Genomic DNA, 54,157 nt, shown 5'->3' on the forward strand with positions numbered 1-54,157 from the left:
AATGGTAATTTGTGATGTAAGATTACTTTGAACCAAATTCGGATCGCAGAGATTAGAACAATAATGACTACCGCCATGAATATCCCAGTAAGGGTGGCATCCACATAATCATTAATTAAGACTTGTTTCATTTGCGCAGCAGTCGTTGCTGGAGCAAGTACCTTGCCGCCATCATATGCCTCTTTAAAAATTTTCGCGTGCGCTAGGAAGCCGATTTTTGGATTGTCATGGAATAATTTTTGCCAGCCTGCTGTCAAAGTAACGATAAGCAGCCAGGTTGTTGGCAAAAGAGTGACCCAAACATACGCTTTTTTGCCCATTTTATAAAGAATCGTAGTACCTAAGAGCAAGGCAATGGCAGCAAGCATTTGGTTGGCAATACCGAATAGCGGCCATAAGGTATTAATACCTCCAAGCGGGTCAATGACACCTTGATATAAGAAATAACCCCAGAAGAGCACGCACAATGCAGTTGCCATAATATTTGGAATAAGTGAATCCGTTTTAGCAAATGGCTTATAAGCCGTTCCAATAAGATCTTGAATCATAAAGCGTCCTACACGAGTTCCGGCGTCAATTGTTGTTAAAATAAAAAGTGCTTCAAATAAGATGGCAAAATGATACCAAAACGCCATTAACGCCTTACCGCCAATCACTTTTGAAAAAATAACAGCCATCCCAATCGCAAGTGTTGGTGCCCCCCCAGTTCTTGAGAGAATGGTTTGTTCCCCTACGTTACTGGCAATTGTTTTTAAATCATCCGGAGTGACCGTAAAACCCCAGCTTGAAACCGTTGTAGCCGCTTGTACAACATCTGTGCCTATTAAAGCTGCAGGACTGTTAATGGCAAAATACACGCCAGGGTGCAGTACACATGCCGCAATCATCGCCATGACGGCTACAAATGATTCTGTCAGCATAGCTCCATAGCCAATCGGACGGGCGTGAGATTCCGTTTCAATCATTTTTGGCGTAGTACCTGACGATACTAATGCATGGAATCCAGAAACAGATCCACATGCAATGGTGATAAATAAGAATGGGAAAAGGTTTCCGGCAAACACAGGACCTGTTCCATCAATAAACTTTGTAACACCAGCCATTTCAAGGTTAGGTGCAACAATGATAATGCCTAATGCTAGTGCTAGGATGGTCCCAACCTTTAAGAATGTGCTTAGATAGTCACGTGGTGCAAGAAGTAACCAAACAGGTAAAACGGATGCTACAAAACCATATATGATCATCATGATGGCAATTGTTTCACCTTTAAAGGTAAACATCGCTGCCAGAGTCGGATTTTCCGCTACTGTTTGTCCAAAGAATAAGGAAAGGAGCAATAACACAATACCAATCACTGAAGCCTCGCCAACTCGGCCAGGGCGGATAAAGCGCATATAAATTCCCATAAAGATTGCAATCGGAATCGTTGCAGCAATCGTGAACATTCCCCAAGGACTTCCTACAAGCGCTTTCACAACTACTAATGCTAAAACGGCTAATAAAATAATCATAATGCCTAAAATACCAATCATGGAAACGATACCTGTGAATTTACCCATTTCATCCTTGATCATTTCACCTAGAGATTTACCGTTACGGCGCATGGAACCAAACAGAATAATAAAGTCTTGAACAGCACCAGCTAACACAACTCCTACTACAATCCAAAGAGTTCCTGGTAAATATCCCATTTGTGCTGCTAAGATTGGGCCTACTAATGGGCCGGCACCGGCAATCGCCGCAAAGTGGTGACCAAACAGCACCCATTTGTTTGTTGGAACATAGTCTTTTCCATCGTTATGTATTTCTGCGGGTGTTTTACGAGAATCGTCAAGCTGGAATACTTTTTGTGCAATAAACTTGCTGTAAAAACGATAGGCAATTGCATAGACACAAACAGCAGCCGTTAACAGCCAAATGGCATTAATACTTTCGCCATTGTTTAAAGCCATTACCGCAAATCCAGCTGCTCCGAGGGCTGCAATTACACCCCAGATTAGAATTGATTTTAAAGCTTTCACCTAAACCGCCTCCTTTTGCTAAAATATGACAATATTATTATAATTTATTATTCCGAAAATTTAAATAATTATTTATCCCTAAATTCTAACAATTTAATGAACACAATTAATCAATTGCTGATTGCTTCTGCCGTTGGTTATGCTTTAAACTAGGAAACAAATGTAGGAATTTGTGGTGAGACAATCGAATGGGAAAACAAGTAGAAGAAACATATGACATCATGGAGGTCTGTCTGCTTGCAGGGAAAATCATGCTGCAAAGCGGTGGCGAAACCTACCGAGTTGAGGATACAATGATGCGGATGGCCGCTTCATTTGGTATTGAAAAAACACATAGTTATGTAACTCCGACCGGAATCATTTTTTCCGCAGAAGGAACGGAGCCTACAAAGACCAAGCTTATTAGAATATCGGAGAGATCCACAGATTTAAAAAAAGTCGCTATGGTTAATAGCGTTTCGAGAAAGATTAGCAGCGGGGAAGTGAACCTGAGGGAAGCACTAGAGCATTTACAGGAAATCGATTCTTTAAATCTTACCTTTCCTTTTATGATACAAGTGGCTGCGGCAACGCTCGCCAGCGGATGTTTCATGATCATGTTTGAAGGTAGCTGGAATGATTTTATTCCTTCGATGATTTCAGGTGGAATTGGCTATTTAAGCTTTGTTTATTTTCATCGTTTCGTCCCAATTAAGTTTTTCTCTGAATTTTTAGCATCGTTTGTCATCGGATTGATGTCTTTTATTTTTGTGAAATTAGGTGTGGGACATCAGTTAGATAAAATTATTATTGGGTCGGTAATGACCTTAGTGCCGGGGCTTTTAGTGACGAATGCTATAAGAGATTTAATGGCAGGCCATTTAGTTTCGGGGCTTTCCAAGGGAGCAGAGGCCTTTCTGACGGCCTTTGCCATCGGGGCAGGTATTGCGGTTGTCTTATCATTTTTGTAAAGGTGGATGAGAGTGGCTATTCTAGCACAGTTAATCACGAGTTTTATTGCGACAGGCGCATTCGGAATTCTTTTTAATGCTCCGAAAGAATCTTTAATAAAATGCGGACTGATCGGAACGGGCGGATGGTTGATCTACTACCTTCTTGAGGATTATTCAGGAGATGCCGTTTTTGCTACATTGGCTTCCACTGTATTTGTGGCCGTTATCAGTCAGGAGTTGGCGAAATTTTATAAAACACCAGTAATCATCTTTAGTGTTGCCGGTATTATACCACTAGTACCTGGTGGACTAGCGTATGATGCGATGCGTAATTTCGTTGAGAACGACTATAATGCTGCATTAGGATCAGCAGCAAAAGTACTTATGCTTGCCGGATCAATAGCCTTCGGTTTAGTTTTTTCTGAAGTGATTAACCAAGTAATAAAAAAGCTTAATCTAAATAGAACATGAACAAGGTAAAAATACTCGTTTGCACATTCAGCAAACGAGTATTTTTTATTAGGCTCTGTTAAACGATATTGTTGTTTTTTATACTCTGTTGATTGGAGCGGAAGGCACTCGACTCCTGCGGGAGTACGGGGCAGGGGAGACCCCACAGGCGATAAAAGCGCCGAGGAGGCTCCCCGGCACGCCCGCGGAAAGCGAGCGCCTGGAGCGGAAATCAACAGCCAAATTTAACAGAGCCTTTTATTAAGGAAAACTTAAGGTAGTCCAATTATGATGCAATTGGAAATGATTTTCCTTTAACGTTCGCTGATTTTTTGGTATGGTAATAAAGTAGTATATTACTAGAGTGAATTTTCAGCCAAGTCTATTACAAGGATGGAATTAATCGTTTATGAAAAAAATGTTAATTATTGTAATTATTTTATTAATATCCTTTATAAGTGCGAAAAGTATTTTGGCAGTAAAATCGGGCAATGCATTACCTAAGGTTAAGGCAGTCGATACTCCGCTGGCTACAAAAGAAGTAGCGTTACAGAAAGAAACACCCATTTTACCTGAAAGTAAATTATTAGATGTCCCTTTATTAAATCAGATGGATAAACCACTGCTTTATAATGGGTGCGAGGTTACCAGCCTCGCAATGGTTCTAAATTACAATGGGATTAAGGTAACGAAGAATGAGTTAGCAAAGAATATTAAAACCGTCCCGCTAAATTATAGCAATGGCAAAAAGGGTAATCCTAATGCCGGCTTTGTCGGTGATATGGCGCACGGCCCCGGGTTAGGTGTATATAATGGTCCCGTTTTTGAACTGGCCCAGAAATATGCAGGCGATAAAGTAGCCAATCTAACAGGGAGTCCGTTTACGGATTTATTGAAAAAAATAAGCCAGGGACATCCAGTCTGGATTATTACAACGACTAGCTTTGCTCCAGTTTCTGTTTTTCAAACCTGGGATACCCCGCAAGGCAAAATTGACATTACCTTTAGTGAACACAGTGTTGTCATTACTGGATATGATGAAAACTACATCTACATTAACGATCCATATGGAACGAAAAATAAGAAATTGGATCGCGAAAATTTTATTAAAGCTTGGGAGCAAATGGGCAAACAAGCAATTGTTGTTGAAAGTTAATAGAAATAGAAATGGTCTGATTAAAAAATCAGGCCATTTTTTTCTGTTAAAATGGGCGAAGGCAGAGGAATGAAAATCCCTCTGCCTTCTTAGCTTTTGATTCAATTAGTGAATCCGTATCGTAACTTGTGTATGGTTGTGCTTTTCTAGTCAGCCATCGCAAGGTAAAAATTTATATATAATCGTTGTTTTTTAAAAAACAAGCTTGCCGCGGTTATTCTTCCACCTGATGGTTTTATACCTAAACGACGTAAGCCCTACCTCTCTTACATCCTAACGGCTCCGAAGCCGATCCAGTGTGAATAAGTTTTTTATTTTAAAACATAAGCAGAATGCCAGAAAAAATTCTTACATTGCGTTATTTTCTTGATTACAAGTTACTAAATAAAACGAACGAAATTTAATATTATAATACTTATCTTATTTTGTCAACAATTTATTGGGCGTTTTTTCTTATTGATGAAAACTTATTTTTACCAATGCTTAATAAAAAAATAATAAGTATTAAGCCGAGGCTAATTAAAACACCCATTCTTTGTGTTCCGTCACGCATTCCCCCTGAAACAGTCAAAAGAATGATCGCAATTCCTAAATAAGAAGTAGTAGGATACCCGGGCATTTTAAAGGTATTAGTCTGTTTACGACTTTTTCGTAATTTTATTTGGGTAGATAGAATAATGATCCAATTTAAAATAAGCAGAACCCCCGCTGCAGTCGTCACATATTCGTATAATTTCCCTGGTAGAATAAACGAAAGGAGTAATGATATGCTCAACGCTAATCCAGTTACAAATAAGGATTTAATGGGAACGCCTCGCCGATTTTTACTAGCGAGCAATTTTGGCGCATCCCTGTCTTCTGCTAAGGAAATCAAGATATTAGTGACAGAAAAAAGCGCCCCTACCATGGTTGAAAAGGCAGCACTAATTATTATCACATTAAATAATGAATCAATATAGGGAATATGAAAAACGGTTAGCGCCGTAACAAATGGGCTTTGTGATTCGTTGATTTTTGTCCAAGAAACAAAATATAAAATAAAGAAAATCGATAGGATATAAACAGCAACAAGGGCCATAAGCATTATCGATCCTGCTTTTTGAATCTCGCTTTTATTTTTTAATTCGGACGAGGCAACGCCCATAACTTCAATACCCCCAAAAGAGAAAAAGGTAAAGATAAGGGCAGCCCACATACCTGCAATCCCATTTGGAATTAACGGAGTCCATACATTTCTTACATCTAAAGGATGTGGCTGTGGGGCAATCATGTGAAACAAAATTAATAATCCAAAAAAGATAAAGATAATTAGGGTGGACAATTTTAGGATTCCGAATAAGGATTCAATTTTTCCGAAGTTTTTAACTCCTAATAAATTAATTCCAAATGCGATGACAGCATAACTAACTGTAAATATCCATAATGGAACATGGGGAAACCAGAACTGGGTGAAAGTGCCCAACGCTACTGCCTCACTCGACATAATAAAGATGCCTGCCAACCAATAAACCCAACCGGATACAAATCCCATTGAATGGCCGAAGGCTTTTTTGGCGTAGGTTCGAAAGGAACCTGGCTGGGGATCGGCTATGGTCATTTCGGCGATTGCACTAAATACAAAATAAGCAGTTAATCCAGCTATTGCATAATTAATTAAAATTGCTGGACCAGCTGTCTTTATTGATAATCCTGTCCCAAGGAAGAAGCCAGCACCGATAACAGAGCCAATCCCAATCAGTGAAAGCTGCCACCAAGCAAGACCAGAATGCACTCCATTGTCAACATTTTCTGCTTTTTTATGATTTACTACTTGTTTAAAGGTAAGGTCATTTTCCATTGGTTACTCTCCTTATAATGCCCGAATAACTTTACTATTCCCTTTTAAAGTTAGAACAATGAGAGATTGCTTCTTTTTATTTTTTTAGGAAAAAGTTGGTAGATATATAGTAAAATAAGGATATAAGGAGAGGAAGAAGGGAGTGGCAACTATGATATTTTTTCGAAAGCTGTTTCTTACAGCATCCAGGTATCGCTATCGAACGGTATTGTTATTTACAACCTTTTATATTTTTATAAACGCAGTGGTTATGAGAATGCTCGAACCGAAAACCTTTGAAAATACCTTCCATGCTGTTTGGTGGATTCTAACTACGATGACAACCGTGGGCTATGGGGATGTTTATCCGACTACACAGTTTGGAAGAGCTTGGGCGATGGTCATTGTTTACACGCTTGGAATCGGGTTGTTTGGTACGGTGATTGGCATGATTGTGGATGGTGTTTCTCAATATAAACGGATGAAGGAGGAAGGAAGAATGACCTTTAGAGGAGAAAATCATTTTGTCATTATCGGTTGGACGGCCAAAAGCAAGAATACCATCAAAGAGCTGTTTTTGGCTGAACCGAAAACAGAAATCGTCTTGATTGATGAATTAGAGAGGACACCCTACGAACACGAACGGTTTCTATATATACAAGGGAGTCCGACTGATGAAGAAGTATTAAGAAAAGCAAGAATAGAAAAAGCAAAAGCGGTTTTATTATTTGCTCCAGACGGCATTGAGAATCCGGATTTAGCCGATGGAAAGACCCTTTTGGTTGCCTCCTCCATTGAGCGTTACGATGATGGGACAGATAAAGAAATATACACGATAGCTGAGATATTAAATGAAAAGCATGTCGGTAATTTCAAGCATGTTAAAATAGACGAATTTATTCTTTCTCATGAATCTGTTTCCAATTTAATGGCGAAATCTGCTCAAACAAAGGGATCCAGCCACCTCTTCACACAATTATTAAGCCGGAAGGATGGTGAAGATGGAAGCGACTTATGGGAGGTAAATGTTCGGTCCGAATGGAAAACGTATGGGGATGCACATGAACACCTTAGGCAAAAAGGGGCCCAGCTTATCGCAGACCGAAGCGATTTGAATATTTTGAAAAAATGGAATGAATCCATTCCCAAGGATGCTAGATTATTTGTTATTTGCGATAAGAAGACCTATCAAGCAATATAAAAATACCTCTTTTTAGATGAATGTGTCATGTGTGCTCATGAGGAAAGAAAACCTGTCAGAAAAGCAAAAATTGTCTTCATGGAGGGTTCATGAGGACAAAAACCCTGTCAGAAAAACAAAAATTGTCCTCATAGAGGGTTCATGAGGACAGAAACCGTATCAGAAAAACAAAAATTGTCCTCATAGAGGGTTCATGAGGACAAAAGCCATAACAGAAAAGCAAAAATTGTCTTCATGAAGCTTTCATCGGACAAAAATATTTTCAATAAGTTAAACAGCCAGCTATCACTACGCCAATAGAAACCGATAAGAACATTAGAAAAAGCCCGACAGCTTGGTTGTCGTTTTCAATGCTTTGATTGACATCAAAACGTGGAGTCAGCCATTCTGCTAAGTAAAAAACAATAATCTGTGCAAGGATGCCAATCGCTCCCCAAATAACCATGTCAATTAAAGAAATGGAATTCGCTGCGGTAGAATACAGAACAATTGCCAGACCAAGGAGCCTGCCGCCAAGCACATAGCTTGCTGCTTTATTCCCTTTCGCCATTAATGAAAATTCCTTGACCTTTGTTGTAACTTCCATCACGAAAAGTCCCACTATTAAAAGCACTAGTGAAACCGCTAAGTATAATAAGAAATTCGTCATTTACATTCCCCCTTGTTATTGAGTCCGACAGGTAAAAAGTAAGATTCATTCCCCGTGATTTTCCCGCCTGCCCGAATGCCAATACTACTTGGCTTGCCGGCAATAAGAAAAGACCCGAACACGTAAGATAACTTTTCGATCCCTTTTTCTGTTTCTAATGAAACGGTAGGTAGAGGTAGATAGGCTTGAAATACAGGTAATTCTTCTTTATAAGTCTGAAACGGATTTTGCACAGTGACCTCTGCAGACTCATTCCAAATTTTTACTGTATCTCCTTCTCTTCCAAATGATGGCTTCTGGACGAAGGCATTATTGCCGAAAAATGAATCGGGTTCTAGATAGGTAGGAAGCATATATTCTTTAATCCATTTTTGTTCCTCTGTCGAATAGAAAGCCCCCTGCTCGGCTAATCCCCATATTAAACATTGGATGGATTTAGACTGAAGCAGAAACGCGGAGACAGGATTTAATAACGCTATTTTTCCTTCCTTTGAAAGCTGAAGCAATTTAATGCCAACAAGGTCACCGGATTCAGAATCCCTATCTTCGATTAAGTGCTCAAGTGGATAGGTTTGCCGGTACAAAACATCAATGGGCTCGCCGGCAGGGTCAATCAAGGCACCATCTGTGATTCGGAGGTCACTTATCGGAACAAGTTTATTTTTTATCTGACAAAGCTTGCTTAAATAAAGAGTCGTGTTCCAATCCTCTATATGATCCTCGTGGGCAGTGAAGACCACGTTTGGAGATTTTTGTCCGGCTGAGGCTTCCAATACCGCCTTCGTAATGCCAGAGGAAAGAAGACGCTCACCGTCTTCGTTGGGATTATTAAAACCTAATTCTTTACAAATTAGTCCATTTATTTGAAAGCATTCAACAATAAAGGTAGGCGTGTCGCTGTTAAATTCAAGCAGTTTGATTCCTTCCTCTGTCAGCGCAAAATCGAACCGGGCAATAACAGATTCAGGAAAAAGGTCTTTCGTCCGTAGAAAAGGAAGACTTTTCTTTGGGTAACCTAGTTCAAGTAATTGTTCGTCAGAAAGGTTTCGTAATAAAGAAGCTGTCTTAAAAAAAATTCTACCCATCCGCTCAGTTGCGTCCCTAATTCTTATATGGATGTCCTCTGATATAGAAAGTACTTGGTAAAGACTATATTCACTCCCATATAAATCCGACCAAAATAATGGATATCTTTCATAAAAGTTTTTACGTTTTGCACCATAATCAGACATTCCTAACCTCCAAAACCGCCTTTTGACCCACTCCCAAATCCGCCCTTAAAGCTTGAAGAGGATTTATAAGATTTATAGGAAGAAGATTTCAAGAGGGCTGACTTATTTCGATAATAGCTCCCCCCATAAAAATAATGCCCATAATGATGTGAATGAGTATCATCACATTGCCACACACCTTCATCGTCGTCCCATTCCCAATCTGAGCATGTTTTATCTTTAGGCTTGGGAGGAAGATCATCCGAACATCCTGAAAGCGTTCCGGCCATAAGAGAAGTGAGAACACCAGTTATTAACCATTGGGTTTTCTTCACCGTACCACTCTCCTTCATTAATCAATATATAATAATTATAAAATTAATTTTAAGGAAAACAATGGTAAAATCATAGAAAAAGGAGTGAAATCGTGTGAGACTAGAATACAGACTTGATGATGGTAACCAGTATCCTGCTTTATGGAGTTACGTAGACATTTCAAGAATGGAAGCTGTAGCAAGAATGACTTGTGAATTTTTTGTAAAAGAAGGAGAGACATATGCGGTCACAGCTACAGCAATGGACCCAGATGGCAGCGCAGTGTTATATGTCAAAAAAGAAAGGTTTGCAAGTGATTACACGGAAACTCACTATTCCCATATAGGCTTTGAAGTAAGAGAACTTACCAGAAATGGTTCATCCTTAATTGAGACTAAAGAAATATGGGACCATGAAGAAGTACTACAGGCTCTTCATTCCGATTTTATTTTCATCCATCAGAACGGGAAATTTTTAGAGTTTACCATGGATTCAAGAGAAATAGACGAAGACCGAAAATGCTACGTATACTACGGAAATTTCACCGGAAATAGCAAATAATTTTTTTCTACAATAATTTTTTTGAAAATTGAAGGAAAGTGCCGATTTTTGTCGTATTTTACTTTATATATGGTTAACTGTGGGGGAAGCACAATGCTGGCAGAAAAACTTCTATTGAATTTATTAATCACCATCGCACCAGTCCTATTTTGCAGCGCTCTAATGGATAACAAGCCGAAGTTAAATACTCCATTCCTATGTGGATTACTGCAAAGTGCAGCGGCACTTTGCTGTATGATTTTCTCCTATTCGAATTATGGCTTCTCTTGGGATCTTCGTTATGTACCTCTTATTATGGCATTTCTCTATGCAGGACCGGTTGCCGGAGGAATGGTTCTAATATCTATTATAAGTGCTCGTATTTTAATGGGGGGAGATACGGTCTTATTTGGTCTTGTAAATTGCATTTTAACCGCTCTTGTACCCCTTCTTTTGATGAAAAAATTTTGGAACAATCCCCCAAATAAAAGAGTAATGCTCACCACGTTAATTGGAGGATGGTCCTTAATCCTATGTTATTTCTCGTTACATGTATTTCGATATTTTGAGGGGAATATTTTTAAATTAGATTTTAATATTCCAGACCTTCTTATGATTGGCTTAATTGCCACGATTGCTATCGCCCTAGCAGCAAAACTTAATGAAGGGATGATTGAGAGAAATAAAATGAAGGATGAAATACAGCGTGCTGAAAAGCTAAATACGCTCGGAGAACTCGCCGCCTCCATTGCCCATGAGGTCCGAAATCCCTTAACGGTAGTAAAGGGTTTTCTTCAGTTAATGCAACAGCAAGAAGCGGGGAAAAATTACGAATATCTATCTCTTGTATTAAGCGAATTAGGGCGTGCGGAATCGATCATTAATGACTATTTAAATTTTGCCAAGCCAAAATTCGAAAAAATAGAAGAGTTTCAATTAAATAGTATTTTAACTGAAGTAGTTATGCTTCTTGATCCGCTGGCAGTTAAACAGGGGGTTCAGTTGGAAAGTCAACTTGATTCGAATGATTTTTCGCTTAATACAGATCGTAACCAGTTAAAACAAGCACTTGTTAACATTGTGAAAAATGCGATTGAAGCAACTCCTGAAGGTGGAAAAGTAACTATACATAACAAATTTGACCAAGCCTCTGCATCAATTTTAATTTCCGATACAGGAAAGGGAATGACACCAGAACAATTATCACGGATTGGAACGTTGTTTTATACGACAAAAGATAAAGGTACTGGTCTTGGCACCTCCGTTTCTTTAAGAATCATTGAAACCATGAGAGGAAAGGTCTCTTATCAAAGTGAGCCAGGAGTGGGCACAAAGGTAACAATGACCCTCCCGGTAGGAAGAAACGAAGAATGGGCATAATTTTGACTTAAAAAAGCTAACCGCTTGAGGCCGGTTAGTTTATTTTTTTGGAAGGAATTCTTTCCATCATCATGCTAATACTTGGATTGGTTATTTGTTTCTAAGAAAATAATTTTGTTTTATTACAATAGTGAAAACCGTTACATAAATATTAATTTCGGGTTATGTAAATTCAGTAAATCACCTGTTAATTCCAGAATATTTCCAATGGTAGTAATTTCAAATAATTTTATTTTTCAAAAAATATTGCTTTTTATCGAAAAAGATTATATTATCGGTATATAATTTTTTTATGAGTTATTTTGTCAGAACATTACGACATTATAACAAGGAGGTTTACAAAATGGATTTATTTAGAAAGAAATCGATTCAGGCATTAATTCAAGATATAGGTAAAAAAGATGCTACTTTAAAGAAGGATTTAGGTGCCTTTGATTTATCCATGCTAGGAATTGGTGCAATTATTGGAACAGGAATCTTCGTAGTAACAGGAGTTGCTGCAGCAGAACTTGCAGGTCCTGCTCTAATTCTATCATTTGTGATATCAGGGTTGGCTTGTGTGTTTGCCGCACTTTGTTATGCAGAGTTTGCTTCCGCCGTTCCGGTTTCAGGAAGTGCCTATACTTACAGCTATGCGACGTTTGGTGAATTGATCGCTTGGATTTTAGGCTGGGATTTAATCCTAGAATACGGGCTTGCATCTTCAGCAGTTGCCAGTGGATGGTCGGGATATTTTCAAGGATTGCTTGCAGGGTTTGGCATTCATTTTCCCAAAGCATTAACGAGTGCATTCGATCCTGCAAATGGGACGTACATTGATGTTCCGGCCATTATTATCGTTTTAGTGATTACATTATTGTTAACGCAAGGTGTTAAAAAATCAGCACGTTTTAATACGATTATGGTTATTATTAAACTAGCAGTTGTTCTATTATTTATTGGTGTAGGGGTTTGGTATGTAAAGCCAAGTAACTGGACACCATTTATGCCATTTGGATTCTCTGGTGTAACTGCCGGTGCCGCTACCGTTTTCTTTGCTTATATTGGTTTTGATGCTGTTTCTTCGGCAGCTGAGGAAGTAAAAAACCCACAAAAAAATATGCCGATTGGGATTATGGCTTCACTAGCTGTTTGTACCGTTTTATATATCGCTGTTTCCGCCATTCTAACAGGGGTAGTTCCTTACACAAAGCTTGGCGTGAAAAACCCGGTTGCGTTTGCACTTAACTATATTCATCAGGATTGGGTAGCTGGATTTATTTCAATAGGTGCGATTATTGGTATCACAACAGTATTACTTGTAATGCTTTATGGACAAACTCGTTTGTTCTACGCAATTAGCCGTGACGGATTATTACCAAAGGTATTCTCAAAAGTAGATAAGAAAAAGCAGACACCAATGTTCAATTCATGGATTACATGTTTACTAGTATCCATTTTTGCTGGTTTAGTACCATTAAGTAAACTTGCCCATTTAGTAAACATGGGGACATTATTCGCCTTTATGACAGTTGCAATTGGAATCTTGTATCTTCGTAAAAATAAGATGGCACCTAAAACGGGCTTCCGTGTTCCGTTTGTACCGTATATTCCGATTCTTGCTTTCGTATTCTGTGGATATTTAATCCTTCAGCTTCCAGCAGAATCTTGGATTAGCTTCGGCATTTGGTTAGTAATTGGATTGGGAGTTTACTTTGGATACGGACGCAAGCATTCCACATTGAATACATCTTCAGATCGCTTGAAAAAAGTAAGTTAAATAATAATCAAAAGGGCTTGCCGAGTGCAAGTCCTTTTTTTTACATTTTAGCGAATTTTGTCGAAAATAGTTGTTTTTGTCAATAATTGTCTGTTTTAATTAAAGAAAAATGATAAAATAGGAGCAGGTCCTATTAACTTTTTTCCTAAAAACGAACTTAATTGAGGGAGCAGCAAACATGAATGAAGGCATCAGGAGTCCCAGACTGATATTTGAAGAAAAAAAGGCTATTAAATTATTTTTATGGTTATTTTATATTTTTTTCATAACCTATGATATTTTTTATTTTTTTATATTACCCAAATACACAACTTATGGGAAAGATGGATTTCCTGATAATGGACTTGGTTATTGGCTATATGTTTTGGTATTTTGCTTATTACCCTTATCTATTTATACGATTAAAAAGGGGAACCCATATCTTGTAAAATATATATTCCTATTTGGCTACATAATGATCGACATTGTAGATAATTTGTTAATTTACCTTGGAACCTCTGTTCCATTTGCATCAGGTAATATAGTGGAACTTTTGTTTTTATTTTTTTCACCGATATTTGTTAATAAAAAATACTATTGGACTGTATCTTTGGGTATTATTGGAAAATATATTTTAATAGGTGTAATCTTACAAGATGCAAATGTAATATCACCAGTCATATTAACAATTATTTTGTCTGCCATTGCATTTATTTTGTTAATAAGGTTTTATTCTTATATTAAATCGTTAACTTCTGTCCATGAAGAATTGCGGCAAAAAGAGAAGCTTGCTACTATCGGTCAAATGGCTGCAGCGATTGGTCATGAAATTCGTAACCCCCTTTCCTCATTGAAGGGTTTTACACAACTGCAGCAGGAAAGATACCCAAATACAAATGATTTTTATCCAATAATGATTCAGGAAATCGATCGGATTAATTCAATCGTAAATGATTTAATGTACCTTGGAAAACCGAAGGAGATTAAATTTGAGAAAGCAAGCATTGAGGAAATCATTGCTTATACTTTATCTATTACTCAGCAGCAGGCGGAAAGACAGGGCGTAAATATAGAAACCATAATGAAGGGGCCATTACCGCCGATTGAATGTGATGGGAAGCAACTAAAGCAAGTGTTTATAAATTTAATTAAGAATGCAATTGAAGCTATGGCCGATGGAGGAGAGGTACGTGTTCATGTTAAAGTATTGGAAGAAAACAAAATGTATATTTCCATCCAAGATGAAGGATGCGGGATTGCTGATGAAGATATCCAGAATTTAGGCGATCCTTTTTTTACCACAAAAAAGGATGGAACTGGACTAGGATTAATGGTAACTAATCAAATTATAAAGGACCATTTTGGAGAATTAAAAATTCTAAGTGAGTTAAATAATGGGACTCTGGTTGAAGTAATAATACCAATAGAAATAAATAAGTTTAAAATTTGAATTATTAGTATTATTTATTGAAAATTTTAAATTTTTAATTAAGTCGAATGAAATATTTCTATAAATATACATAAATCCTAAATGAATTATGTATTACATTTAAATTAAATGTTTTATAATGAAGAAAAGTGTCGTAAATAATCAATTATTGACATAATATGAAAATGTTAATTCTATATTCAACTATTTCCTAATCAGGAGATTGAGATGTATGAGGCATATCTAATGTGAGGTAGACAAATGAAAAAAGAATTAATAGACCCGAATATAAGAAAAGAAGAAGCACAGACAGTTAAATGGTTTTTAGTATTGTTCTATACTATAACTATTGTGTTTGATATTTCGTATAGCATCATTTCACAGTTTATTCCTAGTTTAAAAGATGATGCACCTGATATACTGCGCAATTATATATATATTATAATGTTTGCTTTAATTCCTTTTGCGTTTTATCTTTACAAAAAACAAAAACCGCATCTTATAAAATATTATTACTTTATCTTATATACATTTTTGACCCTATTAAATGATATTATTTCATTTTATAATCATCCCGATTTATATAAAAGTGGGAATGTTGTAGAAGTCTTTTGGCTCCTTTTAGCACCGATATTTGTAAGTACACCCTTTTTTAGATTAGTTTCAATCGGATTATTAATAAGATACATTGCTGCGGGATTAATTCTCCAAACCCCTAATGTATTTTTACCAATAGTTTTAATTGTGATACTTTCTTTAGTCTCATTTATCCTATTAAACAGATTTCAATCACATGTTAGAGCAGTAAAGACATCCTATGATCATCAGGTTATTGGTATAGTTAAAGGTGTCATTGCTACTCTTGAACTTAAAGACCCATATACTAGGGGGCATAGTGAAAGAGTTGCTAGTTATGCACTAGAACTAGCAAAAGAGTGTGGGAAATTACGGGAAGAAGAATTGAAATCATTTAACTATGCTTGTTTACTCCATGATATCGGAAAAATACATATCCCGGATCAAATTTTGATGAAACCTACTAACTTAACCAAAGAAGAATATGAAGTTATAAAGTCACACACGATCGTTGGTGCAGATGCTGTCTCGAAAGTGGTTGCTTTAAATAACAGTATCGATGTTATCCGTTCACATCATGAAAGGTGGGATGGAAAAGGATATCCAGATAAGTTAAAAGGAGAAGAAATTCCGTATCTTGCTAGGATTACTGCTATAGCAGATGCCTTCGATGCTATGACATCTACGAGATCTTATAGAGCTGCTTTAACAATAGATGAAGCATATAAAAGAATTATAGAAGGAAAGGGTTCCCAGTTTGATCCTAAATTAGTAGATGAATTTCAAAAAGTATTTCCTGCATGGGAAAAAATTCATTCAACTAGCAAACAAGGTAATCCACCTATAATTATAAAAGAATCTATCAGCTAATATAAGGAGGTGAAGGTATGAAAATTCGTAAGCTAAAAAAAATAAAAGTTACAAGTCCGTGTTGGTGGTGTGGTTGGTTATAATTTTGTAATAAGGTGGGATGCTTGCGTTAATTCATGCATCTCCTTTTTTTATTTATAATACTAATCAAAGGATGTAATTATGAGCCTTAGTCTAAATTCCAGTATAGTATTAGTTCCAATTGAGGTCCGAAAAGACAAAAAACATTATATAGTTGAGGATAATCTCTCTGGAGATTTTTATGAAATGCCAGAAATTTGTATAATTGCAATCAATTTAATTAATCAGGGGAATCGGTTGGAACAAATTGAAAAGATTCTTAAGCAAAAATATCCTAATGAAGAAGTAGATATCCTTGATTTTGCTAATCAGCTTCATGAATTAAACCTTATAGATAAAATTGATGATGTTAAGGTAAATAATAATCAAATAAAGATAGAGAAACTTGGTTTTACTTGGATTTCTCCAAAAGTTGGACAGTTTTTCTTTAATAAGCTATCTTATTTCGTTTATTCTACTTTGTTTATAATAAATATTGGTCTAATTTCTAAACACCCTTCCTTATTTCCTCGATATGAGGATATATTTGTTTTCAATTCCATGTCCCTTAATATTTTATTGTGGATGGTTGTTACATTTATACTTGTGCTTGTTCACGAAATGGGTCATGTTTTAGCAATGAGAGCATACAATCTTCCAACCAAACTGAATATTGGACACCGCTTTTTCCTTGTTGTCCTCGAGACAGATATGTCTTCGGCATGGAAATTATCTGCTAATCGTCGAAATGTTTTTTATTTAGCAGGTATTATATTTGATACAATTCTCATGTCTATATCCTTAGTAAGTCAGCTTTTTTTACCAAATAGTTTTGGGATTTTATCTGGTATCATGAGCCTTGCTGTTTTGGATTTATTGATGAAGATGATATATCAATTATGTGTATATATGAAAACTGATTTGTATTATGTTTATGAAAATATTACTGGGTGCTACAATCTAATGGAAAATGCTCAGGAAACAATAAAAAAATGGTTACCATTTAAACATGCAGCACACAAGAATGAGGTGATATTTGCCGATGAAGAAAGAACTGTTTTCTTCTACTCCATCTTTTATTTTGTTGGCGTATTATTGACCTTATCTTTGTTTGTATTCTTTTATATCCCTCAATTATGGTTCGCAGTTAATAAGTCTATCCCGGGTTTGCTAAAAGGGCCGACCTCTATTTCTTTTTGGGATGCAGTCGTATTTATCTTGCAATTACTTATTGGTTTGTATTTACTGCTTTATTCTTGGCGAAAAAAATACCTCCAAAATTAGTGTCTAGCTCCAGCGCATAGGGGCTCGATGGTCTACAGCCAATCCGTCGAGAAGGTTAAAAAACAATCTTCCCGCCGGCTCGTCTTATGCTTGTCGCCCCTAGGAAAAAATGAACTACTTTTTTCCCTGAACAAGGAGCTTCCGCTTTTCTAATATGTGACGAAACTTTGTCAAAATAGAAAATTCTAAGGGTTTTTTCCCCCGATGATGGGGGAGTTCCCCTATATAGATAACACTGCCGTTTTTCTTACAATTAACTTAAGAAAACGGAAGTGTTATTTTTTTTAGGGAGGATCAGAAAATGCAGTCAACTATTTCAAATGCAACAACTAAAAAACCTGCACGCAGTGTAAATGACGCGTTCGCATCACATTTCGCCAAATCAATGTTTTTAACTGTCGCAGGAATTGCCATTTTAGTGTTTATTGGAACAAGAATGTTTACACATATCGATTTAAACCTTTACGGATACATGGTCGGAACATTAGTATTCATCGGTGGTTTTTTCTACCGCTTTATCGCTTGGGGTGAAAGACCACCTACCAAAATTATTATCAAAAAAGGCTTAAAGCTTTTATTTAGAAAAAGTACCCCAAAAACAGCTGTTAACCATCTAGCGATTTACGATTTCATTCGCAACCGTGGACTTTACCGTTGGGTTCAGCATATTTTAATCGGCTGGGGCTGTGTGCTTGCTTGTTTAGTCACATTCCCACTGGTGTTTAGCTGGATGTATTTTACGATGGAAGAAAACGGCTACTACACAATTGTCCTGTTTGGAATGAATGTCATGAACGTGCCTGCAGAAGGAATAATCGCCTTTTTCTCCTATAATGCTTTGAATATTGCCGCAATCATGGTTACAACAGGTGTTGCTATGGCACTAAACCGCCGCTTAAAAAATATGCAGGCAAGAGCGGAACAAAAATTCATGTATGACTTTTTACCACTTTATCTATTGTTATTTATTTCAGTTACTGGCCTTTTATTAACTGTTCAAAACGTATTTCTACATGGCTGGATGCAGCCGCAAATGTCGTTGATCCACCAATTTTCCGTGATAGTAACCTTAATCTATCTGCCATTCGGAAAACTTGCCCATATTCCTTTCCGTCCAATGAGTGTTTTGGCTAGAAACTATCGTGAACATTACGCTGAACAAGAAATGAAAAAATGTAAAGTGTGCGGCGATCATTTTGTTTCTGTTGAACAATCAAACGACGTGATTCAAGTATTGGGAGTCAATGAGATGGAGTTTAATATGAAGGACGGCTTTAATCTTGCTGAATTATGCCTGCCATGCCGCAGAAAATACCGCATCGCAAGATTCTCAGGTTTTGCTACGCATCAAGTTAAGGTCAAGGAGGCAAATCAGAATGCAAGAGGTTAATGTTAATCATAGAGATAAGTTTTTTAAAGAGATTGAAAATGTACGCCATCCTAATGAAACGTTAATCAAAACACATTGCAGCTATTGCGGCATGCAGTGTGGGATGAATTTACGTGTGAATACAAAAACAAACAAAATTATTGGGGTTGAACCCCGTTATGACTGGCCGGTAACAGTCGGAAAAATGTGTCCGAAAGGGGTTACCGCATACCAACAAACGAATCACCCTGATCGTATCCTAAAACCATTAATTCGTGACGATGCATCTCTAAAGGGAACACAGAAAGGCTTCCGTGAAGCAACATGGGAAGAAGCATATGATCTAATTGCAAAAAAGTTTTCTGAATTACAAGTGAAATACGGTAAAGATACATTATCAGTTTTCAGTGGTGTATCGATGACAAATGAAAAATGTTATTTAACAGGGAAGTTTGCACGGGTAGCTATGCAAACACGCTACATCGATTATAATGGTCGATTCTGTATGTCGAGTGCAGCCGGCGGATTCCTTCGCTCTTTCGGTGTTGACCGTGGATCAACATTACCTTGGACTGATATCCATGAAACAGATTGTTTATTCATCGCAGGAAGCAACACGGCTGAATGTCATCCAACATCCATGTTCCGTGTATGGCATGTCCAAGAAAGAGGAGGCTATTTAATCGTTGCCGACCCGCGTGAAACTCCAATTGCCAGAAGAGCAGACGTTCACTTGGATTTAAGACCAGGAACTGACTTGGCACTTGCAAACGGAATTCTTAATCTTCTTATTCAAAACGGCTATGCTGATGAAGAATTTATTAATAATCATACTAATGGATTTGAAGAAACAAAAGAACTAGTTAAAGAATTTACACCGGAATATACAAGCGAAATTACTGGCGTTTCACCAGAAAAAATTATCCGTGCCGCAGAAATTTATGGTAAGGCACCAAATGCAGTTGTCATGTTCGCTCGTGGTATTGAACAGCAGCATAAAGGGGTCGACAACGTTTCAGGTTACACCAACATGGCGCTTGTAACAGGGAAAATCGGTCGTCCTAAAGCAGGTGTAGCAACCTTCACTGGTCAAGGAAATGGTCAAGGTGGCCGTGAACATGGCCAGAAATCTGATTTATTACCAGGCTACCGTAAACTTACCAATCCAAAACACGTTGAAGAGGTCTGTCAGGTTTGGGGAATTACTCCTGAGGAAATGCCGCTTCCCGGTGTTTCCGCCTATGAAATGTTTGAATTGATGGAAGAAAAAACAATTCGCGGATTATACTTGCTTTGCTCAAACCCAGCGGTATCTGCGCCAAATCAAAACTTTGTCCGCAAAGCCTTAAAAGGATTAGATTTCATGGTTTGCTCCGATTTCTATCTTTCAGAATCAGCTGAGTTTGCAGATGTGATTCTTCCTTCTGTAACATGGTCCGAAGATGAAGGTACTGTTACAAATATTGAAGGTCGTATTATTAAAATCAATAAAGCACAAGAGCCACTTGGCGAGTCAAAACCTGACTGGCAAATTCAAGTAGAACTAGCTGAAAAAATGGGAAGAGGAAAGTATTTCACTCATTTAAAAACAGCAAGAGACGTTGCAGATGAATTCCGACTAGCATCGAAAGGCGGATATGCCGATTATTACGGAGCAACTTGGGATAAAATCGATAAGCAAGACGGTGTATTTTGGCCATGTAAAGATGAAAACGATCCAGGAACACCGCATATGTTCTTAGATAAGAAATTCTATCACCCAGATGGAAAGGCGAAAATTTGTGCACTACCTTACCGTCCGCCAGCAGAAGAGCCGGATGCTGAATATCCACTACGCTTAACTACTGGCCGCGTGGTTTTCCACTATCTTTCTGGAAACCAAACAAGACGGATCCAATTTTTACGGGATATGTGCCCTGAGCCATATGTAGAAGTTCATCCAGAAACAGCAGCAAAATACAACATTGAACATGAAGAATATGTACGCCTTTTTACTCGTAGAGGCGAAGCAGAATATAAAGTGAAAATCACGGAAGCTATTCGTAAAGATACAGTCTTTGTTCCTTACCATTTTGGTCATGAAAAATCTATTAATCTCTTAACAATTGCCGCACTTGATCCAATGTCAAGGATGCCAGAGTTCAAGGCTTGTGCTGCGCAGATTGAAAAACTAGAAATGAAGAAGGTGCAGTAAATGAAGAAGAGGCTTTATTTAGAACTGGAAAACTGTATAGGCTGCCGCTCTTGCTTAGCGGCCTGCACACAGTGCGGAGGACATGAGGAACGTAATCGTAACTATGTTTACGATGTTAATCCGCTTGTTAACCGTCAAACGATGCCTCTAATGTGCCTGCACTGTGTGAATCCAGCATGTGCGAGAAGCTGTCCGGCACAGGCAATTCAAATTCACGAATCAGGAGCCGTGCTTTCGGCTCTTGTGGAAAAGTGTATCGGTTGTCAAAACTGTACCATTGCCTGCCCATATGGTATACCGAAGTTTGATACAGAGCAAAATTTAATGTATAAGTGTGACCTATGTATCGACCGTTCCAAGGACGGCATACCGCCAATGTGTGCGAGTGTATGTCCATCTAATACGTTACAATGGTTAACGGATGAAGAGATTGAAGCGAAACAAAAGCAATTTAACCTTGATAATGGTAAATGGGTAACAAGCATGCCTTACTTAGAAGGCGAAACTAATGTAAAAGTGAATCTCCCTGGTATCCTTCAGGGCGTCACGAAATTGTTTTAGGAGGGATTAGACATGACAGATAAAAATAATAAAATCCCGTTCAATGAAGATAATTACACGCATAATATAAACCGCAATAACGAAAGAAAACTCGACAGACGTGGATTTATGAAGACCCTTGTCGGGGCTGCTGGGGTATTCGCCGTTTCTTCTCTTCCTTGGGGAGCATTGGCGGCGAAGGAACTTACTGGGCTGGGTGATAAAAAATATCCAAAACAGAAGATTACAGATGTAAAATCGATTGAGATTGGAGATGCTGTTGACTTTGCCTTTCCAGGTGAACATGATAGCGCGATCTTAATAAGACTTTCAGAAAAGAAATATGTCGCTTATCAAAATGCTTGTACCCACCTAAGATGTCCGGTATTTTGGAAAAAAGATGAGGGAGAAATGCTCTGCCCTTGCCACCATGGAAAATTCGACGTCGAAACAGGTGCACCGATTGCTGGACCGCCAAGACGTCCCCTTCCTGAAATCTATGTTAAAGTTGAGAACGGCGCTGTGTATGCCGTGGGGGTGAAGCGTTATGAAGCGTAGTTATCTACCAGTTATCCTCCTTCTAGCAGTCCTAATGTTAAACATAATTTTTACTCAATATATGGTACACCAATATTTTTATGAAAATTACATCAATACAATTATCGCTGCAGTTATCAATGTTATTTTATTCCCAGTAGCCTTTCTCATCTATAAAAAAGGTGTGAATGTTAATGACTAGTGAAACGTATATCGATTTTTGTTTTATGAGAGCGAGATCTGGCAGATTTGCCTCCGAAATTGATGGAATATTAAAAGAGACATTTGCTAGAAAACGCCTAAATTGGTTCCTTGAAGAAAAAACAATCGACGAGGCTGAGATGGTGGTCGCGGAAATAAAAGGGATGAGTGATTGGGGTTCAGAAGAAGAGACCATTCAGTTCCTTGAAGAACATGCAGGAGAGAAATTTTGGGAGTATCTGCAGGGTTATAAAATGTTTATTTATCCTGTTAAGAAAGGATGTAATAGCTGTGGAACTCATTAATGATTTGCAGCGGTTTGCCGGATCATCCGTGGAAATTTCTATTAAGGACGAACAAGGTGGAGACCAGGCAGCTATTGTAAAAAAAACTCTAAAAAAAGTCCAGCTTTGTCCGGATCAAACCCATGTCCGTTTTTATTTTGATGATTTTTATTTTCTCGCTGTTCCGCTCGGAAGCGACGTAGTGGAAACAGAAACCACTTGGTCAGCCTTTGAAAAAACCAGCGGCTTAACCTATAACATAAAAAAGGTTCAGGTCTTGTAAAAGATCCTGTCTTTTTTTATAAACAAGGCTGTGTTTAAGGTAAATGTTGATTATTTAACCCTGTTGATTGGAGCGGAAGGCACGAAGACTCCTGCGGGAGTACGGTGCAGGGGAGACCCCGCAGGAGCGAAGCGACGAGGAGGCTCCCCGGACCGCCCGCGAACCGCTCGTGCCTGGAGCGGAAATCAACAGCAAAGTTTAACACAGCCATAAACAAAAGGGAAAAGGAGGGTGACGAATGGATTTAATGAATTCTAAACAGCATATTAGCTCCTACATTATTGATTCACAAGAAGAAGAAATTAAACGAATTGCTTTAGAGCTACACGAAGGGGTCGGTCAAAACTTGTATAGTATTTTAACAGGCATCCAGTTTGTCGAATCATCAGCAAGTGAGCCCCAAATGAAAAATCATTTGCGTGAAATGTCACAACTAATCGAAAAGACAATCCAAGAAATCAGGCTGCTTTCTGTGGAATTGCATCCGCCTACCCTGACTACCCTTGGTTTACTACCGGCCATGAAAAGCTATATTAAATTATATACTTCTACATTTGGGATTCTCGTTGATATAGAATCATTTGGCGAAGAAAAGGCTATTCCGGAAAGAAACAGTGTTGCTGTATTCCGGGTTTGCCAGGAAGCACTTGCGAATATCGCGAAGTATGCTGATACCTCTGAGGTAAAAATGAATTTTTATTGGAATGAGGATGAATTGAAAATTACGATTCATGATTTTGGCAAAGGTTTTCAACCAGTAGACACAACTGATCCTCTTCCTTCATCAGGTCTTGCGGCCATGAGGGAAAGAATGCATCTTACTGGCGGAGAGTGTAAGATATCCTCTAAAATAGGGGTAGGAACATCGATAGAAATTTCTCTTCCATTATAAACAGTGTCTAAAGGAGAGTTTATTTTGATAAAAATCCTGTTGGTTGATGATCATGCTGTTGTCAGAAGCGGTTTAAAAATGCTGCTAAATACCAATCCCGAGATAGAAGTAGTCGGGGAAGCTTCTGAGGGAAATGAAGGTATTAAAAAAGCATTAAAGCTAAAACCCAATGTGGTTGTGATGGATTTAAGCATGCCGCATGGGAAAGACGGGCTGTCAGCCACGACTGAATTAAAAAAACTCATGCCAGAGGTTAATATTTTAATTTTAACGATGCATGATGATGAAGAATACCTGTTTCGTGCCATTCAAGGCGGAGCTTCCGGTTGTATTTTAAAAAGCGCCCCACATGATGAGTTAATGTCTGCGATTGTATCAGTTGCAAACGGGGATGCCTACCTTCATCCATCGGCACAAAAGCGATTAATGGAAGTATATATAGCGGGCATGAAACAGGACGGCAACGATACGTACAATCTCTTATCAGATCGCGAGAAAGAAGTATTAACTCTAATCGCTAAAGGGTATTCGAATAAAGAAATTGCCGAGCAACTTGTTATCAGTGTGAAAACAGTTGAAACCCATAAAGGGAACTTGATGGAAAAATTGCAAATGAAAACCCGGCCTGAACTCGTGGAATACGCCGTTAAAAAGGGGTTATTAGGATATGGCATTTAAGGAGAAGTCCAAGGGATGACAGAATTAAGGGAACTGAAAGCGGTGATGGAGGTTTGCGACCAGCTAATAACAGCAGTTGGCTGCGATTTTGTTGGGCTGGCCCTCCAAAATGAATCTGGTCCTGATGTCAGATGGCATTATGCAGCTGGCAATTTAAATGACAAATATCAACGAATAACGGTTCGTTTTGGGAAAGGGATTGCTGGAAAGATTATTTCAAGTGGTAGTGCTATGATGTTAACAAATTTTCCAAACGAAATCATTGGTAAGGTAACTGATTATCCGATTATGCTCGCTGAAAAGCTCGTTTCCACCTATGCCGTTCCTTTATTTTTTAATGCTATTCCCAAAGGGGTATTGCTCGTTGGGAAAAGAGAAGCCTACACATTTACCGAAACCGAGCAGGAGGTTGTGAATGATTCCGCTCTCTCCTTGGAACAAATTTTAATCGAGCATCTCAGGTCAATGGTGCAGGGGGTTGGAAATGGAAAGGGAATTTCAACGGACGAAAAATGAACTAATAGACTATAAATTTGCCTTGGATGCATCCTCGATTGTTGCGATAACTGATTCACGGGGCATTATTACATATGTGAACGATCAATTTTGTAAAATCTCAAAATACGCTAGGGAAGAACTGCTTGAGCAAGATCATCGGATTATTAATTCAGGCTATCATTCCAAAGAATTTTTTAAAGAAATGTGGAGTACGATTGGTTCTGGTAAGGTATGGAAAGGCGAAATTCGTAATAAGGCGAAGGATGGGACCATCTATTGGATGGATACCACCATTGTTCCGTTTTTAAATGAAAAAAACAAGCCTTATCAATATTTATCGATTCGCTATGAAATTACCGGGAGAAAGCTTGTTGAACAAGAATTACAAAAAATGATGACCACGATTATAGAGGTGCAAGAAGAGGAACGAAAGCGATTATCACGAAATTTACATGATGGAATTGGTCAAAATCTTTATAGTCATTTAATCACGATTAATCGTCTCCATTCTGAAATGGAACATCCGTTGCTAGAACAAATGCAAAATGAAGCCACACAATTAATTGAAGAAATTCGTGAAATATCATGGGAACTGCGCCCTTCTGTGTTAGACGACTTGGGTTTAGTACCGGCAATCCGCTCTTTTTTATCCCGATATTCAGAGCATTACAATATAGATGTATTTTTTGAATGCGTTCTTAATCGCCGTCTTCCTATTAGCATTGAATTGACTATTTACCGAATTATTCAGGAAGCGTTAACAAATATCCGAAAATACGCCGAAGTAGCAGAAGCAGGAGTAACTGTAAGAGAAATGGATGATGCAGTAAGAGTAATGGTCGAGGATCAAGGAAAGGGCTTTGATCAGAGTAAGCATACCTCGGGTGTCGGGCTATTTAGTATGGATGAACGTGCCCGTGCTGTCAACGGCCAACTTTCAATCTCATCTTCACCCGGGAAAGGGACAAAAATAATCTTAGAGGTCCCCCTCTCATTAACTGAAAACGAAGACAAGGCATGAAAATCATGTCTTGTTTTTTTGTTTTTTAAACATAATAAAATAGATAAATTTCTGCAAACTAACAAATAATAGGGAAACTTTCTTAGTTGCCATGCTGGAAACTCCTTTTTTTGTTCCACTATTTTGTATAGGGATCATTTGTATTATTGCTGTCCATTCTGGAATTGAAGTAATCGGAAGAATTAGTGTATTCGCCTTCCCAGTCCTATTATTTGCCATTATACTAGTACAGCTTCTCGGTATATTTGCTTGGAACAGCCTTTGCAGGATTGATATTGGTTATCGTCAAGATTAGAAACATCCTAATGCTAGGGGATCTTTCATCGAAACTTTATTTTCCTGCCCATGTTGCAGTAAGCAGAATCAGTGTAGGGGATTTCTTGCAAAGAATTGAATTATCGGTGGCGGTTGTCTTTGTCACCGGAGCATTTATTAAAAGTAGTATTTGTTTATTTGTGTCCTGCCAAGGCGTGGCTAAGTTGTTTAAATTAAATGAGTATCGTTCGATTGTCATCCAAATGGGGCTGTTAATGATTTATTTATCTTACGCTCTTTACGATAGCATAATTGAAATGAGAACCTGGGCAATGCAAATATACCCTTATTATGCAATCCCCTTTCAGGTGATATTACCATTGATTATCTTACTAATAGCTGAAATCAAAATTAGAATGAAGATGAAAGGGAATGCTAAATCAATGTAAAAGAACCAGGCGTGCTTTGCTTACGCCTGGTTCTTTTACATTAAATTTTAAATGAACTTTTTAGAGAAACAATTCGATTAAACACAAGTTTATCTACCGTTGTGACTTTTGGGTCGACGTTAAAGTAGCCGTGTCTAAAGAATTGGTATTTATCGTGCGGCCTGCTTTCCTTCATGTTTGGTTCAACAAAACCTTGTAATACTTCAAGTGAATTTGGATTGACATAATCAAGGAAGGTTTTACCTTCTTCGATTGCTTCGACTGTATCATCCAAAATCAGCTGTTCATAAAGACGGAATTCAGCTGGTACGGCGTGAGCGGCTTCTACCCAGTGAATGGTTCCCTTTACTTTCCTTCCTGTAAATCCTGTGCCGCTTTTTGTTTCAGGGTCATAAGTACAGCGAAGCTCCACAACCTTCCCGCTTGCATCTTTAACAACTTCTTCACATTTTATGAAATACGCATTCTTGAGGCGAACTTCATTTCCTGGGAACAGACGGAAATATTTCTTTGGAGGATCCTCCATAAAATCATCCTGCTCAATATAAATTTCACGTGAGAAAGGAATTTTTCTCATCCCCATTTCTGGAACTTCCGGATTGATTTCCGCATCAAGCAGTTCAATTTGTCCTTCTGGATAATTAGTTATTACCACTTTTAAAGGATTAATAATTCCCATCGTCCGCGGTGCTTTTAACTTTAAGTCTTCTCGAACAAAGTGCTCGAGCATTTGCGAATCTACCGCACCAAAGCTCTTAGAAATACCGGTTTCACGTACAAAGCTACGGATAGACTCAGGCGTAAAACCCTTTCTTCTCATCCCTGAAATGGTCGGCATTCGCGGGTCATCCCAGCCATCGACAAACCCTTCATCCACCAATTGCTTCAGTTTGCGTTTACTCATAACCATACCAGTGACGTTTAAGCGGCCAAATTCAATTTGCTGTGGAGTGCTGTCCATCTCGCATTGTTCTACCACCCAATTGTAAAGTGGACGTTGATCTTCGAATTCAACAGTACAAATGGAATGGGTTACCCCTTCAATGGCATCCTCAAGCGGATGGGCAAAGGCATACATTGGATAGATGCACCATTTATCGCCTGTGTTATGGTGGGTTGCATGAGCGATCCGGTAAATGACAGGGTCACGTAAATTAATATTTGGAGAAGACATATCAATTTTGGCCCGAAGGACTTTTTGACCATTGTCGAATTCACCATTGCGCATCCGCTCAAATAAATCAAGGTTCTCTTCAATTGAACGTTCCCGATAAGGACTGTTCTTCCCTGGCGCCGTCAGTGTCCCGCGATACTCACGAATTTCGTCAGCAGAAAGGTCATCCACATAAGCAAGCCCTTTATTGATAAGAAGAACCGCCCGCTTGTACATTTCTTCGAAATAATCAGAAGCAAAGAATAAGTCATCCCAGTCAAAACCAAGCCATTTGACATCCTCTTTAATGGAGTTAACGAATTCAATATCTTCCTTTAATGGATTCGTATCATCAAAGCGTAAATTGGTTTTTCCGTTAAAGTCATCCGCCAAGCCAAAGTTGATAATAATCGACTTTGCATGCCCGATATGTAGGTATCCGTTTGGCTCAGGGGGAAAACGAGTCACGATTTTATCATGCTTGCCTGATTCTAAATCTTTTATCATAATATCTTTTATAAAATTAGAGTTGTTATTGTCCACCCATTTCAACCTCTTTCATCTTATCTATTAATTATAAATACCATAAATATTGATATTTTTCCATTGTTCCCATCTATTCATGAACAAAACAGAAGGATAAGGAATAATTTTTATTTCAAAATGGAAAGTGGAGGAAAAAAAGGCTAAAATGGTATCTTAAGCAATCAAAAGAAAGAGGTTATTCGATGATTAAGTTTGGAACAGTCGGAACTGGTTGGATTACGGAATCCTTTATTCAGGCAGCAAAGCTTAGCGCGCAATTACAGTTGGTTGGAGTATACTCACGAACAGAGGATAAAGCGAAACAACTTGCCAATACATATCAAGCACCCCAATATTTTACCGATTTATCAGAAATGGCAAAATGCCCGGAGATTGAGGCAGTTTATATTGCTTCACCAAATTCTGTTCATTTCGAACAAACACTTGTTTTTTTGAAAAATAAAAAGCATGTCATCTGTGAAAAGCCGATTTTTTCAAATTTGGCAGAATTAGAAGAAGCATACCGAGTGGCTGAGGAGAATGGCGTATATTTATTTGAGGCAATCCGTAATGTGCATACGCCAAATTTTCAAATCTTAAAGGAAAGGCTTCATATTGCCGGGCCGCTTAGAAGCGCGGTGCTGCCGTACATTCAATACTCTTCCCGCTATGATTTGTTTTTGCAAGGGGAGGAACCTAATATTTTTTCGGCAAAATATTCTGGCGGTGCCCTCGTGGATTTAGGAGTCTATCCGCTTTATTTGGCAGTCGGACTGTTTGGTGAGCCAAATACTGTCTTCTATCATCCGGTTATTTTACGGAGCGGAGTTGATGGGAGCGGCACACTTGTGTTGAAATATGACCACTTTGTGTGTACAATTCTATGTTCGAAAACCTCGCATTCAGAGCTCCCTTGTGAAATACACGGGGAAAAGGGTACATTTATTCTTGAGGATGCAGCACCTATTTCTGAAATTAAATTGGTTGATAGCCATTCTAAGGAAACCCAAATCCTAAGCGTGGAACAGGAAGAACAAAATATGGTCTATGAATGCAGGAATATCGCTAAGATAATTGAAACCGGAAACGTCCCCGAATATGAGAAATATAAAAAATGGAGTATAATCGTTCTTCGGATTACGGAAGAGGCGCGAAAACAAAATAATATTATTTTTGAAACTGAAAAATAAAAAAGGGCCAGAGGATATAGATTCCTCTGGCCACTATTTTTATCGAAATATTTATGACAAATTTAAGATGGCAATGTGACATCTTTATGAAATGAATGGAATTAATGATATAAATCACACACCTTGTTTTCCCCCTTTCTTATAGTAAAAGTATTAAGAATGGAGGAATTGTGATGAAGTCTAAAGCGTGGTATAGAAAACAGCTGAAGCGAAAACCTGTTCAAATAACAAGATATGTTGTTCAGGCAATGTTTCTTTTGTTTTTATTATATGTTGGATTGCAGTTCTATCAATTTTATATGCATTTTGAGACGCTTGGAAAAACGCCTTTCGTAGAACGACCATCTGCGGTGGAAGGGTTCCTTCCGATTAGTGCCTTGGTTGCTTTAAAGGTTTGGCTGACGAGCGGGGAGTTTGATGTCATTCATCCAGCGGGACTCGTATTATTTGCTTTTTTTGTTGGAGCAGGAATCATATTCCGCAAATCATTTTGCAGCTGGATTTGCCCAGTTGGAACGGTCAGTGAATGGACGGCCTGGCTTGGTAAAAAGATTTTCAAACGAAATTTTGAAATGCCAACCTGGCTGGCATGGCTGTTAACACCATTAAAGTATTTATTGCTATTATTCTTTATAAATATGATCATTTCGATGCCAACCTACAGTGCCAAAGCTTTCCTAGAGGATCCATATAATAAAATTTCTGATGTAAAAATGCTGTTGTTTTTCTTGAATATCGGTGGTTTCGCAATAAAGTTTATTATTGTCATCTTCCTATTATCCTTGTTCTTCAAAAACTTCTGGTGCCGATTCCTTTGCCCATATGGTGCGATGATTGGACTTGGCAGCATCTTTAGAATTACAAAAATCCGTAGAAATGAAGATACCTGTACAAACTGCGAAATGTGTACGAAGGTTTGTCCACAGCGATTAAAGGTTCATAAGGTTGAGACCGTAAATTCTCTTAACTGCACAGCCTGCATGTCTTGTGTGGAAGCCTGCCCGATCAAAGATACATTGAATATGACGGTTGTGAACAAAAAAGTAAACAAATGGTTTGTGCCAGTTGGTTTCCTTGTCCTATTTATTTTGGTTGTTGGAATCGCTAAAGTCACAGGCCACTGGGATACGATTATTACTTATAAAGAATGGCAACAACTAATTCCTGATGCCAATTATGTAGGCCATTAGGAACCATTTAAATGCAGCACCCTGTAATCTGGCTGCTTTTTTTAAAAAGAATCTTGTTAAACGAATTACTATCTTTTAATATTTAAATTAATAGGTTTTCGTACGAATGAGATTGGACTGATGAATATGCTATTTTTAGAGGAAATGCCAAAAGAGGCGAAAGATAAAATCCTTTTTGCCGGACTTTCATTGTTTACAACAGCCGGTTTTAAAAATACTTCTGTTCTTGATATTGTTGAAATGGCGAGGGTGTCAAAAACCACCTTTTATCAGCACTTTGTTAGTAAAGAAGATTTGATGGCTACCCTTTTTGATGTGTTATCCGCGGAAATTCTGGGCGAGGTAAAGCAAGCGATAGAACTAGAAAAACGTAATGCCTATAAAGCCTATTTCGGAATTCATCGCTATATCGAAATATGCTTTACCGATGTGAAAGTCGCAGGTTTGATGTTAGTAGAATCCGTCGGAGTTTCTCAAGAAGTTGAAAAAGTAAGAAATGGGGCGCATCGTCGATTTGCGCAGCTAATTTTCAAAACGGTTCAAGGGTTGCTGCCTGATACTGTGTCCGAAGCAGAGATGCATGTGGTTTCACAAGCAATGGTAGGAGCCATCAATGAAGTGGTTGTTCAACATTATAATATTGAGGGGGGCACACATAGTAACTATGATGAGCTTGCCCGTATCCTAAATCGGATTGTAATCGGTGCATTTGTTAATCTAGCCAATTAACAAGTGCATTTTTTTAAAAGTTCAAAAAGTTTTCACTGTAAAATACTTGTACGTATTAGTATTATGGGAATATATGAACCATTTTCAGGGGGGTTACCAGATGGCAAAAGCAATTCAAGAGTATTCATTACCTGAGTTAATGACAAGAATTGAAGAAATATTTAATGCAAATCCTGACCCAATAAAAGGCTTTGAAGCGATTGTTCAATATGATATTCATGGTGAAGCGGAAGGTACGTATCAGCATTATTTTCATGATGGAGCTCTAACCATAAAAGAAGGTGTAGATGCTACACCTAATGTTTCAATGGCCTTGACTTATGACAACTTTAAAAAATTCCTGCTAGGAAAACAAAGTGGTACGATGGCTTTATTAACCGGTAAGGTAAAAGCAAAAGGAGATATCAGCACGGGAATGAAAATTGAGAGCATTCTCCGTAAATACAAGATTAAAGAACCTTTATAATGCATTAAAAGAGACAAAACGAGTAATTATTCTCGGTTTGTCTCTTTTATTATTATTAACAATCTATGCGTGTTGAAAATAGTCGAAAAATATGGGTTGTTTGATACTGATACGTATTGGTATCATAAAATATAATAATATACTGAATAAACTAAAAATTAAGAAAGTAAAAGGAGGAGCACCGAATGGCGAAAAAAATTGAAGAGTATACTTTGCAAGGTCTAATGAAAAAAATTGAAGAGATTTTAAATCTGAATCCTGCAGCGATACAGGGCTTCAATGCCAGCTATCAATTTGAAATAGATGGGGAGGAGCAAGGGACCTACCAGCTTCTTTTCCAGAATGGAAAGGCAGAAGTAAAGGAGAGTTCCGAAACTGATGTTGATTGTAGGTTGATCATGTCACTAGCAAACTTCCATTTATTTTTATTAGGAAAACTAAACGGCACAATGGCATTTATGACAGGGAAACTAAAAATTAAAGGTGATATCGGTAAGGCAATAAAAATTGAAAACGTCCTAAAGCAATATAGTGTAAAGGATCAACTTTAAGAGGGTGCCCAATGAAAGCAAATAATCTGGTAGAAATGGTTGCTAATACAGCCAATCGTCTGTCTGATAAACATGCCTTTTTGTGGAAACGAAATGGCCCCTACCAAGGGGTAAGCTACCATTCCTTTTGGGAAAAAGTAAAACACCTAGCAGCAGGACTTGTCCATCTAGGAATAAAGCGGAACGACAAAGTTGCGATCCTATCAGAAAACAATCCGTATTGGCCGGTTGCCGATGTGGCCATCATGAGTCTTGGGGCAATAACCGTGCCTATTCACACTCCATTGCCACATGATCAGATTGATTACATTTTACAACATGCCGATTGTAAATTTATTTTTGTTCAAAATGAAAAGTATTTAAATAAAATACTACGAAATGGCAGTGTGCCAATTCCAACGGCCATCATTTTCCCTTACGAGAATTTTAAAGAAACCGATATTCTTTTATCCTTACAGCAGCTTGCCCAAATTGGGTCAAACCATTCTTTCGATAGGTGGGAAAATGTATGGGGGGATATAACAAGAGAGGATCTTGCTACTATCATCTATACTTCCGGAACAACCGGTAAACCGAAGGGAGCCATGCTGACACATGGAAATATCCTTTCCAATGTGGAAGGGATTCAATTCTGGGTTCTAGAAGCTAGGTCAGAAGATATTTTACTTTCGCATTTGCCCCTCTCACATGTATTTGAGCGGATGGCCGGCCAATTTATGCCTTTATCAGTTGGGGCAACAATTGCCTATGCAGAAAGCATTGAAAAGGTCCAGGAAAATCTTTTAGAGGTCCGGCCTACTGTTCTGGTCAGCGTACCGCTTCTTTTTGAACGAGTCTATTCCCAGGCACAAAAGTTGGTGGAAACAGGGACACCATTAAGAAAGAAAATATTTAAATGGGCCATCGACGTAGGCTTGAAAAAGTATGACCATTATTTGAAGCTGACTTACGATGATGCCATGAAAAATGGATTTTTGCCCAAAGAGATTAAGAGAAGCTGGAAATTGGCGAATGCTTTAGTTTATAGCAAGGTTAAAAAGAAATTGGGTGGAAGAGTCCGGGCGTTGATTTCCGGAGGCGGTGCACTAAATCCAGAAATAGGCAAGTTCTTTTGGGCAGTCGATATCCCGGTGCTCGAAGGTTACGGTCTAACGGAAACCTCACCTGTAGTTTGCACCAATCCGATCATCCGCTCAAAAGCAGGAACGGTGGGAAAGCCTCTTCCCAACCTTGAAATTCAAATAGCGCCAGATGGTGAAGTGTTAGTAAAAGGTCCAAGCGTGATGAAGGGGTATTACAAAGATGAAAAGGCAACAGCTGATGCTTTTCAAGATGGCTGGTTTTTAACAGGTGATATCGGAAAGCTTGATGAGGAAGGCTTTTTAAAGATTATCGACCGAAAAAAAAGATTGATTGTCCTGACAACGGGCAAAAATATCGCTCCTCAACCGGTGGAAAATGCGATTACACAAAGTATTTATATTGAGAATTCTGTTTTGATAGGTCAGGATAAAAAGTACGTAATTGCCTTAATTACACCAAGCTTAGAAAATTTATTGCCATGGGCAGAAAAGAAAGGGCTTACAGGAAGTATTCAACAACTTCTAAAGGAAGAGGAGGTAAAACTACTGCTGACAAAAGAAGTAGCGAGATTCACCCAACAATTTGCACGGTATGAACAGCCGAAAAAAGTAGTTGTTATCGGTAAAGAATGGACTGTGGAAGACGGGGAACTAACCCCTTCCTTAAAGGTTCGCATCCCGGAAATTCAAAAAAAATACAAAGAAGTGATCCATCATGCTTATTCTGAGGAGATGTTTACCGATCAGCAAGTAGCAGCAAACGAAGTGGCAGTTGGATTATCGTTTGATATTCGGAGAGGGAAAGAACATTAAGTCATGCACAAATAATATATTTTATGATAAACCGCTATTGGATAAATAGCAGTTTTTTTTTGTTGTTTTTTGCAGGGAACTAAACCAACAGCCCACATTTTTCATATACATATAAAAAACTACACTGGGTGAGGTATGATGTTTCAAAATGAACGAACGGTTTATCTTTTTCCTGCAGCCATAAAAGAAATAGGAGGGGATAAGTGGGGATATATCAATGCGAAGGGAAAGCTTATTCTTCCGCCCATTTACGAAAATGCTGGAGATTTTCAGGATAATGGATTGGCGATTGTACGGGTAATGGACCATGCGGGAGTTATTAATTCATCAGGATATTTTATTGTGAAACCAAAATACGATACCATCAACCCATTTTCAGAGGGGCGGGCCACCGTCATTGACCATCAGGGGTTTAAAGTAATTGATGAGAGCGGAAAAGAAATTACATCTAAGGCATATTCCTATATAGGGGACTATAAGGAAAGTCGAGCATTAATCGCTGATAATACTGAAGATGGTCGTTATTTGTATGGATATTTAAATAAACGAGGAAAAGAAGTTATCTCCCTAACCTATGAATATGCCAGTGATTTTAAAGATGGTAAAGCTGTTGTAAAAACAAGCGCTGGCAGCTACGAACTTATTGATAAAACTGGCAAGGTATTAAAACGGTATCCCTATATTTTTGTTGGTAATTATGGACAGGGGAGACTTGCTTTTCAAAAAGAACAGAACGGAAAATTTGGTTACATTGACGAACAGGGAACGATTGTGATTGAGCCTAAGTTTTCAGGAGCACAGCCTTTTATTCAGAATCGAGCGGTCGTCAATGTTTTAGAGGATTTTAAAGATCATTATGGATTAATTAATCTAAATGGCCTTTTTACCATTAAACCGAACTATAATCGATTAGATTATCTGGAAGAAGACCGATATGCAATTGGTAAAGCCATTAATCCGGCAAAGCCCTATGCAGGTTCGAAGTATGCTGTTGCTGATGCAGATGGCCGAATCCTTACAGGTTTTATTTATAATGAAGTGACAACATATAACGATGGAGTGGCTTCCGCCTCTAATGACCAAAACACCTTTTTTATTGATAAAAGCGGCCAGCGGGTGAAGCAACTTCCTATTGTTAGCGGAAGTGGAAGATTACATTTTGAGAAAACGATAATTAAAGGCGAAATTGACTTTCGGCTTATTTATTTAAGTAAAAATGGTGACATAGTCTGGAAGCAAAATACTGTGATCCCGCTAAATAATCAATATGCTGTTTTGGAGCGGAAATACAAGCCAAATAAAGACTATTTGGTCTATTTTCCTCAGTTAGAGGGAACAGGGAACGATGAAAGGGTCAATGCGACATTAAAGGAGATCTCCGGGGTAAAAGCAGTGCCCTCCCATACTCAATTAGAATCAAACTATATGGGGGATTTTGATGTAACTTTTTTTAAGAAAAATTTACTGGTTATCGAAATACATGGCTACGATTATCCTTTTGGTGCTTCACATGGAATGCCTGTAAAAAGATTTGCCCATATCAATCTGAAAACAGGTTCCTTGTTTGACCTTCAAGATTTATTTAAGCCAGGAAGTCCATATGTAAAAAAAATTAGTGAGATTATTGGGAATCAAATAAAAAGCAATCCCGATTATTCCTACGTTTTCCCAAATAGCTATAAAGGAATTCAAGCTAAGCAACCATTTTTTATTAGTGATAAGGGTTTAAATATCTACTTTTCGCCGTATGAAATTGCCCCATTTGCAGCAGGATTTCCAACCTTTACGATTCCGTTCGAGAAGTTAATGAATATCATCAACCAGTCAGGTGAATTTTGGGACTCGTTTCATACTTGAGCAAAAAAAGAAGCGTGAATCCGACATGAGATTCACGCTTTTTATCATTAAACACTCATCATAAGTGCGATATACCCGGTAACAATAAATAATAAACTCATCACGAGTGACAACACTTTTGGTGCTTTTTTAATAAAGGTTAAAAGTAAAAGGGCTAAGAAAAACAAAGCCAATAATAATAAGACGATCGAAACAATTCCAGGTGAGAAATGTAAAGGGTAAATAGTGTCACTCTGATGAAAAAGGTTGAAGCTCTTTGAAACACCTTCGACCTTGACTGTTTTTTCAATATCGTGGGGTGGTGACTCCTGTCCTAGTGCCCCGGTTATCGCAAAGATGATTAAAACAACAATGCTTTCAAGCTTCGTCCAAGGAATGGGATTATAGGGAACACCTATCGTGAGCTTTTTCCGTATTAGGACACTATTAATAAACGCAAATGCCAGCAAAGGCACTATGGCTAAGTGCTTTACCAACAGCGCTTGTCCATAGGATAACGGCCATGTATCGGCATAGTCGCTTAAATCCATCACAAAGCTCATGAGGCAAATTCCAGTAACAATAATCATTAACAAACAGGTCAGCGCTAGCGGTGAAAACCATTTTAAAAATCTAAGCCAATTTTCGTGATTTGTTGAAAACCAGCTTACAACGACAAGGATGCCAATCCATATACTGACAGCTAAAAAATGAGCTGTATGTGTAAAGAATCCAGGCCATCTTGATAATGAACTTGCATGGCTGGACCATCCAAGCGCAGCAATTAAAGCAATTGTAAAAACTAACCCTGTTATTGAAAAAATCTTCCTTCGCTCAAGTTTTATTGGAAGCAAAAAAATAAATAATATGAATGAAATGACTCCAGTTCTTATCCATGACTTTCCAATTTCAAAATTGGTCAATACAGATTGTATGGTCAAGCCTATACCAAGATCTTTGTACAAATAAAGGATAATTTTTAAAACGGGAACGAAAGAAAGGAGAGCTACTCCAATAGCTGCTGTTAATAAGATGCCTTTTGGAACCTTAATTTCCGGTCGAAATGCTATGGGAACGAGATGTAAAATAAAAGTTCCAAGCAGCACCGAGAAGCATAAATAGAGTAACGCCTCGCTTAATACATTAATTATAAACATTTAAACATGCTTCCTTCGATAAATCAGCCAGTAGCTTCCGAACCCATAAATGATTAAAAGCCCAACAGAACCTGGAACAACATAGTCTTTAAAGGTAGGTTCAACAGTGTTCGCTTTTGTTGAAATTAATGCATCTTTCTCAGTGTTCTTGGTAACTACCGCTTCCGTTGCTTTATTTTTATCATCTGTTTTCACTACATCTGCTGTCTTTTCATTTTCTGTTGTTGCTTGTTTAGCTGCAGTAGTTTGGCTTTCCGGTAATTGAACTGAAAATGCAATATCTCCTTCAAGTGGATGACCGTCTGTCCCAATAATTTTCCAATGAATTTTATATCCCCCGTTAGGTAATTCATTGTCCATTGTTCCAGTTAGCTTATTTCCTTCAATAGTTATTTTCGAAATAGGTATAACCTTGCCGTTCGTATCTTCCAAAGCAAATGTACTTGTTTTCTCTAAATTTGTTTCATAGGAAAGATTAATATCCTTTAATGGTTGAGTTAGTATCTCACCATTTTTAGGGGTAGAGGATTCTAAATGTGAATGTGCAAAAACATTAGTTCCTAATAGAAAAAACAACATTGATGCAATAAGGGAGATTTTCTTAAACATCATTTTCAACTCCGTTATATTGTTATTTTGCTTGTTGTCATTCTATCATCAAATCAATTTGGTTATATCAATTTGGCGTCAATGTTCACAAAGCTTTCATAAATGATTATTGTAGATTTTTTTGAAAAAACAATTCTTAATTAAGAACAAAAAAGTTCTTAATGTTATATACTTATATAAGTACGCATTTAAAAAAATATAAACATTCCCAATGTATCAGCATAAGAATTAGTAGAAACAATGGAAACTATATATGGATTATGGAGGAAGTCATGAAATTTTGTTTATTCTTATTGTTCGCTGGTATTTTGGATGCTGTTCTAACCCATTTTGGAATTGTTTCTGGTTTCGTCGAGGAAGGGAACCCGGTTATGGAATTTTTTATTGAAAAAAGCTGGTCGTACTTTTATTTAATAAAAATTCTCCTGCCGATCATGTTAATCGGATTGGTTTCTTTTCGTCCATTACGAGGTGGGGCTAAGAAACTGTTGATCTCTGCCTGCGTACTTTATTTTTCCGTTCTTGTTTATCATATCACCTGGATACTTCTTTATTTAAATACATCGGCATAACCTCACAGAAACTAGACACTCCTTTGTTATTAAGTTAGTATCAATACGTTGTGGATTGATAATTCTAATAAGAAAAAAGTGATTTATTAAGGAGTAAACTATGTTAACCAATTTAAAGCCAATTTTACAGGAAGCTTGGGAGAAATCAGGGTTTCAAACAGCCACTTCTATTCAGGAAGCGGCGATTCCAGTTATCCTTGAAGGAAAAGATTTAATAGCAGAATCCCCTACTGGTACAGGGAAAACACTTGCCTATTTGCTGCCATTATTAAATAAAATTGACCCGAGCGCCCAGTCCTTACAAGCAGTGGTTTTAGCTTCTTCGCAGGAACTTGTTATGCAAGTGTATCAAGAATTCCAAAAGTGGTCGGAGGGCAGCGGCATTCGTGGCACTTCGATTATAGGTGGTGCAAATCTAAAACGCCAGTTGGAAAAATTAAAAAAGAGACCGCATGTGATTTTTGCTACCCCCGGACGATTGCTTGAACTGATCAAGCAGAAAAAAGTAAAAATGCACGAGGTGAAGATGGTCGTATTAGATGAGGGAGATCAACTTTTAATCCCAGAGCATCTTGGTACCGTCCAAAATATTGTTAAATCAACTATGAGTGACCGCCAAGTCGTTTTGTTTTCCGCCACGATGAAAGCTGCAACTGAAAAATTGGCAGTGGGGCTGACAAACGAACCTGAGGTGCTACGAATTGAGAAAGATGAAGTGGCTTCGTCAGGGAAAGTGGAGCATATTTACTTCCTATGCGAACAACGGGATAAGATTAAACTTCTTGAAAAGGTCGCCCGTTTGGATGGAAGTAAATCGCTAGCGTTTATTAATGACATTGGAGAAATTCAAGTTTTTAAAGAAAAATTACATTTTAAAGACCTATCTGTAGGAATTTTACATAGTGACATGAAAAAATTAGAGCGGCAGGCAGCGTTAAAATCCTTCCGCGACGGCAAAATGAAAATGCTTGTTGCAACCGATGTGGCAGCAAGGGGACTTGATATTCAAGGAGTTACACATGTCGTCCAAATTGATTTTCCTAAGGATATTACCCAATATGTACATCGTGGTGGAAGAACAGGACGGATGGGTGCTGATGGAATGGTCATCTCTCTTGTGACCGAGAGAGAAGAAAGGGAATTAAAACGATTCTGTAGAGAACTGAACGTCTCACTTCATAAACGAATTTTTTACAAAGGACAAATTGCCGAAGAAGAACAAAAAGTACAGAAGCAGCGTAGATAAGCGAAGACAGTGGGTGACTCCACTGTCTTTTTTTATGCTCTGCAATGTGAGAATTTCAAAAGTTATGATTTTATTGGGCATTAACGACATGTTTCGCAAGACTTACTACATATTTTGGGACATTTACGATATTTATTGGATAATAATTGGAATTTCTCTTGAACTATTTTTACTTATGACATATTTTTAGGTACTTACGACATATTTTCATACACATACGACCTAATTTTCAAAACTTACGACATTTCCTGGATATCAATTGGAAATTTTCTTCTTACTACATATTTTTGGGTACTTACGACATATTTTTAGACACATACAACCGAATTTTCAAAACTTACGACATTTCCTGGATAGTAACTGGAAATTCTCCTAATCTCCTGTTACTTATGACATATTTTGGGATACTTACGACATATTTTCAGACACTTACGACCTAATTTTCAAAACTTACGACATTTCCTGGATATTAATTGGAAACATCCTCAAACCACAATTAATACCCTTTTCCAAAAAAGGAATTTCTCTCTCATTTCTTGAATAATTAATGAGAAACGGAGGGAATACGATGGAGAATCCAAAATTAAAGAAATTGCTTGAGGAATGGCTGGAGGAAGCCACGATTAGCAAGATGCAAGAAAAGTTACAGAGCAGCGAGATCACTTCCAAAGAGCTAGTCTTATTGTATTTACATAGAATATCGATTCTTGATAAACAAATAAACTCGGTTCTTGAGATCAATCCGGACGCACTCCAAATCGCCGAGGCACTTGATACCGAGAGGAAAGAAAAAGGCCCGCGCAGCCGATTGCACGGAATACCCATTTTAATAAAAGATAATATTGATACCCACGACAAAATGCACACAAGTGCGGGCTCCCTCGCTTTAAAGGACTCTATTGCGGAAAAGGATTCTTTTGTAGCAGAACAATTGCGCCAAGCAGGCGCGGTCATTCTTGGAAAAACAAATATGACCGAGTGGGCGAATTTCATGGCGATTGGTATGAAAAGCGGCTATAGCTCCCGCGGTGGGCAAGTATTAAATCCATACGGACCTGGTAAATTTGATGTTGGCGGATCAAGTTCGGGGTCAGGGGCAGCAATTGCAGCCAACTTTGCTGCCGCAGCAGTTGGAACAGAAACCTCTGGTTCCATTTTAAATCCATCCAGTCAAAATTCGCTTGTTGGAATAAAGCCAACAGTTGGCCTCATTAGCCGACGGGGAATAATCCCCATCGCCCACACGCAGGATACAGCAGGCCCGATGGCAAGAACGGTGGAAGATGCAGCAATTCTTCTTACTGCACTAACTGGCCGTGATGAACACGACCCAGTCACACAAACTAATCCAATAAATAATACTGATTTTACTAAGTTTCTTTTTAAGGATGGCCTTAATGGAAAAAGGATTGGATTTGCTGTAGAGGGATTCATTGAGCTTTTAAGTGAGGACAAGCAAAAAGTGGTGTCGGAAGCATTGGAAACGATGAAGGCCTTAGGTGCAGAAATAATTGACAATATAGTAATTCCTTCAGCAAAAGCTGAATGGAAATATGATGTTTTAACCTATGAATTTAAGCCAGATTTGAATGCATATTTAAATGGGCTGCATCCTTCCATAAAGGTTCGGTCTTTAAAAGATCTAATCGACTTTAATAATCAAGATGAAGAAAAGATGCTAAAGTATGGTCAAGCAGTGCTGATTCAATCAGAAGAAACGAGCGGCAGCTTAACCGAAAACGAGTATATCGAAGCATTGGAGTTTGATTTATTTCATTCCACTCAGCAAGGAATTGACTATGCTTTAGAAACCTATAACTTGGATGCCATTGTTTTCCCACACGAAGAAGGGTCACATATCAGTGCAAAAGCAGGATATCCATCCATTGCAGTTCCTGCCGGATATGCAACAGATGGTGAACCGGTTGGAATTACTTTTTCAGGAACTGCATACAGTGAACCACAGTTAATCCAGCTAGCCTATGCTTTCGAGCAATTGACACAATTCCGCAAGCCGGCGGTGCTGGGGAAAGAATAAGTCCAAGTGTTTTCACTCATACTATCAATGAATTTCTCAAAAAGGAGATGGTAGTTGTGGGAAGAACGAAGCTGGGCAATGCCAATGCTAATCGCAATAACAGTCGAAAAAAACCAATGAGAAACAGTGAAGAACTGGTTGAATTTACAACTGGGGAAGACTTAAAACGCAATCGTCCAAATAGTAAATAGCAAACAAAGCCTCCTAAACAATAGGAGGCGTTTCTTTTCACGATTGTTCCTCTTTTAGCAAATCCAGACCTCTCAACGCCGGTCCCTCAATCACATCGCCAGAATAGGCATATCGGGAACCATGGCAAGGGCAGTCCCATGTTTTTTCCGCTTCATTCCATTCACACTCACAGCCTAGATGGGTACAGGTGGTGTCCACAACGTAAAGCTTGCCGTCCTTGTCCTTGTAGGCACCTGCTCTTTTACCGTGATACATGACAGCTGAGCCTTCTCCGTGCTGCAAATCCTCCGGATACTTTGGCACAAATTCCAGCTTCCCTTTAATCAAATGCTTAGCCACATCAATATTGGTGGTAATAACATTTTTTAGATCCGGGTCTGCTCGGAATCGGGATGGAGAATACAATTCTTTGTATGGATTTTCCCTATCCATAACATAATCCCTGAGCAGGTGGCCAGCAAAAATGCCTGTTGTCATGCCCCATTTTTTATAGCCAGTTGCTACTAAAATATGCTCCCTCTCTGAGGTGACTGGACCGATATAAGGTACTTTGTCCAGTGTCACTAAATCTTGAGCCGACCAGCGGTAAGTATATTCCTTAATGCCGAACACCTTTTCAGCAAAAGCCTCCAGTGCTTCATAATGGATCATCGTATTGATGCCCTGGCCCGGTTTATGTTTTTCCCCTCCGATAATGATAAGCTTTTCATCTCCATCCAGCGGCGTATAACGAATAGAGCGAGGCGGGCTTTCGGCACTGATATACATACCGCCAGGATAGTCTTTATCTGTTTTTATCCCAATGGCGTAAGACCTGCTCGCATACATTCGTGTAAAAAAAAGACCTACTTTATCTGAAAAGGGAAAATGTGAGGCCATAATGACCTTTTTGCATGTAACAGTATTGCCAGTTTTGGTGATGATCTTTGTTTCTCCGTCATCATCATCAATTTCATCAGCTGTGGTGTTTTCATAAACAGTACAGCCATTTTTCACTGCTTCATCTAGAAGACCTTTCAAAAATTTTAAAGGATGATATTGGGCCTGGTTGCTCATTTTCAAGGCTGCCTTTGCAGGAATATTAAAGGGGATTGTATCCTTTAAAGCACCATCGATACCCAGTCTCTTATAGGCTTCCCATTCCGTTTGCAGCTTGTCCACATACTCTTCGGTCGTCGCATAAATAAAGGCATCTTCCTTGCTGAAATCACAGTCGATTCCCTTTTCCTTCATTGTTCTTTCTACAAATTCAATCGCACTTGAAGTGGAATCATAGTATTGTCTTGCTTTTTCCTCGCCAAAATGATTGATTAGCTCATCATAAAGGATGTCATGCTGGGCTGTTAATTTTGCGGTTGTATGACCGGTGGTCCCATTTAAGACACTGCCGGCTTCTAATAGAGCAATCTTTACTCCCTCTTTTGCGAGTAAATAGGCTGCCGTAATACCAGTTATCCCTGCTCCGACAATCGCAACATCGACAGTTATATTCTCATTTAATTTTTTAAAAGCAGGCAATTCTATTTCTCGCCAATATGTTTTTGGGAATTGTGGGATTTTTTCAGAAGAACTCATATGTACTCCTCCATTTTCCAAAATGAACTCCTGTTTAATTTTTCCTAAAATGATAAAATTAATCTTAAGTTTAAAAAGAAAGAACCTTGCATGGAGGCAAGGCTCTTTTACTTAGGAGGTTCGACAATGATTAATCCCTGGACGCCTGAAATTGAATTAACCATTCAAGAAGCTAGTGAGCTTATCGCTACGCAATTTCCAGAACTTCTTCCGATTAACATAAGCTTTTTAGGACTTGGTTTTGATAATACGGTCTTCAGGGTTAATGACCAATATGTTTTTCGTTTTCCGAGGAGAGAAATTGCTGTCAATTTAATTAAAACTGAAAATAGGCTTTTACCGCACATAGCACCGTCTCTTAATCTGCCAATTCCTGAGCCCATTTTTTTCGGAAGCCCTAGCGAATCATACCCATGGCCGTTTTCCGGTTACAAAATCGTTAAGGGAGCAACTCCAGGGGCCCTGTCAGATGAAATAAGAATTGCAGCGGTGGAACCATTAGCAAAATTTCTAAGGAATCTTCACCGGTTTCCAATCGAGAATGCTAATGATTTTAACGTTCCATTTGATCAATTAAATCGATTAAGTATTCCAATCAGAAGAGAAAAGCTTGCGGATAATGTCAATAAGGCTGTTAAGGATGGCTTAATAAATAACCCAGAAATGATAAGAGACTATTTAAAATATTTAAGGAATGTTGAGGTCAAGCAAGAATATGCCCTTGTACATGGAGACCTTCATTTTAAAAATTTGCTGATGGACACAAATGGAATGATCTCAGGCATTATTGATTGGGGCGATGTACATATTGGACATCCAGCAGTAGATTTATCGATTGTGTATAGTTATTTGCCACCTGCAGGGAGAAGCCGATTTTTCGAAGTTTATGGACATGTAGATGAAAACACCTTGTATTTAGCTAGATTTAAAGCAATTTTCACAAGCGTAATGTTAGTTAGGTTTGCCAATGACCAAACCGATCAAAGAGGATTGAACACCGCCTTACAATCTCTAAACATGGCATTGGTGGATTAAGGATTATCATCGTCGTTGTTAATCGGATCAATTCGTTTAGAGTCTCCTGAATCGAGACCACTTCTTAAAAAATGAATCCACGTTCCTACAACAAAACCAAGACAAAGAAGAAATCCGATGGTTGTGATCCACAAAAGAGCCATTGTAAATCCCCCTTTTTTTAGCTTGAGCTTCCGAGGATGCTTAGCTTTCTTAAATATATGCGCAAGGGGGATTAATTTTTCCATACGATTTTATTTAGTCCTTTTTCTTCAGGTCAGCATAATAATCGACTTTTTTAATATTTACACCAACAAAGGTTTCAATAATGGACTGACCGCCAGCAATCGAAAATATTAAAATAACCACATACGTAACCTTTGGGAAAAGCAAATATGCAGTCCCGAAAAAAATGGCACTCCAAACACCGGCGCACCAGTAGCATTTTAATAAATACCCAAACATGGAGGTTGGGACTTCCTTTGTTTCGGTTCCGCTTTCTGTTTCCACTGTCACCTTTTTCACAAAGGGCTTGCGGATCGATTCGGTAATTTTATCGAAAACAATTAAATGAGTAAAACGGTAGCTAGCTAAAATTAGCATAATATAGGTCATCCACGATATGTCTTTCATATTTTAGTCCTCCAAAACCCTCTGAATTCCAAATGGCTATATAGAAAATATATTTTTTCAGTTCCTGTATATTTTGAGCCTGAAATCAAAAATATATATTCGGAGGAGGCAAAAAAATGAAAAAATCTTTTTGGTTTAGTTTTCTGTTATTACTATCTCTTTTCTGCATTCCAAGCGTTTCATTTGCTCAACAAATCTATACGGTTCAGCCAGGAGATTCGCTTTGGAAAATTGCCGTCAGGTATCAAGTTGGAATCTCCGAGATTATTTCCGCAAACCCGCAATTTAAAAATCCAAACTTGATTTATCCTGGTCAAAAGGTAACGATTCCTGATTTGGGTGGAGTGAAATCAATTGAGAATCAAGTCATTTCCTTAACCAATCAGGAGCGAGCAAAAAATGGGTTAAAAGCGTTAACTCCAGATTGGGAGCTATCAAGGGTAGCCCGGTACAAGGCCATGGATATGAGAGACAAAAACTATTTTAGTCATACAAGTCCAACCTACGGCAGTCCATTTGATATGATGAAGAACTTTGGAATTACCTATCGCTCCGCTGCAGAGAACATTGCTGCAGGTCAAACCACCCCGGCATCCGTTGTTCAGGCATGGATGAACAGCTCAGGTCACCGTGCCAATATATTAAGCACACAATCGACCTATATAGGTGTTGGCTATGCTGCCGGCGGATCTAAAAGATATTATTGGGTGCAGATGTTTATATCTAAATAAGCTAGTAGGGTCAGTTTCCTAATAAGGGACTGACCCTTTCTACGTCTTAGGTCTGAGTTAAAAATCAAGCTTTAGCGCAATTATGGGAAATTAAGAAAAAAGGTAAGATGATATCAAGATAAAGAAAGGAGTGAAAAACAAAATGAAAAAATTTGGTTTACTTTTAGCCGGTGGGATTGCCGCAGTTGTTTTGCTTTCAACAATCGGTCCGATGGTGGGACTGCTCGTTAGCCTAGCGCTTCTGTACTTCATTTTCAAGCAGTTTTTAAAAGCTGGATCGCCTGGAGGAAAGATCGGACTTGGGATCATCGGTCTCATTGTTCTCGTGGCTTCCATCCATAACGTTCCAGCCATCATTGGAGTAGCTGCTGCCTACGTACTTTACCTCGTTTATAAAAAATGGAATAAAAACAAATATACGAAAATTAAAGAAGAATCAGACCCATTCGTTAACTTTGAAAAACAATGGAATGAATTAAAAAATTATTAAGATTAAAGGAGAGAATGAACATGACAAATCTATTTACAAGAATTAAAAATACCATTACAGCTGATTTACACGAGGCGATTGACAAAAAGGAAAAGCAAAACCCAATTGCGCTGCTCAATCAATATCTTCGTGAATGTGAGCAGGAAACCGAAAAGGTAAGAAAGCTTTTAGAGCGTCAATACACACTGAAGGATGAATTTACTAGGGAATACCAGCATGCGGTAGAATTAGCTGAAAAAAGAAATCATCAAGCGGAAATTGCCTCGAAAGCGGGCGAGACAGAACTTTATCAGTTTGCTGCTGCAGAGTATCAGCAATATTCAGAACGTGCTCAGCGTCTAAGTGATTCCCTTGAACAAGTGAAGGGTCAGCTTGATGAATTAGAAAGAAAATATCAAGAAATGAAGCACAAACTAAAGGATATGCATCTTCGCCGGATGGAATTAATGGGCCGTGAAAATGTAACACGTGCTAATCACCGGATTAATCAGGTGCTAGATTGTAATTCATACTCTGATAAATCCTACTCTAAATTTAAAGACATTGAAAATTACTTAGATCGGTTAGAGCATCAAGTAAATAGTTCCTTTTACCGAAGCACGATTGATGCAAGAATCGCTCAATTAGAAAAAGAAATGAAACTGGAAGAAAGCAAGTCCATTTAAATGAAAAAAATGGTATTCTTAAAAGAGGAAAGCGGAAGCGCCTTGACCAGGGGCGACAAGCACAAGACGAACCGGCGGGAAGGTTGCTTTTTAACCTTCTCGACGGATTGGTTTGTGACCTCGAGCCCCTAGGCGCTGGAGCTAGACAAAGAAGGCGTAGTTCTACGCCTTTTTGGTAATTATTTTTCAAAAAGGGAGGGTGAGCGGATTGTTTAAAAAAACTAGAAATGATTATACAGGCTGGTTAGTTGTCATTGGAGTAGTTGTTCTTCTGCTGGAAATCTTCTTTTTCAATCCAGGGCTTATTTTCTCCCTTTTTGTTTCTTGTGGAATGATTTATTTAGGTCGAAGATGGGCAGGAAAAAAGAAAGGAAAAATCCTTTTCTACGCTGGTATTGTTTTCTTAGCTATCAGTGTTTTATCGATGAAAACATTCAAGTTTTTACTATTAGCCATATTATTGCACTATATCATTCAATATTATCATTCAAAACGAAATCCTAAAAAAATACCGCTGACGGTTACTGAACCAGACAATACTGTTCAGGAGGAAACAATAATTAAGAGCAAGCCGCTCTTTGAAAATATTTTTTTTGGTCAACAAAAAACCCCTGGTGGTGTTTACGAATGGAATGATATTAACATCCAGGCTGGAATTGGCGATACAAGTATCGACCTTAGCTACACCATGCTTCCAAAAGGGGAAACCGTTATTTTTATCCGAAACATTATCGGAAATATTCAAATTCAAGTTCCATATGAAATGGAAGTAAGTGTCCATCATTCTTGCTTGGTTGGTTCCACAACTGTATTTGAACATGGCGAATCCAAAGTATTTAATCAAGTCTTCCATCTTAAAACACCAGGGTATGATACGGCAGAGCAAAAAGTAAAAATCTTTACATCGTTATTGGTGGGGAATTTAGAGGTGAGCCGAATATGAGCACAACTCAGCGCCAGATTGTATGGAGTGTCACCTTTTCCTTTCTCACCGCGATGATTGTGGCAGCTATTTTTCTAATCGTTTTCCCGCTAGCCAATTGGGAACAAGTGTGGGAACGCCATTTCATGGGCATTCCGGTCCTTATTTTTATTCCAGCCTTTAGTATTGCAATAGGAATTCTATTAGGAGCCTATTCAGGAGTCTTCTGGAGAAGGCAGCTTTTAGAGGTGGAGCATTCTTTGCATCTTTTAGAAGAGGGAAAACAACTTGAGGCAAAAACAAAGCCTTCTTTAATTGAAATCCAAAGTATTGCTAACCGAATCGATAAAATTGGCAAACAAATGTCGGAACAGGCGAAGCTCTCCCAGAGGCTTGCAACGGAAAAAGTAGAGGATTTAGAAACGAAAATCCAAGAAATAATTGAACAGGAACGGAATCGGCTTGCCCGGGAATTGCATGACTCTGTCAGCCAGCAATTATTTGCGGCCTCAATGATGATGTCGGCTATTAATGAGACCAAGGAACAGTCAGAAGAAACCCGTGAAGCGAAACAATTGAAGCTAGTGGAAGAAATGATTCATCAATCACAGCTTGAAATGCGGGCGCTCCTGCTGCATTTACGGCCTGTTGCCTTAAAGAATAAATCGCTTCAGGAAGGAATTGAAGAACTGTTAATCGAATTATCTCAGAAGGTAACAATGGATATTAAATGGAAAGTAGAAGCTTTTCCCTTAGATAAAGGGGTAGAAGATCATCTTTTCCGTATCCTGCAAGAGTCGATTTCAAACACGTTAAGGCATGCAAAAGCTAATAAACTCGAAGTCCTTATGATTAAAAGAGATGATCTTGTCATTTTAAGAATTGTTGATGATGGAGTAGGTTTTGAAGTAGACGAAATGAAAGCAGGCTCCTATGGGATGCAAAACATGCATGAACGTGCCCTTGAAGTAGGCGGTACGTTGAAAGTGATAAGTGTGAAAAATAAAGGAACAAGGCTGGAAGTGAAGGTTCCGGTGATGGAAAATGGAGATGGGACAAATGATTCGAGTAGTATTCGTTGATGATCATGAAATGGTGAGGATTGGGGTTTCTTCCTACCTCTCAGCTCAACCGGACATTGAAGTCGTCGGTGAGGCTGACAATGGGAAAAGAGGGGTAGAATTAGCACTTGAACTTCGCCCGGATATCATTTTAATGGACTTAGTTATGAAAGAAATGGATGGTATCGAGGCAACGAGGCAAATCGTGGAACAGTGGCCTGAAGCAAAAGTTATTATCGTGACCAGCTTCCTTGATGATGAAAAAGTCTATCCTGCTCTTGAGGCTGGAGCGACCAGCTATATGCTTAAGACCTCAAAAGCAAGTGAGATTGCCAATGCCGTTCGTGCTACATACCATGGACAGTCAGTTCTCGAGCCAGAAGTAACGGGAAAAATGATGGTGAAAATGCGCCAGAAAGCAACTCATCTACCACACGAAGACCTTACCAGTCGCGAACTAGAAATCTTACTACTTATGGCCGAAGGGAAAACCAATCAGGAAATTGCCGATGAATTATTTATCGCACTCAAAACTGTTAAAACCCATGTCAGCAATATTTTAAGCAAGCTAGATGTTCAGGACCGCACCCAAGCGGTAATCTATGCGTTTAAACATTCATTAACAAAATAATTATTTAGGCTTTCCAAATAAAAATTGGGAAGTCTTTTTAATTTAATTAATATCTTGTCAGCAAGCCCGTCAGCCAAGAAGAAACGATTCATATAGTTCGAGAGCCAGGAAAAATGGAAGTGACGGTCGATAAGGAACGGGTTACCCTTTTGTTATTACTATTAAGTTTTAGATTTCTATATGGTTCAAACCTAAAATGTTAATGAAAAATAAAATCCTAAATTCAAAAAAATAATTGAAAATTATTCTCAATGGCGATACAATAAATGAAAATGATTATCATTATTACTTCGGAGGGTTTTATAAATATGAAATTTTTAAAAGTATCTGGAATTCTACTAGTATCTAGCAGTCTGTTATTTGGCTGTTCTAATACTGACAAAAGTACTTCAGCAGAAAAAGTTAAAGAAACAAAGAAAGCATCATCAGAGGCTCTTAAAGGAGTAACAGATGACTATCGTACATATGCACTTGGTGAAATTGAAGCGTTTGTAAAGGCAACGGAAGAATTTACTACAGCAGTTAAAAACGGTGATATCCATAAAGCGAAAGAGCTTTATGGAACATCGCGGATGCATTATGAGCGTGCTGAACCAATTGCAGAAGTTTTCGGAGATCTTGACCCAAAAATTGATGCTAGGGAAGGGGACGTCCCTGAAGCGGAATGGACCGGATATCATCGCATTGAAAAAGGATTATGGGTGGATAACACAACCAAGGGCTACGAGCAATATGCTGATCAACTTATGAAAGATGTAAATCTATTAAGAGCAAAGGTAGATACTGTTGAGGTAACACCTGAGTTGCTAATTACTGGTGCGGTTGATTTATTAAATGAAGTCTCAACTTCCAAAGTGACCGGTGAAGAGGATCGTTATTCTCATACCGATTTATATGACTTTGCAGCCAATGTCGAGGGAGCAGAAAAAATTTATCAACTTCTCAATCCGGCGTTAAAGAAAAAGGATGTTGAGATTTCTAACGATATTCAATCTAAATTTGCTGATGTTTATAATCTATTAAACAAGCATAAAACAAATGGTGGTTATAAATCCTATACTGACTTATCACAAGCAGAAGTTAAGGAACTTAGTCAGGCCATTGATGCACTTGCTGAACCACTTTCTCAAATTGGAATTGTAACGGAGGCGTCTTAATTGACTAATAATCCAAACAGCATGGAAGATCATAAAGTAAATAAGATTTCGAGACGTGATGTCCTGAAAACGGCTGGTGTTGGCGGGGTAGGGATGCTTTTAGGGGCATCTGGATTTAGCGGTTTGATGTCAATTACGGAAAGTAAGGCAACCGGTAAAAATGAAAAGGATATCGTCCCCTTTTATGGAAAACAGCAAAGTGGAATCACGACAAAAGCACAAAATAATATTTATTTTGTTTCCTTAGATTTGACAACCACAATAAAAGAAGATTTGATAAAGCTTTTTAGGGATTGGACGCATGCGGCAGCATTGATGACAGAAGGAAAGCCTGTCGGGGAACTCTCCAGTAATGAATTTCTTCCTCCAAAGGATACAGGGGAAGCGGCAGGTTTATCGCCATCGAATTTAACAATTACTTTTGGTGTTGGACCGAGTCTTTTTGTAAAAAACAATCAGGATCGTTTTGGGTTAAAGAATAAGCAGCCAAAGGAATTAGTTGATCTCCCGAAATTCCCGCTCGATGCATTAGAAGAGGAATGGACTGGCGGGGACCTTTGTATTCAAGCTTGCGCAGATGATTTGCAGGTAGCCTTTCATGCTATCCGAAACTTGATTAGGATTGCCCGGGGAAAAGCTATATTACGCTGGGCACAGACTGGCTTCCAGCGAAGCAAGCAGGCTGATTCAAAAAATGAAACACCAAGAAATTTGTTTGGCTTTAAAGACGGAACAGTAAACCCGGATGTGAGTAGCGAAAAACAAATGAACGACATTGTATGGGTACAGCCAGGTGATGGTCCCAATTGGCTCGTGAATGGCAGTTATCTTGTTGTCCGCCGAATTCAAATGTTTATTGAAGTATGGGATCGTACTTTATTAAAAGAGCAGGAAAATACATTTGGACGCCAACGCGAGAGCGGTGCGCCTCTGGGTCAAAAAAATGAATTTGATAGACCCGATTTCAATCATAAAGATGAAAACGGAGAAGATTATATTCCTACTGATTCACACTTCCGACTCTCTCGAGGGGATGGATCACAAAAAATTCTTCGTAGGGGCTATTCCTACTCCAATGGGATGGATGTAAAAACTGGAGCGCTTGATGCCGGCCTGCTATTCGTGGGTTTTCAACGGACGCCAAGCAAACAATTTATCCCTATTCAAAACCGTTTAGCGAATAATGACAAATTAAATGAATATATTTCACACCGCGGTAGTGCAATTTTTGCTTGCCTGCCAGGAACCAATCAAGGCGGTTTTATCGGAGAGACACTATTTACATAGTGTTTTTCCTGCTATAGAGGAGAGGTTTTTATGCAAAGAATGTTTAAAGCAATAATTTTACTTACAGTATTACTTTTTATTTTACAAACAGTACAACCCATAGCAGCGGCAGAAAATCATGACGAGCTATTTGTTCTAATTGGCGATAGTTTGATGAAAGCCAAGGATGGGGACAAAGCAACGGTTGCCAAAAACATGGAACAATTTGCAAGCGAGTGGAATTCAATTAAGAAATCCGACAGCAAGCAGGTAAAAAAGGTAGACGAAAACTTGAAAATGGTTCAAAGTTTACTAGCCAAAGAGAATGTAGAAAAAGAGGAACTGTCAAAAAGCCTATCGGCTCTGTCCAGTTCAGTTGTATTGTATGACCAAGAACAAAATCCCAAAGATAAAGCAAAAGGGAAAGAGCAAGTAAAACAGATGCTGACGATAACTGCAAACTTTAAGCAAACGATTAAGGAAGGGAAACTATTAGCCCTAAAGGCTGAATATCAGTCGCTCCTAAATCAATGGACTGTATCAGAAAAAGCTGTTCATGATGAAAGTATTGCAACATACGGGAACATTGAAAAATACATGGCCTTAATTCGAATTGCAATTACGCAAAACCCGGCGGATCTTAAAAAGGCTGAAGCTAATGTTGACCAACTCACTAAAGAGGTGGAGAATTTTTTAGCTGGTAAGGCTTCAAAGCAGGTAGAATGGGATTATTCGTTAACCGACCTGACTGTTTTGTTAAGCAAGGCTGCATCAGAAATTGCTGAAAAGAATTATAAAAATGCTAGCAGTCATTTAAATGAAATCCTCAATATCTGGCCAATGGTTGAAGGAGATGTGTCTACAAAAGATAGTAAGCTGTACAGTGATATCGAAACGAAAATTCCTACAGCTATCAGTATTTTAAGTTCTGAAAAGGTAAATGGAGCAAAAGCTCTGACCATCGTCGAGGACTTAAACTCACGACTTGCTCCATTAACGAGCAAAACCGATTATTCTTTATGGGATTCGGCTCTAATTTTATTACGGGAAGGGTTAGAAGGATTACTAATCGTTGCTACCTTAATTGCATTTTTAAAGAAAATCGGCCAGCAGACCAAACAAAAATGGATTTGGGCTGGTGTTGCAGCAGGTGTCTTGGCGAGTGCAGTCCTTGCTGTCATTATCAATATTGTTTTCTCGAAGATTACAGCAGCGTCAAGCCGGGAGTATATTGAAGGCATAACGGGTGTTGTTGCGGTTGTAATGATGCTTACGATTGGAGCATGGCTGCATAATAAATCAAGTATTGGAAATTGGAATAAGTATATAAATCAGCATATGCAGCAAGCCGTTGCTAAAGGAAGCCTTCTTTCTTTTGCCTTTATCAGCTTTTTGTCCGTTTTTCGTGAAGGGGCCGAGACCATTATTTTTTACGCGGGGATAACTCCTTATATAAGCCTACAGCAGCTTTTATTGGGTGTCTTATTTGCGACTGGGATATTAGTGGTTGTTGGCTTTGGCATTATTCACTACAGTGTTAAAATTCCAATTCGCTTCTTTTTTAAAACGGCCACTCTATTAATATATTTCTTAGCTTTTAAAATTCTTGGCATTAGCATTCATGCTTTACAGGTTTCAAATGTGCTTTCTACTAGTACAATACAAAACCTTCCGTACATAGATTGGATTGGAATATATCCAACCTTGGAAACCACTTTAACCCAGATTTTGCTAGTAGCCGTCATTATTATAATGACATGGCATGTTAGAAAGCGTGTGGTTACAATAGACATTTAAAAGGGCAAATGCCCTTTTTTTATTGGTGTGCCAGGCA

The 54,157-nt window shown here is 38.4% G+C and carries 54 protein-coding genes (1 of these 54 running past the window's edge); 43 read left to right on the forward strand and 11 right to left on the reverse strand.

Annotated features, from left to right (window positions below):
* A protein-coding gene (locus ABES02_RS12665; protein WP_430135075.1) for a carbon starvation CstA family protein crosses the window boundary here: on the reverse strand, positions 1-2,021 show its 5' portion. The gene continues 55 nt to the left of window position 1, outside the view; only the first 2,021 of its 2,076 coding nucleotides appear in the window; it begins with the start codon at positions 2,019-2,021; its stop codon lies beyond the left edge, outside the window.
* 188 nt (positions 2,022-2,209) lie between these two features.
* On the opposite strand from ABES02_RS12665, the gene ABES02_RS12670 reads away from it, so the two are divergent.
* From ABES02_RS12670 to ABES02_RS12680, 3 genes are all read left to right on the forward strand, one after another.
* Positions 2,210-2,971: a threonine/serine exporter family protein gene (locus ABES02_RS12670; RefSeq protein WP_430135078.1), complete on the forward strand. Its 762-nt coding sequence runs from the start codon at positions 2,210-2,212 to the stop codon at positions 2,969-2,971.
* Between the two features lie 12 nt (positions 2,972-2,983).
* Positions 2,984-3,424, forward strand: a complete 441-nt coding sequence (locus ABES02_RS12675; RefSeq protein ID WP_430135081.1) for a threonine/serine exporter family protein — start codon at positions 2,984-2,986, stop codon at positions 3,422-3,424.
* 388 nt (positions 3,425-3,812) lie between these two features.
* Positions 3,813-4,559: a C39 family peptidase gene (locus ABES02_RS12680; RefSeq protein WP_430135084.1), complete on the forward strand. Its 747-nt coding sequence runs from the start codon at positions 3,813-3,815 to the stop codon at positions 4,557-4,559.
* A gap of 436 nt (positions 4,560-4,995) precedes the next feature.
* Here the strand turns inward: ABES02_RS12680 and ABES02_RS12685 are convergent, their stop codons facing one another.
* Entirely contained in the window at positions 4,996-6,396 is a 1,401-nt protein-coding gene (locus ABES02_RS12685; protein ID WP_430135086.1) for an amino acid permease, read from the reverse strand.
* Positions 6,397-6,547: 151 nt separating this feature from the next.
* Between ABES02_RS12685 and ABES02_RS12690 the strand changes: the two genes are divergently transcribed.
* Positions 6,548-7,576 carry a potassium channel family protein gene (locus tag ABES02_RS12690; protein ID WP_430135089.1) on the forward strand — a complete coding sequence of 343 codons (1,029 nt, stop codon included), beginning with the start codon at positions 6,548-6,550 and terminating at the stop codon, positions 7,574-7,576.
* A 262-nt stretch (positions 7,577-7,838) separates the two neighbouring features.
* On the opposite strand, the gene ABES02_RS12695 is transcribed toward ABES02_RS12690, so the two are convergent.
* Genes ABES02_RS12695 through ABES02_RS12705 form a run of 3 tightly spaced genes read right to left on the reverse strand, consistent with a single transcriptional unit; the run spans position 7,839 to position 9,726 of the window.
* Entirely contained in the window at positions 7,839-8,225 is a 387-nt protein-coding gene (locus ABES02_RS12695) for a DUF350 domain-containing protein (protein WP_430135091.1), read from the reverse strand.
* Positions 8,222-9,457 carry a glutathionylspermidine synthase family protein gene (locus ABES02_RS12700; protein ID WP_430135094.1) on the reverse strand — a complete coding sequence of 412 codons (1,236 nt, stop codon included), beginning with the start codon at positions 9,455-9,457 and terminating at the stop codon, positions 8,222-8,224. Before ABES02_RS12700 ends, ABES02_RS12695 begins: the two co-directional genes overlap by 4 nt.
* Before the next feature lie 2 nt (positions 9,458-9,459).
* Positions 9,460-9,726 (reverse strand): hypothetical protein, encoded by a 267-nt coding sequence (locus ABES02_RS12705; RefSeq protein ID WP_430135212.1) that lies wholly within the window; start codon positions 9,724-9,726, stop codon positions 9,460-9,462.
* Between the two features lie 139 nt (positions 9,727-9,865).
* Between ABES02_RS12705 and ABES02_RS12710 the strand changes: the two genes are divergently transcribed.
* The 18 genes from ABES02_RS12710 to ABES02_RS12795 all read left to right on the forward strand — a co-directional run bounded on the left by ABES02_RS12710 (position 9,866) and on the right by ABES02_RS12795 (position 26,829).
* Positions 9,866-10,312 carry a hypothetical protein gene (locus tag ABES02_RS12710; protein ID WP_430135096.1) on the forward strand — a complete coding sequence of 149 codons (447 nt, stop codon included), beginning with the start codon at positions 9,866-9,868 and terminating at the stop codon, positions 10,310-10,312.
* 93 nt (positions 10,313-10,405) lie between these two features.
* Complete coding sequence (locus ABES02_RS12715) at positions 10,406-11,671, forward strand: ATP-binding protein (RefSeq protein WP_430135097.1); 1,266 nt, start codon at positions 10,406-10,408, stop codon at positions 11,669-11,671.
* Between the two features lie 343 nt (positions 11,672-12,014).
* Positions 12,015-13,430 carry an amino acid permease gene (locus ABES02_RS12720; RefSeq protein ID WP_430135099.1) on the forward strand — a complete coding sequence of 472 codons (1,416 nt, stop codon included), beginning with the start codon at positions 12,015-12,017 and terminating at the stop codon, positions 13,428-13,430.
* A 178-nt stretch (positions 13,431-13,608) separates the two neighbouring features.
* Positions 13,609-14,859: an ATP-binding protein gene (locus ABES02_RS12725; protein WP_430135101.1), complete on the forward strand. Its 1,251-nt coding sequence runs from the start codon at positions 13,609-13,611 to the stop codon at positions 14,857-14,859.
* Between the two features lie 240 nt (positions 14,860-15,099).
* Positions 15,100-16,284, forward strand: a complete 1,185-nt coding sequence (locus ABES02_RS12730) for an HD-GYP domain-containing protein (protein WP_430135103.1) — start codon at positions 15,100-15,102, stop codon at positions 16,282-16,284.
* Positions 16,285-16,602: 318 nt separating this feature from the next.
* Positions 16,603-17,628, forward strand: coding sequence for a hypothetical protein (locus ABES02_RS12735; protein ID WP_430135105.1), 1,026 nt, complete (start codon positions 16,603-16,605; stop codon positions 17,626-17,628).
* A gap of 301 nt (positions 17,629-17,929) precedes the next feature.
* The gene (locus tag ABES02_RS12740) at positions 17,930-19,018 is read left to right on the forward strand and encodes a hypothetical protein (protein WP_430135108.1); all 1,089 of its coding nucleotides are present in this window, start codon (positions 17,930-17,932) and stop codon (positions 19,016-19,018) included.
* On the forward strand, positions 19,005-21,191 hold the full coding sequence (locus ABES02_RS12745) for a molybdopterin oxidoreductase family protein (protein WP_430135110.1): 2,187 nt from the start codon (positions 19,005-19,007) through the stop codon (positions 21,189-21,191). Before ABES02_RS12740 ends, ABES02_RS12745 begins: the two co-directional genes overlap by 14 nt.
* Positions 21,192-21,752, forward strand: coding sequence for a 4Fe-4S dicluster domain-containing protein (locus tag ABES02_RS12750; RefSeq protein WP_335505610.1), 561 nt, complete (start codon positions 21,192-21,194; stop codon positions 21,750-21,752).
* A 12-nt stretch (positions 21,753-21,764) separates the two neighbouring features.
* Complete coding sequence (locus ABES02_RS12755; protein WP_430135113.1) at positions 21,765-22,289, forward strand: Rieske 2Fe-2S domain-containing protein; 525 nt, start codon at positions 21,765-21,767, stop codon at positions 22,287-22,289.
* Positions 22,279-22,470: a hypothetical protein gene (locus ABES02_RS12760; protein WP_430135116.1), complete on the forward strand. Its 192-nt coding sequence runs from the start codon at positions 22,279-22,281 to the stop codon at positions 22,468-22,470. The genes ABES02_RS12755 and ABES02_RS12760 overlap by 11 nt, the downstream gene beginning before the upstream one ends.
* Positions 22,463-22,774 (forward strand): hypothetical protein, encoded by a 312-nt coding sequence (locus ABES02_RS12765; RefSeq protein WP_430135119.1) that lies wholly within the window; start codon positions 22,463-22,465, stop codon positions 22,772-22,774. The genes ABES02_RS12760 and ABES02_RS12765 overlap by 8 nt, the downstream gene beginning before the upstream one ends.
* Entirely contained in the window at positions 22,761-23,036 is a 276-nt protein-coding gene (locus tag ABES02_RS12770; protein ID WP_430135122.1) for a hypothetical protein, read from the forward strand. The genes ABES02_RS12765 and ABES02_RS12770 overlap by 14 nt, the downstream gene beginning before the upstream one ends.
* 238 nt (positions 23,037-23,274) lie before the next feature.
* Entirely contained in the window at positions 23,275-23,928 is a 654-nt protein-coding gene (locus tag ABES02_RS12775) for a sensor histidine kinase (RefSeq protein WP_430135125.1), read from the forward strand.
* A 24-nt stretch (positions 23,929-23,952) separates the two neighbouring features.
* Positions 23,953-24,606, forward strand: a complete 654-nt coding sequence (locus ABES02_RS12780) for a response regulator (protein ID WP_430135127.1) — start codon at positions 23,953-23,955, stop codon at positions 24,604-24,606.
* 15 nt (positions 24,607-24,621) lie between these two features.
* The gene (locus tag ABES02_RS12785; protein ID WP_430135130.1) at positions 24,622-25,122 is read left to right on the forward strand and encodes a GAF domain-containing protein; all 501 of its coding nucleotides are present in this window, start codon (positions 24,622-24,624) and stop codon (positions 25,120-25,122) included.
* The gene (locus ABES02_RS12790; RefSeq protein ID WP_430135133.1) at positions 25,091-26,125 is read left to right on the forward strand and encodes an ATP-binding protein; all 1,035 of its coding nucleotides are present in this window, start codon (positions 25,091-25,093) and stop codon (positions 26,123-26,125) included. Before ABES02_RS12785 ends, ABES02_RS12790 begins: the two co-directional genes overlap by 32 nt.
* A 245-nt stretch (positions 26,126-26,370) precedes the next feature.
* Positions 26,371-26,829 (forward strand): GerAB/ArcD/ProY family transporter, encoded by a 459-nt coding sequence (locus tag ABES02_RS12795; RefSeq protein WP_430135136.1) that lies wholly within the window; start codon positions 26,371-26,373, stop codon positions 26,827-26,829.
* A 40-nt stretch (positions 26,830-26,869) separates the two neighbouring features.
* Here the strand turns inward: ABES02_RS12795 and ABES02_RS12800 are convergent, their stop codons facing one another.
* On the reverse strand, positions 26,870-28,525 hold the full coding sequence (locus ABES02_RS12800) for a glutamine--tRNA ligase/YqeY domain fusion protein (protein ID WP_430135138.1): 1,656 nt from the start codon (positions 28,523-28,525) through the stop codon (positions 26,870-26,872).
* A 185-nt stretch (positions 28,526-28,710) separates the two neighbouring features.
* On the opposite strand from ABES02_RS12800, the gene ABES02_RS12805 reads away from it, so the two are divergent.
* The 7 genes from ABES02_RS12805 (at position 28,711) to ABES02_RS12835 (ending at position 36,385) form a co-directional block, all read left to right on the forward strand.
* Positions 28,711-29,697 carry a Gfo/Idh/MocA family protein gene (locus ABES02_RS12805; protein ID WP_430135141.1) on the forward strand — a complete coding sequence of 329 codons (987 nt, stop codon included), beginning with the start codon at positions 28,711-28,713 and terminating at the stop codon, positions 29,695-29,697.
* Positions 29,698-29,870: 173 nt separating this feature from the next.
* A complete protein-coding gene (locus ABES02_RS12810; protein ID WP_430135144.1) occupies positions 29,871-30,887 on the forward strand; it encodes a 4Fe-4S binding protein in 1,017 nt (338 codons plus the stop codon).
* 120 nt (positions 30,888-31,007) lie between these two features.
* Entirely contained in the window at positions 31,008-31,616 is a 609-nt protein-coding gene (locus tag ABES02_RS12815; RefSeq protein WP_430135147.1) for a TetR/AcrR family transcriptional regulator, read from the forward strand.
* A 100-nt stretch (positions 31,617-31,716) separates the two neighbouring features.
* On the forward strand, positions 31,717-32,082 hold the full coding sequence (locus ABES02_RS12820; RefSeq protein ID WP_430135149.1) for an SCP2 sterol-binding domain-containing protein: 366 nt from the start codon (positions 31,717-31,719) through the stop codon (positions 32,080-32,082).
* A gap of 185 nt (positions 32,083-32,267) precedes the next feature.
* On the forward strand, positions 32,268-32,633 hold the full coding sequence (locus ABES02_RS12825) for an SCP2 sterol-binding domain-containing protein (RefSeq protein ID WP_430135152.1): 366 nt from the start codon (positions 32,268-32,270) through the stop codon (positions 32,631-32,633).
* An 11-nt stretch (positions 32,634-32,644) separates the two neighbouring features.
* Complete coding sequence (locus ABES02_RS12830; RefSeq protein ID WP_430135155.1) at positions 32,645-34,528, forward strand: AMP-dependent synthetase/ligase; 1,884 nt, start codon at positions 32,645-32,647, stop codon at positions 34,526-34,528.
* Positions 34,529-34,666: 138 nt separating this feature from the next.
* A complete protein-coding gene (locus ABES02_RS12835) occupies positions 34,667-36,385 on the forward strand; it encodes a WG repeat-containing protein (protein ID WP_430135157.1) in 1,719 nt (572 codons plus the stop codon).
* Between the two features lie 47 nt (positions 36,386-36,432).
* On the opposite strand, the gene ABES02_RS12840 is transcribed toward ABES02_RS12835, so the two are convergent.
* Together ABES02_RS12840 and ABES02_RS12845 are read right to left on the reverse strand one after the other, a co-directional pair.
* Entirely contained in the window at positions 36,433-37,521 is a 1,089-nt protein-coding gene (locus ABES02_RS12840) for a copper resistance D family protein (protein ID WP_430135160.1), read from the reverse strand.
* Positions 37,522-38,130 (reverse strand): copper resistance CopC family protein, encoded by a 609-nt coding sequence (locus tag ABES02_RS12845; RefSeq protein ID WP_430135162.1) that lies wholly within the window; start codon positions 38,128-38,130, stop codon positions 37,522-37,524. It lies immediately after the preceding gene.
* A gap of 272 nt (positions 38,131-38,402) precedes the next feature.
* On the opposite strand from ABES02_RS12845, the gene ABES02_RS12850 reads away from it, so the two are divergent.
* The 4 genes from ABES02_RS12850 to ABES02_RS12865 all read left to right on the forward strand — a co-directional run bounded on the left by ABES02_RS12850 (position 38,403) and on the right by ABES02_RS12865 (position 42,177).
* Positions 38,403-38,702 (forward strand): DUF5658 family protein, encoded by a 300-nt coding sequence (locus ABES02_RS12850; RefSeq protein WP_430135165.1) that lies wholly within the window; start codon positions 38,403-38,405, stop codon positions 38,700-38,702.
* 100 nt (positions 38,703-38,802) lie between these two features.
* Positions 38,803-39,948 carry a DEAD/DEAH box helicase gene (locus ABES02_RS12855; protein ID WP_430135168.1) on the forward strand — a complete coding sequence of 382 codons (1,146 nt, stop codon included), beginning with the start codon at positions 38,803-38,805 and terminating at the stop codon, positions 39,946-39,948.
* Positions 39,949-40,516: 568 nt separating this feature from the next.
* Positions 40,517-41,986, forward strand: a complete 1,470-nt coding sequence (locus ABES02_RS12860) for an amidase family protein (protein WP_430135170.1) — start codon at positions 40,517-40,519, stop codon at positions 41,984-41,986.
* Between the two features lie 56 nt (positions 41,987-42,042).
* Positions 42,043-42,177, forward strand: a complete 135-nt coding sequence (locus ABES02_RS12865; RefSeq protein WP_430135172.1) for a hypothetical protein — start codon at positions 42,043-42,045, stop codon at positions 42,175-42,177.
* Between the two features lie 37 nt (positions 42,178-42,214).
* Here ABES02_RS12865 and ABES02_RS12870 read toward each other — a convergent pair whose 3' ends face one another.
* Entirely contained in the window at positions 42,215-43,753 is a 1,539-nt protein-coding gene (locus ABES02_RS12870; RefSeq protein WP_430135175.1) for an FAD-dependent oxidoreductase, read from the reverse strand.
* Between the two features lie 126 nt (positions 43,754-43,879).
* Here ABES02_RS12870 and ABES02_RS12875 point away from each other — a divergent pair, with 126 nt between their 5' ends.
* Positions 43,880-44,788 carry a phosphotransferase gene (locus ABES02_RS12875; protein ID WP_430135178.1) on the forward strand — a complete coding sequence of 303 codons (909 nt, stop codon included), beginning with the start codon at positions 43,880-43,882 and terminating at the stop codon, positions 44,786-44,788.
* Here the strand turns inward: ABES02_RS12875 and ABES02_RS12880 are convergent.
* A complete protein-coding gene (locus tag ABES02_RS12880; RefSeq protein ID WP_430135181.1) occupies positions 44,785-44,931 on the reverse strand; it encodes a hypothetical protein in 147 nt (48 codons plus the stop codon). The genes ABES02_RS12875 and ABES02_RS12880 overlap by 4 nt on opposite strands.
* 94 nt (positions 44,932-45,025) lie before the next feature.
* On the reverse strand, positions 45,026-45,400 hold the full coding sequence (locus tag ABES02_RS12885; protein ID WP_430135183.1) for a DUF1360 domain-containing protein: 375 nt from the start codon (positions 45,398-45,400) through the stop codon (positions 45,026-45,028).
* 116 nt (positions 45,401-45,516) lie between these two features.
* On the opposite strand from ABES02_RS12885, the gene safA reads away from it, so the two are divergent.
* The 9 genes from safA (at position 45,517) to ABES02_RS12930 (ending at position 54,120) form a co-directional block, all read left to right on the forward strand.
* On the forward strand, positions 45,517-46,131 hold the full coding sequence (safA, locus tag ABES02_RS12890) for a SafA/ExsA family spore coat assembly protein (RefSeq protein ID WP_430135185.1): 615 nt from the start codon (positions 45,517-45,519) through the stop codon (positions 46,129-46,131).
* Positions 46,132-46,273: 142 nt separating this feature from the next.
* A complete protein-coding gene (locus ABES02_RS12895) occupies positions 46,274-46,621 on the forward strand; it encodes a flagellar basal body rod protein (protein ID WP_430135188.1) in 348 nt (115 codons plus the stop codon).
* Between the two features lie 20 nt (positions 46,622-46,641).
* Positions 46,642-47,286, forward strand: a complete 645-nt coding sequence (locus tag ABES02_RS12900) for a PspA/IM30 family protein (protein ID WP_430135191.1) — start codon at positions 46,642-46,644, stop codon at positions 47,284-47,286.
* Positions 47,287-47,485: 199 nt separating this feature from the next.
* On the forward strand, positions 47,486-48,229 hold the full coding sequence (gene liaF / locus ABES02_RS12905; protein ID WP_430135193.1) for a cell wall-active antibiotics response protein LiaF: 744 nt from the start codon (positions 47,486-47,488) through the stop codon (positions 48,227-48,229).
* A complete protein-coding gene (locus tag ABES02_RS12910) occupies positions 48,226-49,290 on the forward strand; it encodes a sensor histidine kinase (RefSeq protein ID WP_430135195.1) in 1,065 nt (354 codons plus the stop codon). The genes liaF and ABES02_RS12910 overlap by 4 nt, the downstream gene beginning before the upstream one ends.
* Positions 49,268-49,900, forward strand: a complete 633-nt coding sequence (locus ABES02_RS12915; RefSeq protein WP_430135198.1) for a response regulator transcription factor — start codon at positions 49,268-49,270, stop codon at positions 49,898-49,900. The genes ABES02_RS12910 and ABES02_RS12915 overlap by 23 nt, the downstream gene beginning before the upstream one ends.
* A 308-nt stretch (positions 49,901-50,208) precedes the next feature.
* Positions 50,209-51,057 (forward strand): iron uptake system protein EfeO, encoded by an 849-nt coding sequence (efeO, locus tag ABES02_RS12920; protein ID WP_430135200.1) that lies wholly within the window; start codon positions 50,209-50,211, stop codon positions 51,055-51,057.
* A 21-nt stretch (positions 51,058-51,078) separates the two neighbouring features.
* Positions 51,079-52,344, forward strand: a complete 1,266-nt coding sequence (gene efeB, locus ABES02_RS12925; protein ID WP_430135214.1) for an iron uptake transporter deferrochelatase/peroxidase subunit — start codon at positions 51,079-51,081, stop codon at positions 52,342-52,344.
* A gap of 30 nt (positions 52,345-52,374) precedes the next feature.
* Entirely contained in the window at positions 52,375-54,120 is a 1,746-nt protein-coding gene (locus ABES02_RS12930; protein ID WP_430135203.1) for an FTR1 family iron permease, read from the forward strand.
* Positions 54,121-54,157 lie beyond the last annotated feature (37 nt).

Source organism: Neobacillus pocheonensis (genome assembly GCF_050477905.1).
Classification (GTDB): Bacteria; Bacillota; Bacilli; order Bacillales; family Cytobacillaceae; genus Neobacillus; species Neobacillus pocheonensis_A.

Coding starts and splice junctions, on each gene's coding strand:
- ABES02_RS12820 (WP_430135149.1), top strand. CDS start 31,717: ATGGCAAAAGCAATTCAAGAGTATTCATTACCTGAGTTAATGACAAGA.
- ABES02_RS12765 (WP_430135119.1), top strand. CDS start 22,463: ATGACTAGTGAAACGTATATCGATTTTTGTTTTATGAGAGCGAGATCT.
- ABES02_RS12730 (WP_430135103.1), top strand. CDS start 15,100: ATGAAAAAAGAATTAATAGACCCGAATATAAGAAAAGAAGAAGCACAG.
- ABES02_RS12760 (WP_430135116.1), top strand. CDS start 22,279: ATGAAGCGTAGTTATCTACCAGTTATCCTCCTTCTAGCAGTCCTAATG.
- ABES02_RS12825 (WP_430135152.1), top strand. CDS start 32,268: ATGGCGAAAAAAATTGAAGAGTATACTTTGCAAGGTCTAATGAAAAAA.
- ABES02_RS12880 (WP_430135181.1), bottom strand. CDS start 44,931: ATGGCTCTTTTGTGGATCACAACCATCGGATTTCTTCTTTGTCTTGGT.
- ABES02_RS12895 (WP_430135188.1), top strand. CDS start 46,274: ATGAAAAAATTTGGTTTACTTTTAGCCGGTGGGATTGCCGCAGTTGTT.
- ABES02_RS12785 (WP_430135130.1), top strand. CDS start 24,622: ATGACAGAATTAAGGGAACTGAAAGCGGTGATGGAGGTTTGCGACCAG.
- ABES02_RS12860 (WP_430135170.1), top strand. CDS start 40,517: ATGGAGAATCCAAAATTAAAGAAATTGCTTGAGGAATGGCTGGAGGAA.
- ABES02_RS12810 (WP_430135144.1), top strand. CDS start 29,871: ATGAAGTCTAAAGCGTGGTATAGAAAACAGCTGAAGCGAAAACCTGTT.
- ABES02_RS12815 (WP_430135147.1), top strand. CDS start 31,008: ATGAATATGCTATTTTTAGAGGAAATGCCAAAAGAGGCGAAAGATAAA.
- safA (WP_430135185.1), top strand. CDS start 45,517: ATGAAAAAATCTTTTTGGTTTAGTTTTCTGTTATTACTATCTCTTTTC.
- ABES02_RS12805 (WP_430135141.1), top strand. CDS start 28,711: ATGATTAAGTTTGGAACAGTCGGAACTGGTTGGATTACGGAATCCTTT.
- ABES02_RS12685 (WP_430135086.1), bottom strand. CDS start 6,396: ATGGAAAATGACCTTACCTTTAAACAAGTAGTAAATCATAAAAAAGCA.
- ABES02_RS12680 (WP_430135084.1), top strand. CDS start 3,813: ATGAAAAAAATGTTAATTATTGTAATTATTTTATTAATATCCTTTATA.
- ABES02_RS12700 (WP_430135094.1), bottom strand. CDS start 9,457: ATGTCTGATTATGGTGCAAAACGTAAAAACTTTTATGAAAGATATCCA.
- ABES02_RS12775 (WP_430135125.1), top strand. CDS start 23,275: ATGGATTTAATGAATTCTAAACAGCATATTAGCTCCTACATTATTGAT.
- ABES02_RS12690 (WP_430135089.1), top strand. CDS start 6,548: ATGATATTTTTTCGAAAGCTGTTTCTTACAGCATCCAGGTATCGCTAT.
- ABES02_RS12870 (WP_430135175.1), bottom strand. CDS start 43,753: ATGAGTTCTTCTGAAAAAATCCCACAATTCCCAAAAACATATTGGCGA.
- ABES02_RS12745 (WP_430135110.1), top strand. CDS start 19,005: ATGCAAGAGGTTAATGTTAATCATAGAGATAAGTTTTTTAAAGAGATT.
- ABES02_RS12830 (WP_430135155.1), top strand. CDS start 32,645: ATGAAAGCAAATAATCTGGTAGAAATGGTTGCTAATACAGCCAATCGT.
- ABES02_RS12850 (WP_430135165.1), top strand. CDS start 38,403: ATGAAATTTTGTTTATTCTTATTGTTCGCTGGTATTTTGGATGCTGTT.
- ABES02_RS12855 (WP_430135168.1), top strand. CDS start 38,803: ATGTTAACCAATTTAAAGCCAATTTTACAGGAAGCTTGGGAGAAATCA.
- ABES02_RS12835 (WP_430135157.1), top strand. CDS start 34,667: ATGTTTCAAAATGAACGAACGGTTTATCTTTTTCCTGCAGCCATAAAA.
- ABES02_RS12695 (WP_430135091.1), bottom strand. CDS start 8,225: ATGACGAATTTCTTATTATACTTAGCGGTTTCACTAGTGCTTTTAATA.
- ABES02_RS12670 (WP_430135078.1), top strand. CDS start 2,210: ATGGGAAAACAAGTAGAAGAAACATATGACATCATGGAGGTCTGTCTG.
- ABES02_RS12910 (WP_430135195.1), top strand. CDS start 48,226: ATGAGCACAACTCAGCGCCAGATTGTATGGAGTGTCACCTTTTCCTTT.
- ABES02_RS12885 (WP_430135183.1), bottom strand. CDS start 45,400: ATGAAAGACATATCGTGGATGACCTATATTATGCTAATTTTAGCTAGC.
- ABES02_RS12840 (WP_430135160.1), bottom strand. CDS start 37,521: ATGTTTATAATTAATGTATTAAGCGAGGCGTTACTCTATTTATGCTTC.
- ABES02_RS12740 (WP_430135108.1), top strand. CDS start 17,930: ATGCAGTCAACTATTTCAAATGCAACAACTAAAAAACCTGCACGCAGT.
- ABES02_RS12720 (WP_430135099.1), top strand. CDS start 12,015: ATGGATTTATTTAGAAAGAAATCGATTCAGGCATTAATTCAAGATATA.
- ABES02_RS12705 (WP_430135212.1), bottom strand. CDS start 9,726: ATGGCCGGAACGCTTTCAGGATGTTCGGATGATCTTCCTCCCAAGCCT.
- ABES02_RS12875 (WP_430135178.1), top strand. CDS start 43,880: ATGATTAATCCCTGGACGCCTGAAATTGAATTAACCATTCAAGAAGCT.
- efeB (WP_430135214.1), top strand. CDS start 51,079: ATGGAAGATCATAAAGTAAATAAGATTTCGAGACGTGATGTCCTGAAA.
- ABES02_RS12930 (WP_430135203.1), top strand. CDS start 52,375: ATGCAAAGAATGTTTAAAGCAATAATTTTACTTACAGTATTACTTTTT.
- efeO (WP_430135200.1), top strand. CDS start 50,209: ATGAAATTTTTAAAAGTATCTGGAATTCTACTAGTATCTAGCAGTCTG.
- ABES02_RS12845 (WP_430135162.1), bottom strand. CDS start 38,130: ATGTTTAAGAAAATCTCCCTTATTGCATCAATGTTGTTTTTTCTATTA.
- ABES02_RS12725 (WP_430135101.1), top strand. CDS start 13,609: ATGAATGAAGGCATCAGGAGTCCCAGACTGATATTTGAAGAAAAAAAG.
- ABES02_RS12790 (WP_430135133.1), top strand. CDS start 25,091: ATGGAAAGGGAATTTCAACGGACGAAAAATGAACTAATAGACTATAAA.
- ABES02_RS12750 (WP_335505610.1), top strand. CDS start 21,192: ATGAAGAAGAGGCTTTATTTAGAACTGGAAAACTGTATAGGCTGCCGC.
- ABES02_RS12900 (WP_430135191.1), top strand. CDS start 46,642: ATGACAAATCTATTTACAAGAATTAAAAATACCATTACAGCTGATTTA.
- ABES02_RS12915 (WP_430135198.1), top strand. CDS start 49,268: ATGATTCGAGTAGTATTCGTTGATGATCATGAAATGGTGAGGATTGGG.
- ABES02_RS12755 (WP_430135113.1), top strand. CDS start 21,765: ATGACAGATAAAAATAATAAAATCCCGTTCAATGAAGATAATTACACG.
- ABES02_RS12715 (WP_430135097.1), top strand. CDS start 10,406: ATGCTGGCAGAAAAACTTCTATTGAATTTATTAATCACCATCGCACCA.